The sequence below is a fragment of the Ramlibacter sp. Leaf400 genome, assembly GCF_001424545.1.
In the GTDB taxonomy this organism is placed as follows: Bacteria; Pseudomonadota; Gammaproteobacteria; order Burkholderiales; family Burkholderiaceae_C; genus Ramlibacter.
This window is the reverse complement of record NZ_LMQL01000013.1, coordinates 108,979-164,311: the sequence shown is the minus strand read 5'-3', so window position 1 is coordinate 164,311 and position 55,333 is coordinate 108,979. Positions and strand designations below refer to the sequence as shown.

The following is a 55,333-nucleotide window of genomic DNA, read 5'->3' as shown; positions in this document are numbered from 1 at the left end:
TTCCAGCGCGGCGAGCACGAGGTGGTGCGCCGCATCGAGTCGCGCATCGCCCGCCTGGTGAACTGGCCCGAGGAGAACGGCGAAGGCCTGCAGATCCTCCACTACCGTCCCGGCGCCGAATACAAGCCGCACTACGACTACTTCGACCCCAAGGAGCCCGGCACGCCCACCATCCTCAAGCGCGGCGGGCAGCGCGTGGCCACGCTGGTGATGTACCTGGGCGAGCCCGAGAAGGGCGGCGGCACCACCTTCCCCGACGTGCACCTGGAGGTCTTCCCCAAGCGCGGGCACGGCGTGTTCTTCAGCTACGAGCGGCCGCACCCGTCCACCCGCACGCTGCACGGCGGCGCGCCGGTGCTGGCGGGCGAGAAGTGGATCGCCACCAAGTGGCTGCGCGAGCGGCGCTTCGAGTGAGCCCGGCCGCCCGAATGCAGGGACAGCCTGCATGAGGGTGCAGGCCAACGGCATCCCCCTGGAGGTCGAGGACACGGGCGAACCCGGCCGCCCGGTCGCGTTGCTCGTCATGGGCCTGGGCATGCAGCTGGTCGCCTGGCCGGCCGCCTTCGTGGCGGGGCTGCAGGCGGCGGGCTTGCGCGTGGTGCGCTTCGACAACCGCGACGCCGGCCTCTCGCAGCACTTTCCCCATCTGGGCGTGCCCAACCTCATGGTGGCCTCGATGCGCCACCGCCTCGGCCTGGGCGTGCAGGCGCCCTACACGCTGCACGACATGGCGGCCGACACCCTCGGCGTGCTGGACGCACTTCGCATCGAGGCCGCGCACCTGGTCGGCGTCAGCATGGGCGGCATGGTGGCGCAGCGCGTGGCCCTGGCGGCGCCCCAGCGGGTGCTGTCGCTGACCAGCATCATGAGTTCCAGCGGCGCGCGCTACCTGCCCGGTCCCCGGCCGCCCGTGCTGCGTGCGCTGATGAGCCGCCCCGCCGCCGGCAGCGAGGAGGCCATCGTCGAACACACGATGAAGCTGCTGCGCATCATCGCGAGCCCCTCCTTCCCGAGCGACGAGGCCGCGATGCGCGAGCGCATCCGCCTGGCCACCCGACGCGCCTTCAACCCCACCGGCACGATCCGCCAGATGACGGCGGTGGCCGCCGACGTCCGCCGGGCCGACGAGCTGCCCCGCATCCAGGCGCCCACCCTGGTGATGCACGGCCACGACGATCCGCTGGTGCCCTTCGCCTGCGGCCACGACACCGCGCGGCGCATCCGCGGTGCGCGGCTGGTGGGCCTTCCCGGCATGGGGCATGACCTGCCGCCCGGCGTGGTCGATCGCCTGCTGCACGCCCTGGTGCCGCACCTGCGGCAGACTGCCGCCTGATGCAAGACCACACGCCGTCCGGCTCCCTGCTGGGCAAGCCCGCCGCGTACCGCGACCAGTACGCCCCCGAACTGCTCTACCCCATCCCCCGGTTGGCCAAGCGCCAGGAGCTGGGCATCACGGGCCAGCCCCCTTTCTTCGGCGCCGACCTGTGGACGGCCTACGAGCTGAGCTGGCTCACGCCGCGCGGCCGGCCGGTGGTGGCGATCGCCCACGTGACCGTGCCGTGCGAGACGCCCAACATCGTGGAGAGCAAGTCCTTCAAGCTCTACCTCGCGAGCTTCTCCAACACGCGCTTCGACTCGGCCAACGATGTGCTGGCGCGGCTGCGGACGGACCTGGCCGAGGCCGTGTGGCGCGGCAGCGGGGCCACCGGCTCGGTGGGCGTGCGCCTGCTGGGCCCGGAGCTGTTCGACCAGGAGCAGGTGCACGAGCTCGACGGCATGAACCTCGACCGGCTGGACATCGAGTGCACCCACTACATGCCGGAGCCTTCGCTGCTCACGGCCGCCTTCGACGAGCAGCCCGTGCAGGAGGTGCTGGTGAGCAACCTGCTCAAGAGCAATTGCCTGGTGACCGGCCAGCCGGATTGGGGTTCGGTGCAGATCCGCTACTCGGGGCCGCAGATCGACCAGGGCGGCCTGCTGCGCTACCTGGTGAGCTTTCGCAACCACAACGAATTCCACGAGCAGTGCGTGGAGCGGATCTTCATGGACATCCGCCAGCGCTGCCGGCCGACCAAGCTCTCGGTGTACGCGCGCTACACGCGGCGCGGCGGGCTGGACATCAACCCCTTGCGCACCAGCCACCCGCTGCCGCTACCGCCGAACGTCCGGACGGCCCGCCAGTGAGCGGGGCGGCTCCAGCCAGTCGCAGCGCAGCCGGTGCTGCCGGTGCAGGCGCGAGCGCCACGCCACGTACAGCCCCGGGGCGGACACCCCGGCCAGGCACAGCGGCAGGATCCACAAGCCGCCGAAAGCGTAGGCCGGCAGCCAGCCCATCCAGCCCATCAGCCACAGGGTGAGCATGGCGTCCCAGAGGTGGTACTCCAGGGGGCGGGTGCGCCGATGGTCGACCTGCCACTGCTTGATGCGTTGCATTTCGGCGAGCTGCACGGCGGCCTCCCTGTAAGTTCGGCGTAAGTCAATTTAGGTCGCAGCCCAAGCGCGGTCAAGCGCCTGGCCGCGATTTTTCAGCCCTGGCGCTGGAACAGCGTGAGCCGCTGCTCGGGCGTGGCCTGGGCGCCGTGGCGGGCGCTCATGTGCACCTCGAAACGGGTGCCCGGCGCGTAGCGCTGCGGGCCGAAATTCAGGCTGAAGTTGCCGTTGGCGTCGGCCTGGACCGTCTGCTCGGTGACGGCCTGGGCCACGGCCAGCCGCCCCTGCGCGGCGGGCGCGACGGCATCCACCTTGATCCGCACGTTCGCGCCCGGGGCGGTGCGGCCCTGCAGCACGAACTGGCTGGAATCGATCTGGGCGTTGGGGCCCGGACCCATCACCTGCAGCGTGAGCGGTCCCGCGGGCGCAGTGCCCATCTGCGACTGCGGAGAGGTCGCAGGGGCCGGCAGCGGCGCCGGGGCCGGCAAGGTCCCGGGCGCCGGCGCCTGCGACCGCGCCACGACGGGCAGGGGCGTCGGCAGCGAGGAGGTCACCGTCTGCGTCCCGTGGCGCAGCGTGGCCACCACCGGGCCGGCCGCCACGGCGTCGGCCTTGCGCACCGTGTAGTTGGCGATGTAGCGGCCGGGGCGCTCCTCCTGCATCGGCAGCGGCTTCGCGAGACCCGGCACCTGGATCGTCACCTTCGCCCCGGGCGTGCCCTCCAGCATGAACTTCAATTCGGCGCCCGGCTCCACGCGCTCCACCGGCGCGAGCGCGAAGTGGTTGACCCGCGGTCCCGATGCCTGCGCCGTCCTCGGCGTGTTGGCGTGCAGCATGGCGAACGACGACGGGAAGCTGAAGTTGCTGCTCACGGTGCGGCCGCTGCGCGTGAGCTGCGCGCGGATCAGCGCGGTGGGAACCAGGCCCTTTTCCGACTTGCGCACGGTGTGGCTGCCCGTGTAGAGGCCGGGCTCCGTTTCCGTCAGCGGCAGCGAGACGGTGCTGCCCGTGACCTGCACGCGGGCGACCGACTTGGGCGTGCCGCGCACGACGAACTCCAGGGTCGATCCGGGCGCGAGGCCGGCATCGGCATTGACTTCGAGACCTTCGATCACGGGGGCCGCCGCGGGCCGCGTCTGCGCGTGGGCAGGTGCGACGACGGCGGCGCCGATCGGCAGCAGAGCGGCGGAGAAGGTCAGGAGCAGGGCGGCGGACAGGCGGCCGCGGGGTGTGGTGGGTTTCATGGCATCGGTTGCTGGACCATGGGGATGGTTCCAACGTAGGACGCCCCGGGCGCATGGGCTGTAGGCCCCGCTCCGCGACTGCGGTAGGAAGGCCCGGGAGCCTGCTGACAGGGAAAGTTCAGGCCGGGCCGAACAGGTCCGCGATCGGCTCAGCCGCGCGGTGGGCCGTCGCAGGGGCCGGCGCGGCCGGCGGTGCAGCCGCCGCGTCGCCCTCGCGCGCCAGCTTGCCCACCCGCACGCCCAGCAGCCGCAGCGGCTGCTTCAGCGGCACGCGCTTGAGGCACTGGCCGGCCACCTGGCGGATGGTCCGGGGATCGGCGGTGAACCCTTCGATGGTCTGGTCGCGCGTGGCGATGCGGAAGTCGTCGTAGCGCAGCTTGATGCCGATGGTCTTGCCCACGTAACCCTTGCGCTGCAGGTCGGCCGCGACCTTCTGGCACAGCTCGGTGAAGATGGCGCCGAGTTCGGCGCGGTCGCGCACGGCGTGCAGGTCACGGTCGAACGTGGTTTCGCGGCTCATGGACACGGGCTCGCTCTCGGTGACGACGGGCCGGTCGTCACGGCCCCAGGCGGCGTCGTGCATCCAGGCGCCGGTGGAACGGCCGAAGTTGCCGACCAGCCAGTCCACGTCCTGCGCCGCCATCTCGCCGATGGTGCGGATGTGCAGCCGGTGCAGCTTGGCCTCGGCCTTGGGGCCGATGCCGTTGATCTTGCGCACCGGCAGCGGCCAGATGCGGGTCTGGATGTCGTCCTCGAACACCACCGAGATGCCATTGGGCTTGTCGAACTCGCTGGCCATCTTGGCGATCAGCTTGTTGGGCGCCACGCCGATCGAACAGGTCAGGCCGGTCGCCTCGAAGATCGATTTCTGGATCAGCCGGGCCAGCACCCGGCCGCCTTCGCGCTGGCCGCCCGGCACCTCGGTGAAATCGATGTAGACCTCGTCCACGCCGCGATCCTCCACCAGCGGCGCGATCTCGCGGATCACCGACTTGAAGGTGCGCGAATAGCGCCGCACCTCGTCGAAATCGACCGGCAGCACGATGGCCTGCGGGCACAGCTTGGCCGCCTTCATCATGCCCATGGCCGATCCCACGCCGAACTGGCGGGCCGGGTAGGTGGCGGTGGTGATCACGCCGCGGCCCACGTAGTCCTTCAGCAGCGGAAAGGCCTGGGGCGGCACCTCCGACAGCGGCCGGCCGGCGTAGCGCTCCACGAGCATTTCATCGACCTTGCGCCGGCCACCGCCGATCACCACCGGCAGGCCCTTGAGCTGCGGGTACCGCAGGAGCTCGACGGACGCGAAGAATGCGTCCATGTCCAGGTGGGCGATGCGGCGGCGCGGGGTCACGGTCCGGGATTTTCGCTCCATGGCCGCGCAGGTCGCCGCAGAATCACCCTCCAGGCTTTCCGAAGGAGGCGCCATGAAATACCGGGGCAGCTGCCATTGCGGCAAGGTCGCGTTCGAGGTCGAAGGCGACATCGACAGCGGCATGGCGTGCAACTGTTCGATGTGCCAGCGCAAGGGCTCGCTGCTGTGGTTCACCGGGCGCGATGCCTTCACCCTGCTCACCCCGGAGGCCGACGCGGCCACCTACCTGTTCAACAAGCACGCGATCCGGCACCGATTCTGCCCCGCCTGCGGCATCCACCCCTTCGCCGAGGCCAAGGATCCCCAGGGCCGGGACACGGTGGCGGTCAACATCCGCTGCATCGAAGGCATCGACCTGGACAAGGTGCCGGTCAAGCACTTCGACGGGCGGGCCCGCTGAACGACGACGCTCAGGGCGTGAAGCGGACTTCCACCGGGCCGAGCGCGATGCCGGCCGGCCGGGCCCGCCACGACTGCCCCGCCTGCACGGGGTAGGCCGCGGTCACCGTGCCGGTGGTGACCACCTCGCCCGGTTGCAACTGCACGTCCTCGTCCTGGCCCGCCAGCACCGCCACCAGGTGCGCCAGCGCCGCCAGCGGGCTGCCCAGCACGTTGCTGCCGCGCCCGACCTCCACCTCCTGGCCATCACGGGACAGCGAGACCGTCAGGCCGGCCAGTTGCGCGGCGGGGTCGTCGCCCAGCGCGGCCAGCGGCTGCGGCTTGCCGAGCACCAGGCGCCCGTGCAGGCCGCCGTCGGCGATGGTGTCGGCGGCCTGGAACTTCCAGCCGGGGAAGTGCGACTGCACGATCTCGAAGGCCGGCGCCACCCACTCGATGCAGGCCAGCAGCGCGGCCACGTCGGCGCCGGCGGGTGGTGTGGCACCCAGGCCGAAGGCGATCTCCGGCTCGATCCGGGGCTCGGCCAGGCCGCGCAGGCTCACGTCCACGGGCGCCGCATCGCCGCGGATGAGCGTGTGCTCGTACACCCAGCCCCAGATCGGGTGGTGCACCTCGTACTCGGGCCAGATGTTGGCGTTGGTGAAGCCGATCTTGCGGCCGCGCGGCACGGCGCCGGCCGCAACGCGCGCCCGGTGCACGCGGGCCGCGACCGCGTAGCCTTCCTCGAGGCCGAAGCCGGGCTCGCGGGCCGTCACCGGCGCGAGCTGGCGCGCCTGGTCCTGGGCCGCCTGCAGTTCGGCGGCGATCACGTCGAGACCCCGGGCGGCCGGCATGTTCACATCCCCGCGGCGCGGCCGGTGGGGTAGCTGCCCGGCAGCAGGATGCCCTTGTCGACGCTGTTGATGTCGGTGCGTCCGCAGAAGGCCATCGACAGGTCCAGCTCGTTGCGGATGATCTCCAGCGCCCGCGTCACGCCCGCCTCGCCCATGGCGCCCAGGCCGTACAGCATGGCGCGGCCGATGTAGGTGCCCTTGGCGCCCAGCGCCACCGCCTTGAGCACGTGCTGGCCGGAGCGGATGCCGCCGTCCATGTGCACCTCGATGCGGCGGCCCACCTCCTGCGCGATCTCCGGCAGGGCGGAGATGGAGGAGGGCGCGCCATCGAGCTGGCGGCCGCCGTGGTTGGACACGATCAGCGCGTCGGCGCCGGAGTCCACCGCCAGCCGCGCGTCCTCGATGTCCTGGACGCCCTTGAGGATCAGCTTGCCGCCCCAGCGCTTCTTGATCCATTCGACGTCGGCCCAGGACAGGCGCGGGTCGAACTGCTTGGCCGTCCACTCGGACAGCGAGCCCATGTTCTCGACGCCCTTGACGTGGCCGACGATGTTGCCGAACTGCCGGCGCTGCGTGCCCAGCATGCCCATGCACCAGCGCGGCTTGGTGGCCATGTTGATCAGGTTGGGCAGGGTGAGCTTCGGGGGCGCCGACAGGCCGTTCTTCAGGTCCTTGTGGCGCTGGCCGATGATCTGCAGGTCCAGCGTGAGGACCAGCGCGGAGCAGTTCGCGGCCTTGGCCCGGTCGATCAGCCGCTCGATGAAGTCGCGGTCGCGCATCACGTACAGCTGGAACCAGAACGGATGGTTGTCCGTCTCCTTGGCCACGTCCTCGATCGAGCAGATGCTCATGGTCGACAGCGTGAACGGGATGCCGAACTTCCTGGCCGCGCGCGCCGCCAGGATCTCGCCGTCGGCGTGCTGCATGCCCGTCAGCCCGGTGGGCGCGATCGCCACCGGCATGGCCACCGGCTGGCCGACCATGGTGGTGCGCGTGCTGCGGCCTTCCATGTTCACCGCCACCCGCTGGCGGAACAGGATGCGGTTGAAGTCGTCCTCGTTGGCGCGGTAGGTGCTCTCGGTCCAGGAACCGGAGTCCGCGTAGTCGTAGAACATGCGCGGCACGCGGCGTTGCGCGAGCACGCGCAGGTCTTCGATGTTGGTGATCACGGGGGGCATGTGTCGTTCTCCTCGGCAGGCCGAATCCTAAGTCGAGGGATACCGGGTGCCGTGAAAGTTCTTGGATAGCTGCGAAATTTTTGTCAGCGCCGCGTTCGCATCGCGGGCCGGCGCACGCGCTTGAGCTGGATCACGGCTGAAGGCAATGCGGCGCAGGCGACGGGGCGCAGGAGTGTTTGGCCGACCTTAGGCACTGACACCGCTGCTGCCCGCGCCGAATCATCGTGCGCCCCACGTTGGGGCAGTCCTCATCCGGAACCATTGACATGAACAGAAACCATCGAGTGCGCCTGGCAGCGCTGGTCTGCACCTTCCTCTGCGTCGCTATCGCGGCGTGTGGCGGCGGAGGCGGCGAAGAGCCTGCCGCCGCTCCACCGCCCATCGAACCCCCTCCCGCTCCTCCGCCGCCACCTGCAACCACCGCGTACCTTGTCCTCAGTAGCCGGATCGATCTGTGCCAGATCGGAAGCGATGGCGTGCTTTCCACTTGCACAGATGCCGGGATTGCCGGATTTGACGCCATGGGTGCGATGGCAGTGGCAGGTTCACATGCCTACATAGCCAACTTCGCCAGCACGCCCGCGATCATCCACTGCAGCATCGGCCCGAGCGGAATGTTGTCCGGATGTGGCGACACGGGTCTCAATGGCCTCGAGGACCCTGAAGGGCTCACTGCGCACGGGTCGACCCTCTACATCGGCGACTCGTCGTCTCCCCGCGTTCGCAAGTGCCACATCCGTGACGATGGCGCACTGGATGCGTGCTCCAGTGCGGGCCTTCCGGATTCTTTTGGACTGGCGGCTGAAGATATCCGGGTGGTGGACTCGACGGCCTACATCCTGCACCTCGACGAGGAGCAGGTTTCGAAGTGCCTGGTTGGCACTGATGGGGGCTTCTCAGGCTGTACCAGCGCCGGCGCCAGCGGGCTTTCCACTCCCTTTGGTTTTGCGATTACAGGCAAACACATGTACATCGCCAACTGGTCGAACAACAACATCCAGCGCTGCACCATGGATACCGACGGCTCGCTCGCGGATTGCATGGATGCTGCTGCGGACCGATTCAGTTCTCCCACCCAGATTGCAGTACGTGGATCTAGCGTCTACGTTACCAGCAGCGCTGGCGGCGTCACCCATTGCACGCGAACGAGCGAAGGATTGCTGACTGCGTGCAGATTGAGCGCGGCTGCCGAGCCCATCTACAACATCGTGCTCAGGTGATTTCTGGTCGATCGGCCTGCGCCGCGCAGGTCGGACAAAACCTGCGTTTCTAGCGCTGAAAAACAGAAGCCCGCGACTGGCGGGCTTTTTTTTGCCGGGTCCGTCAGCCCAGCCGCTGCCGGTGCCGCGCGATCTGCGCCCGCACCTGCACCGGCGCCGTGCCGCCCTGGACCTTGCGCGCGTCCAGCGAGCCGCGCAGCGACAGCACGTCGAACACGTCCGCCTCGATGGAGGAATGGAAGCCCTGCAGCGTGGCCAGGGGGAGCTCCGAGACGTCGACGCCCTGCTGCTGCGCCGCCTTGACCGCGTGGGCCACGATCTCATGGGCGTCGCGGAAGGGCAGGCCTTTCTTCACCAGGTAGTCGGCCAGGTCGGTGGCGGTGGCGAACCCCTTGCGGGCGGCCTGCTCCATCGCCTGCGGGTTCACCGTGATGCCACCCATCATCTCCACGAAGATGCGCAGCGTGTCCTTGAGCGTGTCGACGGTGTCGAACAGGGGCTCCTTGTCTTCCTGGTTGTCCTTGTTGTAGGCCAGGGGCTGGCCCTTCATCAGCGTGATCAGCGCCACCAGGTGGCCGGCCACGCGCCCGGTCTTGCCGCGCGCGAGTTCGGGCACGTCCGGATTCTTCTTCTGCGGCATGATCGACGAGCCGGTGGTGAAGCGGTCGGCGATGCGGATGAAGCTGAAGTTCTGGCTCATCCACAGCACCAGCTCCTCGGACAGCCGGCTGATGTGCACCATGGCCAGGGTGGCGGCGGCGGTGAACTCGATGGCGAAGTCGCGGTCGCTCACCGCGTCCAGCGAGTTCTCGCACACGCCGTCCATGGCCAGCGCCCTGGCGACGGCCTGCCGGTCCAGCGGGTAGCTGGTGCCGGCCAGCGCCGCGGCGCCCAGGGGCAGGCGGTTGACGCGCTTGCGCACGTCGGCCATGCGCTCGGCGTCGCGCGAGAACATCTCCACATACGCCAGCATGTGGTGGCCGAAGCTCACGGGCTGCGCCACCTGCAGGTGGGTGAAGCCGGGCAGGATCACCTCGGCGTTCTTCTCCGCCAGGGCCAGCAGCGCCTTCTGCAGTTCCTCCAGCAGGCCGGCGATCAGGTCGATCTCCTCGCGCAGCCACAGGCGCACGTCGGTGGCGACCTGGTCGTTGCGGCTGCGCCCGGTGTGCAGGCGCTTGCCGGCGTCGCCCACCAGCTGGGTGAGCCGCGCCTCGATGTTCAGGTGCACGTCCTCCAGGTCCAGCTTCCATTCGAAGGCGCCGGCCTCGATCTCCTGCTGGATCTGCGCCATGCCGCGGCGGATGTCCGCCAGGTCCTGGGCGGAGACGATGCCCTGCGCGGCGAGCATGGCGGCATGGGCGAGCGAGCCCTCGATGTCGGCGCGCCACAGGCGCTGGTCGAAGCCGACGCTGGCCGTATAGCGCTTGACCAGGTCGCTCATGGGCTCGGAGAAAAGGGCGGACCAGGCCTGGGACTTGTGATCGAGTTGAGACATGAAGGGGGCCGGGCGGGGGTGGGGAGGGGGCGCACGGATGGACCTGCGCGACGATTCACCAATAATTTGGGACTATTGCCCATTCACGATGAACGATTCCCAAATTTTATCGGCCTTCGCGGACCTGCCCGAACAAAGGCGGGCCAAGGCGCGTCGCCAGGTGCTGCTGTTCGATGCCTGCCAGGTCGGCGTGGTGCTGCGGGCGGTCCTGTTCGTCGAGGCCGTGGTCGGGGTGGGGGCCATGTTCGGCGCCACCGGCGCCTGGGACTGGCTGATGCGCCTGGGCGTCCTGAGCGGCGCCGCGCTCCCGGCCACCCTGGCCTGGCTGATCGTGGGCTGCAGCCTGAAAAGGCTGCTGGCGCGCCTGCCGGCCTGGGTGCAGCACGTCTTCGGCATCGCTCTGGGCGCGCTGGCCGGCCTCTACGGCTGCTGGCAGGTGGCGATGGTGTCGCTGCCCGGCCCGGTACCCTGGGTCGCCTCGGCCTTCCTGGGCGCGCTGATGGCCGCCGCCCTGATGGTGGCGCTGGTGCTGCGCCTGAAGGGCCGGATGCCGGCGCAGACGGCGGCCCGCCTGTCGGAGCTGCAGGCGCGAATCCAGCCGCATTTCCTGTTCAACACCCTGAACAGCGCCATCGCCCTGGTCCGCGAGGACCCGGCGCGCGCCGAGACCATCCTGGAAGACCTGAGCGACCTGTTCCGCCACGCGCTCACCGAGCAGGGCGAGTCGACCACCCTCGCGGAGGAGGTCAAGCTGGCGCGCCGCTACCTGGCCATCGAGGAGGTGCGCTTCGGCGAGCGCCTGCGGGTCGAATGGTCGATCGATCCGCAGGCCGGCAAGGCCAAGGTGCCGCCCCTGTTCCTGCAGCCGCTGGTGGAGAACGCGGTCAAGCACGGGGTGGAGCCCAGCGCCAGCGGCGCCGAAGTCAAGATCAGCACCCAGTGCCGCGCCGGCAGCGTGGTCATCAAGGTCACCAACACCGTGCCGGCGGGCCAGGGCCGGCCGGGCCACGGCGTCGCGCAGGACAACGTGCGCGACCGCCTGCGCCTGCTGCACGACGTGGAAGCGCAATTCCGCACCGTCCTGAAGGACGGCATCTACCAGGTCAGGATGGAGGTACCGGGATGAGACTCGCACTGCTGCCCAAGAGGGCCCGCACTTCGGCGCCCGACGCGGGGGCTCCCCGATGACGGAGGGCCTGCGGGTCCTGGTGGTGGACGACGAATCCCTCGCGCGCTCGCGGCTGCGTACGCTGCTGGGCGACTGCCGGTCACCGGCAGCCGTGGTCGCGGGCGAGGCGGCCAACGCGACCGAGGCGATGGAGGCGCTGCGGCGCGGCGACTTCGACGCGGTGCTGCTGGACGTGCGCATGCCCGGCGCGGATGGGCTGGCCCTGGCGCAGGCGCTGCGCGGGACCGCGTACGAACCGGCCATCGTGTTCGTCACCGCCCATTCGGAGCACGCCGTCGCGGCCTTCGACCTGGAGGCGGTCGACTACCTGACCAAGCCGGTGCGGCTGGACCGCCTGCAGCTGGCGCTGCAGAAGGTCGAGCGGGTCCTCGCCGCGCGCCGCGCGACCACCCACGACGCCCAGCAGACGCTGGTGATCCAGGACCGGGGTAGGACGGAGCGCGTTCCGCTGTCGGAGGTTCTCTATTTCAAGGCCGAACTGAAGTACATCACCGTCCGCACGGCAGGCAGGAGCTATATTCTTGACGCATCGCTCAGCGATCTCGAGGAGCGCCACGCACCGCAGTTCATGCGCATCCACCGCAACGCGTTGGTGGCGCGGCGCGCGGTGAGGGCCCTGGAGAAACACGACGACCCCGAAGAGGGCGAAGTCTGGGCGGTGCGGCTCAACGGCATCGATGAGCTGCTGGCCGTGTCGCGGCGGCAGCTCACGGCGGTGCGGGAGGCGCTGACGCGGTAAGGAGGGGTGGGGGACTCGAAACTCGAGAAACGTCCCCATGAACGAAGAGCAGCAGGTCGAAACGGTTCTCGACGAGGTCCCGTCCCGCGAGGAGATCGACCCCAAGGCACCGCCCCACGTGGTGCTGCACGGCACCGCCGACGTGCGCAATCTCGCGCTGGTCGTCCTGGCCACCATCGCTGTCCTCGCGGTGCTGCGCTGGGGCAGCGCGTTCTTCATCCCGCTGATGCTCGGCTTCGTCTTCTACTACGCGCTCTCGCCCGTGGTGGAGGCGATGGCGAGGCTGCGCATCCCGCGGTCTCTCGGTGCGGGGGTGCTGATCCTGGGCATCCTCTTCGGCAGCGGAGCCGCCCTCTGGTCCCTGGCGGACGATGCCAACGAGCTCATCGAGTCGCTGCCCCTGGCCGCGCAGCGGCTGGCGGCCAAGGTGCAGCAGCGCGTGGGCGGCAGCAGGACCCCGCTGGAGCCGGTGCAGAAGGCCGCCGCCGAACTGGAGAAGGCCGCCGATGCCGCGAACAGCAACGGCCAGGCCCCCCGCACCCCGCGCGGCGTGCAGCGGGTGGTGGTGGAGAAGCCCCGCTTCGACATCCGCGACCACCTCTGGTCGGGCACCGTCGGCCTGGTCAGCCTCGTGGGCCAGATCGTCCTGGTGACCTTCCTGACGTACTTCCTGCTGCTGTCCGGCGACACCTTCCGCCGCAAGCTGGTGAAGATCACCGGGCCCGGGCTGACCGAGAAGAAGCTGACGGTGCAGGCGCTGGACGAGATCAACGTGCAGATCCAGCGCTACCTGCTGGTGCAGCTGCTGGCCAGCGTGGGCGTGGGGCTGGCCACCGGCCTGGTGTTCGCCTTCCTGGGCCTGAAGCACGCGGCCGTGTGGGGCGTGGCCGCGGGCATCCTGAACCTCGTGCCGTACATCGGGTCCATCCTCGTCACCCTGGCGGCCGGCGTGGTGGCTTTCATGCAGACGGGCGAGGCCGACATGCCGCTGCTGGTGGCGGGCAGCTCGCTGCTGATCAACACCATCGAGGGCTACCTGCTGGTGCCCTGGCTCACGAGCAAGGCCAGCCGGATGAACGCCGTGTCGGTCTTCGTCGGCGTCCTGTTCTGGGGCTGGCTGTGGGGCGTGTGGGGCCTGCTGCTGGGCATCCCCATCATGATGGTGATCAAGGCGGTGTGCGACCGCGTGGACCACCTCAAGCCGGTGGGTGAACTGCTCGGGACCTGAGCGCCGGCGAAGGCGAAGAAACCAAGAAAGCGGGGTACGAAGAAATGATGGAACTGCTCACCGATCCGCAGGCCTGGATCGCGTTGCTCACCCTGACCGCCCTGGAACTCGTGCTGGGGATCGACAACATCGTCTTCATCTCGATCCTGGTGGACAAGCTGCCGCCGGAGCGCCGCGAGACGGCGCGGCGGCTAGGGCTGTTCATGGCCATGTTCATGCGGGTCGGCCTGCTGCTGGTCCTGGCCTGGATCATCGGCCTGACGGCGCCCCTGTTCACCATTCCACTGGTCGGCCAGGAGGTCTCCGGCCGCGACCTGATCCTGATCGCCGGCGGGCTGTTCCTGATCTGGAAGAGCACCGGCGAGATCCACGCCTCGCTGTCCGGCGAGGAGGAGCACGCCAGCGCCAAGGCCCATTCGACCTTCGGGGCCGTCATCGTCCAGATCATGCTGGTCGACGTGGTGTTCTCGCTCGACTCCATCATCACGGCCGTGGGCATGGTCGACGAGCTGGCGGTGATGATCGCCGCGGTGGTCCTGTCGGTCGGGATGATGATGCTGTTCGCCGGGGCGATCGGCCGGTTCGTCTCGGCGCACCCGACCATCAAGATGCTGGCCCTGTCCTTCCTGATCATGGTGGGCATGGTGCTGGTGGCCGACGGCTTCGAGTTCCACGTGCCCAAGGGCTACGTCTACTTCGCGATGGCCTTCTCGGTGGCGGTGGAGATGCTAAACCTGCGGCTGCGCCGCCGGGCCACGGTGCCGCTGTCCGCCAACCGCGAGGAGTACCAGCGCCACGCCCGCTGAGGGCGCGGCGCGGCGTCAACCGGTGTTGCGCAGCCCCGCCGCGATGCCGTTGATCGAGATGTGGATGCCGCGCTGCACCCGGTCGTCGGACTGGCCGGCGCGGTAGCGGCGCACCAGTTCCACCTGCAGGTGGTGCAGCGGATCGATGTACGGGAAGCGGTGGCGGATCGACCGCTGCAGCGCGGGGTTGCCGGCCAGCCGCTGGCGCTCGCCCGTCACCAGAGCCAGTGCGTCCACCGTGCGGTGCCACTCGGCCTCGATGGCCGTGAAGATGCGCTTGCGCAGCCGCGCGTCCGCCACCAGGCCCGAATAGCGCGAGGCCAGCGCCAGGTCGCTCTTGGCCAGCACCATGTCCATGTTGGACAGCAGCGCGCGGAAGAACGGCCACTGGCGGTACATCTTCTGCAGCAGCGCCAGCGCCTCCTTGCGCGGCAGCCGGGGGTCGTCGTGCAGGAAGGCCTGCACCGCGGCGCCGAAGCCGAACCACCCGGGCAGCGTGAGCCGGCACTGGCCCCAGCTGAAGCTCCAGGGGATGGCGCGCAGGTCCTCGATGCGCTGGCTGGGCTTGCGCGAGGCCGGCCGCGAGCCGATGTTCAGCTCGGCGATCTCGCGGATGGGCGTGGCGCCGAAGAAGTAGTCGGTGAAGCCGGGCGTCTCGTACACCAGCGCGCGGTAGGCCTTCATGCTGGCGGCCGACAGCTTCTCGGCCGCGTCCAGGAAGGCCTTGGGCGCGGGCTTGGTGGGCTGCAGCAGCGTGGCCTCCAGCGTGGCCGCCACCAGCGTCTCCAGGTTGCGCCGCCCGATCTCGGGGTTGGCGTACTTGGAGCCGATCACCTCGCCCTGTTCGGTCAGGCGGATCTGCCCGCGCACCGTGCCGGGCGGCTGCGCCAGGATGGCCTGGTAGCTGGGGCCGCCGCCGCGCCCGACGGTGCCGCCGCGGCCATGGAACATGCGCAGCTGGATGCGGTGGGTGGCGTCGAGCTCGTCGAACAGGTCCACCAGCGCGATCTCGGCGCGGTACAGCTCCCAGTTGCTGGTGAAGATGCCGCCGTCCTTGTTGCTGTCGCTGTAGCCCAGCATCACATCCTGCTCGGCGCCCGAGCGCTGCACCATGCGCGCCACGCCCGGCAGCGCGTAGAACTCGCGCAGGATGGGCGCGGCCTGGCGCAGGTCCTCGATGGTCTCGAACAGCGGCACCACGATCAGGTCGGCGAGGGCCGCGTCGTCCAGCGTGCCGCGCAGCAGGCCCACCTCCTTCTGCAGCAGCAGCACCTCCAGCAGGTCGCTGACCGCTTCGGTGTGGCTGATGATGTAGTGGCGGATGGCGTCGCGGCCGTACACGGCGCGCATGCGCAGCGCCGCCTCGAAGATGGCCAGCTCGCCCTGCGCGTGCTCGGAGTAGGCGCCGCCCATCACCCGCAGCGGCCGCGCGTCGCACAGCAGCCGCATCAGGAGTTCGCGCCGGGCGGCCTCGGGCAGCTTGGCGTAGTCGCGCTCGATCCGCGCCACCGACAGCAGCTCGGCGACCACCGCCTCGTGCTGGTCGGAACTCTGGCGCAGGTCCATGGTGGCCAGGTGGAAGCCGAACACCTCGACCGCCCGGATGAGGGGCTGCAGCCGGTGCGCCACCAGCGCGCCCGAATGGCCGGCCCGCAGCGCGGCGCGGATGGTGCACAGGTCGGCGTGGAACTCCTCCGCCTTCCGGTAGGGGTTCTGCGGGGGCAGCAGGTGACGCGCCGCGTCGCCGCCGGTGAGCGCCTTGAGCGTGGCGGCCAGGCGCGAGTACATCGCGGCCAGTGCGCGCCGGTAGGGTTCGTCCTCGCGGTGCTCGTTGTGGTCGGGCGAACTCTCGGCCAGCGCGCGCATCTCCGGCGTCACGTCCACCAGCATCGCGGAGATCGACAGCTCGCGCCCGAGGAAGTGCACCTCGGTCAGGTAGTGGCGCAGCGCCACCTCGCACTGGCGGCGCAGCGCCTGCTCCAGCGTCTGCGCGCTCACGTTCGGGTTGCCGTCGCGGTCGCCGCCGATCCACATGCCCATGCGCAGGAAGCTGGCCACCGGCTGCGAGCCCAGCTCGCGTTCGAGGTCGGCGTAGATGCGCGGGATCTCGCGCAGGAACGTCGCCTCGTAGTAGGACAGCGCGTTCTCGATCTCGTCGGTCACCGTCAGCTTGGAAAAGCGCAGCAGGCGCGTCTGCCACAGCTGCATCACGCGGGCGCGGATCTGCGCGTCGTTGGCCGCCAGCTCGCGCGGAGCGAGCGCGTCCTTGGGCTGCGCGCGCGACTTGATCTCGTCGCGCTCGGCCAGGAGCTGCGCGATCTCGCGCTCGGCGTCCAGGATGCTCTTGCGCTGCACCTCGGTCGGGTGCGCCGTCAGCACCGGCGACACGTAGCTGCCCGCCAGCATCTGCGAGATGGCGCGCGGCGCGATGCCGGCCCAGCGCAGGCGGGCCAGCGCCACCTCGATGCTGCCCTCCTGGGTGTCGCCGGCGCGCTCGTGCACCGCGCGGCGGCGGATGTGGTGCCGGTCCTCGGCCAGGTTGGCCAGGTGGCTGAAGTAGGTGAAGGCGCGGATCACGCTGACGGCCTGGTCGCCGCTGAGCGTCTTGAGCAGCGACTTGAGCGCCTGGTCGGCCTCGTGGTCGGCGTCGCGGCGGAAAGCCACCGACAGCTTGCGGATGCGCTCGACCAGATCGAAGGCGGCCACGCCCTCCTGCTCGCGGATCACGTCGCCGAGGATGCGCCCCAGCAGCCGGATGTCCTCCACCAGGGGACGCTCGTTGTCGCGTGCGCGCCGGGCCGGCGTGGCGGGCGTCGATGGGGCCATGGTGATCTCCGCGCTGCTGAAAATTTGGGCAGCGCGGATGCTAGCATCCACCCCTTCCGCAGGATGACATACAGGTTACGTTCGTGAGCCGCTTCACCATCGCCACCCGTGAGAGCCGGCTTGCGCTCTGGCAGGCCGAGCACGTCAAGGCGCTGCTCGAGCAGCACGGCCACCAGGTTTCGCTGCTGGGCATGACCACCAAGGGCGACCAGATCCTGGACCGCAGCCTCAGCAAGGTCGGCGGCAAGGGCCTGTTCGTCAAGGAACTGGAGAACGCCCTCGAGGAAGGCCGCGCCGACCTGGCCGTGCACTCGCTCAAGGACGTGCCCATGGACCTGCCGCCGGGCTTCGAGCTGGCCTGCGTGATGGAGCGCGAGGACCCGCGCGACGCCTTCGTCTCGCCGAAATTCGACAGCGTGGAAGCGCTGCCGCCCAACGCCGTGGTGGGCACGTCCAGCCTGCGCCGGGTGGTCCTGCTGCGTTCGCTGCGCCCCGACCTGCGGATCGAACCGCTGCGCGGCAACCTCGACACGCGCCTGCGCAAGCTCGACGAGGGCGGCTACGACGCCATCGTGCTGGCCGCCGCCGGGCTCAAGCGCCTGGGCCTGGAGCAGCGCATCCGTCGCGTGTTCGAACCCGTCCAGATGCTGCCCGCGGCCGGGCAGGGCGCGCTCGGCATCGAGGTGCGGGCCGGCCGGCCCGACGTGGTGCAGGCGCTCGCCCCGCTGGTGCACCAGACCACCTGGATGGCGGTCGCGGCCGAGCGCGCCGTGAGCCGCGCGCTGGGCGGCAGCTGCTCGATGCCGCTGGCCGCGCACGCCACGCTGCAGGGCGAGGTGCTGCAGCTGCACGCCGCCTGGGGCGATCCGGACCAGCCGGGCCAGCTCGTGCGGGCCCAGGTGAGCGGGACCGTGGGCAGCCTGGAGGAAGCGGGCGCGCTCGGCACCGCCGCGGCGGCCCGCCTGCGCGCCGGCGGCGCGCACTGAAGGGCGCGCGGTGCGCGTGGTGCTGACCCGCCCCCGGCACGAGGCCGGGCGCTGGGCGCAGGCCCTGCAGGCGCACGGCCATGAGGTCGTGCTGCTCCCGCTCATCGACATCGGCCCCGCGCCCGACCTGCAGGCGCTGCGGCGCGCCGCGCAGGGGCTGTCGGATTTCGACGCCGCCATGTTCGTCAGCGGCAGCGCGGTGCAGGGGTTCTTTCGCGACGCGATGCACTCGGCGGCCTGGCCGGCCGGAACGCGGGCCTGGTGCACCGGTCCCGGCACCGCGCAGGCGTTGCTCGCCGCGGGCGTCCCGGCCGACCGGATCGACGCACCGCCGGCCGACGCCGCGCAGTTTGATTCCGAAGCCCTGTGGGCGCGCGTGGCGGCGCAGGCCCGGCCCGGCGCGCGCGTGCTGCTGGTGCGCGGCGCGGGCGCCGACGGGCAGCCGGCCGGCCGCGACTGGCTGGCCTCGCGGCTGCAGGCCGCCGGCGCGGCGGTCGACACGGTGGCCTCGTACAGCCGGCACGCGCCTGTGTGGGGCGAGGTGGAGCGGGCGGCCGCATCGGCGGCGGCGGACGATGGTTCGGCCTGGCTGTTCAGCAGCTCCGAAGCCATCGCCAACCTGGGCGAGTTGCTGCCCGATCGCCCCTGGTCGCGGGCCCGCGCCATCGCCACCCACGAGCGCATCGCGCGGGCCGCGCGGGACGCCGGTTTCGGTGTTGTTTGCCTGTCACGACCGGCCGAGGCGGCCGTGGTCGCCACCCTAGAATCTTTCGGATGAGTGCCGAGACCGAACGCGAGTCCCCCGCCGCACCGACCGTCCCCGCCCTGGATCCCCTGCCCGCCGCGGCCAGCGCCGACGGCGGCAGCCCCCGGCTGCGCCGGCTGGCGTTCGGCGTGCTGCTGGGCGTGGCCGTGCTCGCGCTCGGCTCCAGCGTGCTGCTCTGGCAGAAGCTCTCCACCATCCAGGAGCAGCTGGCGCGCCAGAGCGCCGACGCCGGCAGCAACGCGGTCGAGGCCCGCGCGCTGGCGCGGCAGGCGCAAGACCTGGCGCGCGACATCGCCGCCCGCCAGGCGGTGCAGGACACGCGCCTGAACGAGGTGGCGCTGCAGCGCACCCAGCTCGAGGAGCTGATGCAGAGCCTCTCGCGCTCGCGCGACGAGAACCTGGTGGTGGACATCGAATCCGGCCTGCGCCTGGCCCAGCAGCAGGCCCAGCTGACGCTGAGCGCCGAGCCGCTGCTGGCCGCGCTGCGCACCGCCGACCAGCGCCTGGCGCGCGCCGGCGAGCCGCGCCTGGCGCGAATCCGCACCGCGATCACGCGCGACATCGACCGCATCAAGTCGGCGGCCGTCGCCGACGTGCCCGGCATCCTCCTGCGGCTGGACGAGGCCGCGCGCCAGATCGACGACCTGCCCCTGGCCAACTCGGTGGGCCCCGGCGCCTCGCGCACGGCGCCCAAGGCGGAGCCGCCCGCCTCCCCGACCTCGGCCCGCTGGTGGCAGCAACTGCTGGTGGCCGTGCGCGAGGAAGCGCGCTCGCTGGTGCGCGTCAGCCGCGTCGAGCAGCCGGAGGCGGCGCTGCTCGCGCCCGAGCAGGGCTTCTTCCTGCGCGAGAACCTCAAGCTCAAGCTGATGAACGCACGGCTGGCGCTGATCTCGCGCCAGATCGAGGCGGCCCGCGCCGACGTGGTGGCGGCGCAGGCGGCGCTGAACAAGTACTTCGATCCGTCCGCGCGGCGCAGCCAGGCGCTGGCCGCGTCGCTGCAGCAGATGCAGGCGCAGCTGCAGGTGGTGGACGTGCCCCGAATCGACGAGACGCTGGCCACGCTGGCCACCGCCGCGGCGGGCCGGTAGCCGATGCGCGCCGCCCTCTGGCTCCTGGCCCTGTTCGGCATCGCCGTCGCCGGCGCGCTGTTCGCGGGCAACAACCAGGGCACGGTCACGCTGTTCTGGCCGCCGTACCGCATCGACCTGTCGCTCAACCTGGTGCTGCTGCTGCTGCTGGCGGCGTTCTTCTTCCTGTACGCCGCGCTGCGCGCGCTGTCGGCGCTCTTCGACCTGCCGCGGCAGGCGTTGCGCTGGCGCACGCAGCAGAAGGAGCGCGGCATGCACGCGTACCTTCTGGACTCGCTGTCGCACCTGCTGGCCGGCCGCTTCATCCGCGCGCGCAAGTCGGCCGAGTCGGCGCTGACGCAGGAGGCTTCGCTCAGCGCGAGCGGGGCCGCGCCCGGCAACGCGGCGCAGGTGCGCACGCTGGCCCACCTGCTGGCGGCCGAGAGTTCGCAGGCGCTGCAGGACCGCGGCGCGCGCGAGGATCACCTGCAGAAGGCGCTGGAGCAGGCTGGCTTGCGCGAGGGCCTGGAGACGCGCGAGGGCGCGCTGATGCGGGCCGCGCGCTGGTCGCTGGAAGACCGCGAGCCGCAGTCGGCCATCAACTGGCTGATGGACCTGCCCAGCGGCGCCGGCCGCCGCACGCTGGCCCTTCGCATGAAGCTCAAGGCGGCCCGGCTGGCGGGCCACACCCGCGAGGCGCTGGAGACCGCGCGGCTGCTGGCCAAGCACCGGGCGTTCTCCGAGGCGGCGGCCGCGAGCCTGGTGCGCGGCCTGGCGGTCGACCTGCTCAACGGCGCGCACGATCCCGCGCAGCTCAAGCGCGCGTGGGCCGAGCTGGAGCCGACCGAGCGCCACATGCCGGAGCTGGCGATCCACGCCGCCCAGCGGCTGATCCGCCTGGGCGGCGAGTCGCACCTGGCGCGCGACTGGCTGCTGCCGGTGTGGGAGCGCCAGCACCAGCTGCCCGATTCGCTCAAGGTCAAGCTGGTGTGCGCGCTGGAGGAAGGGCTGGACACGATCGACGGCGCCTGGCTGGCGCGCATCGAGGCCGCCCAGCGCGCCAACCCGCGCGACGCCACGCTGCAGTACCTGGCGGGCATGGCGTGCATGAAGCGCCAGCTGTGGGGCAAGGCCCAGCAGCTGCTGCGGCAGGCCGTGCTGGCGCTGCAGGACGCCCAGCTGCACCGCAACGCGTCGCGGGCGCTGGCGCAGCTGGCGGAGGAGCGCGGGGACGAGGAAGCGGCGGCCGCGGCCTGGAAGCAGGCGGCGCAGGATTAGGCGCTGACCCCGTCGTCCCCGCGGAGGCGGGGACCCAGCGCAGCGCGCCGACGGGGCGAATTGAAGGCGGAAGCTCTGGATTCCCGCCTTCGCGGGAATGACGGGTTGGGGCGCTGGAGGCGGGGTCCGCGCGGCCACCAGAAACAGGAAGGGGAGCCGAAGCTCCCCTTTCTTTTTCTGCGTTACTGCAGCGGCGCCTGAGGCGGCTGCTGCTGCTCGAACGGCAGCTTCATGTCGCGCAGGTCGCGACGGGTTTCCACCAGCACCAGCGGGCCTTCGTCGATCACCACGGCCGGTGGGCGCTCGCGCGGCACGCGGATCGGCTTGGGCTCGGCGGCGATGGCGGCCTGCACGGCGGCGATCTTGTCGGCGTCGGAGTTCACCCACTGCAGGCCGGAGCCGGCTGCGACTTCCGCCAGCTGGTCCACGGGCAGCTCGAACTGCTGCACCTTGGGCAGCCCGGACGGGGCGGCCGGTGCAGGGGATGCAGCGCTGGGCCGCGCAGCGACCGGCGCGGCCACGGGTGCGGCGACCGGTGCGGCGACCGGTGCGGCGACCGGTGCCGGTTGCGGCTCGAACGCGGGCGGGGTCGCCTGGGCGGCGACCTGCCCGGACTCGTCGGAGACGAAGCCGGTGGCGTACCGCGGGCGGCGCTCGGCCGATTCGTCCGCGGTGCCGGTGCCGGCGCCGGGGACGGCGTCCTGCGCGGGAGCGGCTTCGGCGCCGGCATCCTCGCGGCCACCGCGCGCGGCTTCGGCCCCGCCTTCCTCGCGGCCACCGCGCTCGCGGCGGTCACGGCCGTAGCGGTCGCGCGAGCGGCGCGGATCGCGGCGGCCTTCGCCGTTCATCGCGTCGCCGACGGCTTCGCCCTGCTCGGTCGTGCCCAGCACCTGGCTGGCATCGGGCTGGCCTTCCACGACGGCGCCTTCGGTGACCGTCTGGGGTGCGCCTTCTCGCGGGCGGCGCTCGCCGCGGCGGCCTTCGCCGCGCTCGCCACGCTCACCGCGTTCACCACCACGCTCGCCACGGGGCGGGCGATCGCCACGCGGCTGCTGCTCGCCGCCGCCCAGGAGGGCATCGGCTTCCTGGCCGACACGCGGCTCCTCGCCACGCGCGGCGGACCGTTCGCCACGCGGCTCGCGGGCCTCGCGCGGTTCGCGTTCGGCGCGCGGTTCGCGGGGTTCACGCGGCTCGCGCATCTCGCGGGGTTCGCGCATCTCGCGCATCTCGCGCGGCTCGCGGGCCTCACGGCCTTCGCGCGGCTCACGCGCTTCACGGGGCTCGCGGCCCTCGCGCAGTTCGCGCGCCTCACGAGGCTCGCGGGCTTCACGCTGTTCGCGGGGCTCGCGCGGTTCGCGGCTGTCGCGGCCTTCGCCACGCTCACCACGGGGCTGGCGCTCGCGACGCGGCTCTTCACCGCGACCTTCTGCGCCACGACCCTCGGCACCGCGGCCTTCGACACGGCCTTCACCGGCGCGCGCCGGCTGGCCCTGCACGCCTTCACCGGCGGCGGCGCGATCGCGGTCACGTCCACGGCCATCGCCACGGCCTTCGCCGCGTCCGCGGTCACGGCCGCGGCCGCCACGGCGGCTGTCGCCGCGCTCGCCACGTTCACCGCGTTCACCGCGGGCTTCGCGCTTTTCCTCGGTCTTGGCGGTGCCGGCCGTCGCGGCCGCGGGGGCGGGCGCCACCGGCGGGGGCGCGCTGAACAGGCTGCGGAACCACGCGAAGAAGCTCGGCTCCGCGGCCGGGGCGGGGGCCGGCGTCGGGGCGGCGGGCGCGGGGGCCGGCGCGGCGGCCTGCGGCGCGGGCTCGGCCACACGCTCGGGGCGCACCGGTGCGATGGGCGCCGGCGCATCGGGCAGCACGCCCTTGATCAGCGGCTCCTGGCGGTTGGCGCGCTCCTGCGAGCGGCGCGTGACCTCGGTCTTCTCCTCGATCTCCTCGGCCATGTGGTAGCTGGCCTTGAGGTTGTCCAGGCGCGGGTCGTCGTGCTTGAGGCGCTCCAGCTTGTAGTGCGGCGTGTCCAGGCCCTTGTTGGGGACCAGCAGCACGTTCAGGCGCTGCTTGAGCTCGATCTTGGTGATCTCGGTGCGCTTCTCGTTGAGCAGGAAGGACGCGACTTCCACCGGCACCTGCACGTGGACAGCGGCCGTGCTGTCCTTCATCGACTCTTCCTGGATGATGCGCAGGATCTGCAGCGCCGAGCTCTCTGTGTCGCGGATGTGGCCGTGGCCGCCGCAGCGCGGGCAGGGGATGGAGGCGCCTTCGGACAGGGCCGGGCGCAGGCGCTGGCGGCTCATCTCCATCAGGCCGAACTTGCTGATGGTGCCGAACTGCACGCGGGCGCGGTCCTGCCGCAGCGCATCGCGCAGGCGGTTCTCGACTTCACGGCGGTTCCTGGATTCCTCCATGTCGATGAAGTCGATGACGATCAGGCCGCCCAGGTCGCGCAGGCGCATCTGGCGCGCCACCTCGTCGGCGGCTTCCAGGTTGGTGCGGGTGGCCGTCTCCTCGATGTCGCCGCCCTTGATGGCGCGCGCCGAGTTGACGTCGATGGAGACCAGCGCCTCGGTGTGGTCGATCACGATCACGCCGCCGGAGGGCAGCTTGACCTCGCGGGCGTAGGCCGACTCGATCTGGTGCTCGATCTGGAAGCGCGAGAACAGCGGGGCGTCGTCGCGGTAGCGCTTCACCCGGGCGGCATGCTCGGGCATCACGTGCGACATGAACTGGTGCGCCTGGTCGTAGATCTCGTCCGTGTCGATCAGGATGTCGCCGATGTCGTTGTTGAAGTAGTCGCGGATGCAGCGGATGACCAGCGACGATTCCTGGTAGATCAGAAAGGCGCCCTTGCCGCCCTTGGCCGCGCCGTCGATGGCGTTCCACAGCTTGAGCAGGTAGTTCAGGTCCCACTGCAGCTCGGGGGCGCTGCGGCCGATGCCGGCGGTGCGCGCGATGATGGACATGCCGTTGGGGTACTCCAACTGGTCCATGTTCTCCTTGAGCTCGGCCCGGTCCTCGCCCTCGATGCGGCGCGACACGCCGCCGCCGCGCGGGTTGTTGGGCATCAGGACCACGTAGCGGCCCGCCAGCGAGATGAAGGTGGTGAGGGCCGCGCCCTTGTTGCCGCGCTCTTCCTTCTCGACCTGGACCAGCAGCTCCTGGCCTTCCTTGATCACCTCGTTGATGCGCGCCTGCGAGGGCGACACGCCGGGGGCGAAGTAGGTCTTGGAGATCTCCTTGAACGGCAGGAAGCCGTGGCGGTCCTCGCCGTAGTCGACGAAGCAGGCCTCCAGGCTGGGCTCGACGCGCGTGACGACGGCCTTGTAGATGTTGCCCTTGCGCTGCTCGCGCCCTTCGATCTCGATTTCGTAGTCGAGGAGCTTCTGCCCGTCGACGATGGCCAGCCGGCGCTCTTCGGCCTGCGTGGCGTTGATCAGCATACGCTTCATTGCGTCACCTTCTTGTTCTCTCACACGTTCGACCCGCAAGCGGGTCCACGATGTCGTGGCAGCAGACGCGAGCGAAACGGGAACGGAAGGCGGCGCGGGGGCGCTTGCTGACGGCCGGTGGCCTAGATCAGCAGTCGCAAGGGCGGCGCGTGGAGGAGGGCGAGGCGGGGGCCGGGGCGCAGGGCAGCAGGCAATGCAGCCTGCGCCGCGCGCGGCGAATGCCGGGGCGGGCCGAAGCCGGCGGTCGGGGGCATCAGCCACCGCCAGCAGGCCAGGAGAAGCGCCATCAGCACAGGAGACTCTCGCTTGTCCGCCGCCAGCACGTGCGCTGGCGGCTTGTATTCCGGTTCGGGGTTTCGATTCGCGTCGGCGGCTTCGGCGCCTTGGCCGGCGATTGCGTCCGTGCGGGCCCGCAATCTACAACCAAGGTCGACGTCGGCATCGACCTGCCAGCGTCACCGGTGCAGTGGCGGACTAAACTCCAGCCAAATCAAACACTTACGGCGAAACGCTAGTGAAACGGATTATAGGGGCCACGGCGCCCCCCGCGAAAGCCGGAGTGAAAAGCGTGCTGGTCGACGAAGGCTCGGCCGGCCAGCGGCTCGACAATTTCCTGCTGCGCGAGCTCAAGGGCGTTCCCAAGACGCACGTCTACCGGATCATCCGCAGCGGCGAGGTGCGCGTGAACAAGGGGCGCGCGGCGGCCGACACGCGGGTGGAGGTCGGCGACGTGGTCCGGGTGCCCCCGGTGCGGCTGCCCGAGCGCGTGGAGGACCCGGCGGCGCGGCCGGCACCCGCGCGCGAGTTCCCCATCCTGCTGGAAGACGACCACCTGCTGGCCGTCGACAAGCCCGCCGGCGTGGCGGTGCACGGCGGCAGCGGCGTGAGCTTCGGCGTCATCGAGCAGCTGCGCCAGGCGCGGCCGCAAGCCAGGTTCCTGGAGCTGGTCCACCGGCTGGACCGCGAGACTTCGGGCGTGCTGCTGGTGGCCAAGCGGCGCTCGGCGCTCACGGGGCTGCAGGAGCAGTTCCGCGGCCGCGAGACCGGCAAGACCTACCTCGCGCTCGTCAATGGCGCCTGGCCGGTGCAGAAGAAGGTGATCGACCTGCCGCTGCACAAGTACCTGCTGGGCGGCGACGACGCGTCCGCCGGCGAGCGCCGCGTGAAGGTGGTGGGCAAGGACGACCCCGACGGCATGCGCTCCATCACTCTCGTGAAGGTGGCGCGCCGGCTGGGCGCGTTCACCCTGCTGGAGGTGACGATCAAGACCGGCCGCACGCACCAGATCCGCGTGCACCTGGCTTCGCAGGGCCACCCGATCGCGGGCGACGACAAGTACGGCGACTTCGAGCTGAACAAGGCGCTGCAGCGGCAAGGCTTGAAGCGCATGTTCCTGCACGCCTGGCGATTACAGTTCCGCCATCCCGCCACCACCGAGCCGGTCGCCCTGGAGGCACCCCTGCCCGCCGACCTGCGCCAATTCGCCGAACGCCATGCCCAGCCCACGACGGTTTGACCTGATCGCCTTCGATTGGGACGGCACGTTGTACGACTCCACCAAGGTGATCGTGCGCTGCATCCAGCGCGCCGTGGTGGACGTGGGCGGCGCGATGCCGACCGACCGCGCCGCCGCCTTCGTGATCGGCATGAGCCTGGCGCAGGCGCTGGCCCGCGCCGCGCCCGACGTGCCGCCCGAGAAGTACCCCGCGCTGGGCGAGCGCTACCGGCACCACTACTACCAGCACAAGGACGACCTGAGCCTGTTCGACGGCGTGCTGCCGTTGCTGCACGAGCTGCGCGAGCGCCAGCACCGGCTCGCGGTGGCCACCGGCAAGTCGCGCCGCGGGCTGGACGAGGTGCTGGCCAGCGAGGAACTGCACGGCGTGTTCGACGGCTCGCGCACGTCCGACGAGACCGCCGGCAAGCCGCACCCGCTCATGCTGGAGGAGCTGATGCGCGAGTTCGCCATCGAGCCGGGACGCACGCTGATGATCGGCGACACCACGCACGACCTGGAGATGGCGCGCAACGCCGGCTGCGCGAGCGTGGGCGTGAGCTACGGCGCGCACGAGCCCGCCGAATTCCATGCGCTGGGCCCGCTGCACATCGCGCATTCGGTGCGCGACCTGCACGACTGGCTGCTGGCCAACGCCTGATCGCCATGGAGCACCAGCCGCTGTGCAACAGCAGGGACCTGGTCGACGGAGGCCTCGCCGTGCCATTCGACGTGGTCTACGCCGGCCAGACCTGCCGCGCCTTCGCCGTGCGCTGGAAAGGGGCCGTCCACGCCTACCTGAACCGCTGCGCCCACGTTGCGATGGAGATGGACGCGCAGCCCGACCGGATCTTCGACGACAGCGGCCAGTGGCTGCTGTGTTCCACCCACGGCGCCGTCTACCGGCCCGACACCGGCGCCTGCGGCGGCGGCCCCTGCCGCGGCGGGCTGGTGCGCATCGCGCTGAGTGAGCGGGACGGCGTGGTGCACTGGCATACTGACTGGAACCTGCAACCCGTCCCCTTCTGACCCCCACATGACCGACCCGCTGACTCCCGTGACACCCGAACCCGTGCCGCCTTCCGCGTCCGGCCTCAAGCCCGGCTGGGAGCGCGAGACCATGGAGCGGCTGGTGTTCGAGACCCTGAGGGAGCAGCGCACCGCCCGCCGCTGGCGCAACTTCACCCGGCTGGCCTGGCTGGTGTTCTTCATCTTCGTGATCTGGACGCTGGGCTGGCGCGGCGGCCCGAGCAAGGACAAGTCCCTGCCCCACACGGCCGTGGTGGAAGTCAAGGGCGAGATCTCATCGGACTCGGACGCCAGCGCCGAATTCATCGTCGCGGCCATGCGCGCGGCATTCGAGGATCCGGGCGCGCAGGGCATCGTGCTGCTGATCAACTCGCCTGGCGGCAGCCCGGTGCAGGCCGGCATCGTCAACGACGAATTGCGGCGCCTGAAGGCCAAGTACAACAAGCCGGTGTACGCGGTGGTCGAGGAGTCCTGCGCCTCGGCGGCCTACTACATCGCCGCCGCCGCCGACCGCATCTACGTGGACAAGGCCAGCATCGTGGGCAGCATCGGCGTGCTGATGGACGGCTTCGGCTTCACGGGTCTGATGGACAAGCTGGGCGTCGAGCGCCGCCTGATGACGGCGGGCGAGAACAAGGGCTTCCTCGACCCGTTCAGCCCGCAGACAGAGCGGCACCGCATCCACGCGCAGGCCATGCTGGACCAGATCCACAAGCAGTTCATCGACGTGGTGAAGACCGGCCGCGGCAAGCGGCTGAAGGACACGCCCGAGCTGTTCACCGGCCTGTTCTGGACCGGCCAGCAGGCGGTGGACATGGGCCTGGCCGACCAGATGGCCAACCTGGACTTCGTCGCGCGCGAAGTGATCAAGGCCGAGGAACTGGTCGACTACACCCGGCGCGAGAACGTGGCCGAGCGGCTGGCCAAGCGCTTTGGAGCCTCCATCGGCGAGGGCGCGATGCGCGCCATGCGCGCACTGCCGGCGCTGCGCTAGACCCCGACCAGGAAAACGGCCGGCGTGTCCGAAGGCGGACCGCCGGCTTGTTTTTTCCACTGGGCGATCGTGCGGCAGGCCACCTGCGCGTGAGGCAGCGTCAGGCCCGTCGCCATCGCCAGCCGCGTCTCGGGCCGCAGCGTCTCCAGCAGCGATTGCCAAAGCGCCGCGTTGCGGTAGGGCGTCTCGATGAAAAGCTGGGTCTGTCCGGTGCGCAGCGCCAGCGACTCCAGTTCGCGGATCCGCTGCGCGCGGGGGGCGGGCTGCTGCGGCAGGTAGCCGACGAAGGCGAAGTTCTGGCCGTTCAGGCCCGCGGCGGCCAGCGCCAGCAGCAGCGAGACCGGGCCCACCAGCGGGACCACCCGCAGCCCCAGCTCATGGGCGGCGCGCACCACGGACGAGCCCGGATCGGCGATCGCGGGCATGCCGGCTTCGCTCACCAGGCCCAGGTCGTGGCCTTCGAGCGCCGCGGCGAGCAGCGGCCGCGCGTCGAACCCGCCGGTGTGGTCGCCCTTCTTGTGCACTTCGCGCGGCAGCTCCCGCAGCGCGATCGACTGCAGGGGCTGTGCCAGCGGCTGGAGCTCGTTCACGCGCTTGAGGTAGGCGCGCGTGGACTTGGCGTTCTCGCAGATCCAGTGGGTCAGCCGCGCGGCCACCTGCAGCGTGGCGACCGGCATCACGTCCGAGAGCGGGGCCTGCTCCGCGCAGCCGAAGTCCAGCGGCGCGGGGACCAGGTACAGCGAGCCCGGCGCGGCCATCAGGCCACCTGCAGGCCGGCGGCGCGCAGCATCCGGCAGGTGCGGATCAGCGGCAGGCCGACCAGGGCCGTCGGGTCGTCGCTGTGGATCGCCTCCAGCAGCGCGATGCCCAGTCCTTCGCTCTTGGCGCTGCCGGCGCAGTCGTAGGGCTGCTCGGCGCGCAGGTAGCGCTCGATCTCCTGGTCGGACAGCCGCCGGAATTCGACGCGCACCGGGGCCAGGTCTTCCGAGGCGAACCCCGAGGCCTGGCAGACCACGGCCACGGCCGTCTGGAAGACCACGGTGCGTCCGCTCATGCGGCGCAGCTGCGCGGTGGCTCGGGCATGGTCGCCGGGCTTGCCCAGCGGCTCGCCGTCCAGGTCCGCCACCTGGTCGGAGCCGATCACCACCGCCTCGGGATGCCGCCGGGCCACCTCCTGCGCCTTGGCCAGGGCCAGCCGGCGCGCCAGGTCCACGGGCGCCTCGCCCGGCCGCGGGGTCTCGTCCACCTGCGGCGCGGCCGTTTCGAAGGGAAGGTTCAGGCGCTCCAGCAGCTCGCGGCGGTAGCGCGAGGTGGAGCCGAGGATGAGGGTTCGCACGGGGGCGATTCTCTTACACTGCCCCGGATGAAAAGGCAGTTCAACGCGCAGCGGCTCGACGTCCAGGCGTTCGCCGAGGACGCGGCCCAGCTGTCCGGCCAGGCGGAGTTGCGCGGCTTCGCGCGCCTGTCCGAGGAGGCCGGCGGACGCGGCGGCGAGCGCCCGGTGACGTGGAGCGCGCAGGGCGAGTTGCTCAACCCCCGGCACGTCCACCCCGAGGTCTGGCTGCACCTGAACGCCTCGACGGTGCTGCCGCTGACCTGCCAGCGCTGCCTGGAGCCGGTGGACATCCCGCTGGCGGTCGACCGCTCGTTCCGCTTCGTGGCCGACGAGCAGACCGCCGCCGCCCAGGACGACGAAGCCGAAGAAGACCTGCTGGCGCTCAGCCGCGCTTTCGACCTGCTGGACCTGGTGGAAGACGAGCTCCTGATGGAAGTGCCCGTGGTGCCGCGCCACGAAACCTGCCCGGCGCCGGTGCGCCTGTCGGCCGCCGATCCGGACTTCGAGGAGGCCGCTCCGGCGGAGAACCCCTTCGCCGCCCTGAAGGGCCTGAAGGTCGGCAAGGACTAGGGCGCGGGCGCTCGTATATAATGGCGGGCTTCGCGCCGGCAGCCGAGCTTTGCGGCCGGGCGCAAACCCTGTGTCCGACCTCCAGTCGGTGCCCACCCACCCGATCAACCGCGTCCCGCGACTTTCCGCAGGGCGCGACACCAAGTCCAGGAGCCCGGCATGGCCGTCCAGCAAAACAAGAAGTCGCCCTCCAAGCGGGGCATGCACCGTTCGCACAACGCGCTGACGGTGCCCGGCATCGCGGTGGAACCCACCACCGGCGAAACCCACCTGCGCCACCACATCAGCCCCACCGGCTTCTACCGTGGCCGCAAGGTGCTCAAGACCAAGAACGACGCCTGATCGTCTTCGCGGCAATGACCGCGCCAAGGAGGGGCCCGCCGCTGCCTGCGCAGCCCGGGCCTTTTTTCTGGCCGCCGCGACCGCTGTGCCGCGGCGCCCGGGCGCTTTGCCGGACGCTCTACATTTGACGACATGACGATCCTGGCCGTCGACTGCATGGGGGGCGACCACGGCCCGGCGGTGACCCTGCCGGCCTGCCGCCGCTTCCTGGACGAGCACCCCGAGGCCCGCCTGCTGCTGGTGGGCGGCGATGCGCTCAAGTCCTTCCACCACCCGCGTGCGACCCACGTGCCCGCCTCCGAGGTGGTGTCGATGGACGACGCCGTCGAGGTGGCGCTGCGCCGCAAGAAGGATTCGTCCATGCGCGTGGCGATCCAGCAGGTCAAGGAAGGCAAGGCCCAGGCGGCCGTGTCGGCCGGCAACACCGGCGCGCTGATGGCGCTGGCGCGCTACCTGCTCAAGACCGTGGACGGCATCGACCGCCCGGCCATCGCCTACCCGATGCCCAACGCCAAGGGCGGGGCCACGACCGTGCTGGACCTGGGCGCCAACGTCGATTGCACCGAGCAGCACCTGCTGCAGTTCGCCGTCATGGGCTCGGCCCTGGTCTCGGCCCTGAAGAACCAGGAGCAGCCCAGCGTGGGCCTGCTGAACATCGGCGAGGAGGTCATCAAGGGCAGCGAGGTCATCAAGCGCGCGGGCGAACTGCTGCGCTCGGCCGCCGCCGCCGGCGACCTCAACTTCCACGGCAACGTGGAAGGCAACGACATCTTCAAGGGCACCACCGACATCGTGGTGTGCGACGGCTTCGTGGGCAACGTGGCCCTGAAGACCAGCGAAGGCCTGGCCAGCATGATCGGCGGCTTCCTGCGCGAGGAGTTCTCGCGCAACCTGCTGACCCGACTGGCGGCCCTGATCGCGTACCCGGTGCTCGCGTCGTTCAAGAACCGCGTCGACTACCGCCGCTACAACGGCGCCGCCCTGCTGGGCCTGCGCGGCCTCGTGTTCAAGAGCCATGGCTCGGCCGACGCTTTTGCGTTCAGCCAGGCCCTGGCCCGGGCGTATGATGCGGCCCGAAACAACCTGCTCGATCGCGTCCAGGCCCGCATCGCCCACGCCCGGCCCCTCCTGGCCGGAGCCCCCACCGAACCGCAACCGATCGAGGCGATCGCTTCCGAATGAGCCGTTACTCGCGCATCACCGGCACCGGCAGTCATCTTCCGCCGCGCCGCGTGACCAACGCCGACCTCGCCGCCGAACTGGCGACCCAGGGCGTCGAAACCTCCGACGACTGGATCGTGGAACGCACCGGCATCCGGGCGCGCCACTTCGCCGCGGCGGACGTCACCACCAGCGATCTGGGCGCGCAGGCCGCACGCCACGCGATGGAGGCGGCCGGCTGCGGCCCCGCCGACATCGACCTGATCATCGTGGCCACCTCCACGCCGGACATGGTGTTCCCGTCGGCCGCCTGCATCCTGCAGAACAAGCTGGGCATCGCCGGCTGCCCCGCCTTCGACGTGCAGGCGGTGTGCAGCGGCTTCGTCTACGCGCTGACCGTGGCCGACGCCATGATCCGCACCGGCAGCGCCACGCGCGCGCTGGTGATCGGCTCCGAGGTGTTCTCCCGCATCCTCGACTTCAAGGACCGCACGACCTGCGTGCTGTTCGGCGACGGCGCCGGCGCCGTGGTGCTGGAAGCTTCGGAGACGCCGGGCATCCTGGCGACCGACCTGCATGCCGACGGCAAGCACGCGGGCATCCTGTGCGTGCCCGGCACGGTCGCCGGGGGCAAGGTGCTGGGCGATCCCTTCCTGAAGATGGACGGCCAGGCCGTGTTCAAGCTCGCCGTGGGCGTGCTGGAAGAGGCCGCGCGCACCACGCTGGCCAAGGCCGGCCGCACCGACGCCGACATCGACTGGCTGATCCCGCACCAGGCCAACATCCGCATCATGCAGGGCACGGCCAGGAAGCTGAAGCTGCCGATGGACAAGCTCGTCGTCACGGTGGACCAGCACGGCAACACCTCGGCCGCGTCCATCCCGCTGGCGCTCGACGCCGCGGTGCGGCAGGGCAAGGTCCGCAAGGGCGACACGCTGATGCTCGAAGGCGTCGGCGGCGGCTTCACCTGGGGCGCGGTGCTGGTGGACTTCTGATCCCGAGCGCACCCGCTGATCTCCATCCCGAAAAAACGACGGCAGGCACCTCAAGATGAAACCGTTCGCATTTGTCTTTCCCGGCCAAGGCTCGCAAGCCGTGGGCATGCTCGACGCCTGGGGCGACCACCCGGCCGTGCGTGAAGTGGTGGCGCAGGCCTCCGAAGCGCTGGGCGAGGACATCGGCCGCCTGATCAAGGAAGGCCCGAAGGAAGCGCTCTCGCTCACCACCAACACCCAGCCCGTGATGCTGGTGGCCGGCGTGGCCGCCTACCGGGCCTGGCTGGCCGAAGGGGGCGCGCAGCCCGCGGTGGTGGCCGGCCATTCTCTCGGCGAGTATTCCGCGCTGGTCGCGGCCGGCGCGCTGAGCCTGGCCGACGCCGCGCCGCTGGTGCGTTTCCGCGCCCAAGCCATGCAGGAAGCCGTGCCCGTGGGCGAAGGCGCCATGGCTGCCGTGCTGGGGCTCGACGCGCAGAAGGTGGTGGAAGGTTGCGCCGAGGCGCAGCGCTCGTTCGGCACCAACAGCATGGACGTCGTCGAGGCGGTGAACTTCAACGACCCGGCGCAAACCGTCATCGCCGGCAGCAAGGCCGCGGTCGACAAGGCCTGCGAAGTGCTCAAGGCCAAGGGCGCCAAGCGCGCGCTGCTGCTGCCCGTGTCGGCGCCGTTCCATTCCAGCCTGATGAAGCCCGCGGCCGACCGGCTGCGCGAGCGCCTGGCCCAGGTGGCCATCGCGGCGCCGAAGATCCCGGTCGTGAACAACATCGAGGCCAAGGTCGAGAGCGACCCCGACCGCATCCGCGGCGCGCTCTACGAGCAGGCGTTCGGCCCGGTGCGCTGGGTCGATGGCATCAAGGCCATCCAGGCGCGCGGCGCGCAGGTCGTGCTCGAGTGCGGCCCGGGCAAGGTGCTGCAGGGGCTGTGCAAGCGCATCGACCCGGCCCTCATTGCCGGCTCGGTGTACGACCCGGCCACGCTGGCCGAAGCCAAGGGACTGCTGGCATGAGCCGCCGGGCCGCTCCCAAGGCGAATACCGCAGCGCGCAGCGCGGAGGTTTTCGAATGAGCAACGAAGCCTTGAAGGGGCAGGTGGCCCTGGTGACCGGCGCCTCGCGCGGCATCGGCGCGGCCATCGCCCAGGAACTCGCGCAGCGCGGCTTCACCGTGATCGGCACCGCCACCACGGACGAGGGCGCGGGCAGGATCACGCAGGCGCTGCAGGCCCAGGGTGGCCGCGGCGTCCGCCTCGACGTCAACGACGGCGCCGCCGCCGAGGCCGTGGTGGACGGCATCGTCAAGCAGCAGGGCGGCCTGCAGGTGCTGGTGAACAACGCGGGCATCACCCGCGACATGCTCGCCATGCGCCTGAAGGACGAGGACTGGGACGCGGTCATCGACACCAACCTCAAGGCCGTGTTCCGGATGAGCCGGGCGGTGATGCGCACGATGATGAAGCAACGCTACGGCCGCATCGTCAGCATCACGTCGGTCGTCGGCGCCTCCGGCAATCCCGGGCAGGCCAACTACGCCGCCGCCAAGGCCGGCGTGGCCGGCATGACGCGGGCGCTGGCGCGCGAGCTCGGCAGTCGCGGCATCACCGTCAACTGCGTGGCGCCCGGTTTCATCGAAACGGACATGACGGCGGCCCTGCCGCAGGAGCAGCGCAAGGCGCTGCTCGGGCAGATCCCGCTCGGGCAGCTCGGCCAGCCGGCCGACATCGCCCATGCCGTGGCGTTCCTGGCGTCGCCGCAGGCCGGCTACGTCACCGGCCAGGAGCTGCACGTCAACGGCGGCATGCACATGGCATGACGCCCCCGCCTGCCGCCCGCCAGGCGTGCGGCGGCAGGAGAGGGCGCCAAGCTAAAATCGCGGATTCATTCACAACCCCCAGAGGGAACCCCATGAGCGATATCGAAGCACGTGTCAAAAAGATCATCGCCGAGCAACTCGGCGTGGAGGAGTCCCAGGTGACCAACGAGAAGGCCTTCGTGGCCGACCTCGGCGCCGACTCCCTTGACACGGTCGAGCTGGTGATGGCGCTGGAGGACGAGTTCGGCATCGAGATTCCGGACGAGGACGCCGAGAAGATCACCACCGTTCAGAACGCCATCGATTACGCCAACGCCAACCAGAAGGCCTGATACGACAATGAGCCGTCGTCGAGTCGTCGTCACCGGCCTGGGCTGCGTCAGCCCGGTGGGCAACACGGTCACCGAATCGTGGGCCAACCTGCTGGCGGGCAAGCCGGGCATCGACTTCATCACGCAGTTCGACGCGGCCAACTTCGCCTGCCGCTTCGCCGGTGAGGTCAAGGGCTTCGACATCACGCAGTACATCCCCGAGAAGGAAGCCCGGCACATGGACCGGTTCATCCATCTCGGGCTGGCGGCGGCCTGCCAGGCGGTGGCCGACAGCGGCCTGCCCAGCGGCGACGCGCTGCCGACCGAGCTGGCCGAACGCATCGGGGTCAACATCGGCGCCGGCATCGGCGGCCTGCCGATGATCGAGGAGACCCACACCGAACTCATGAATCGCGGCCCGCGCCGCGTCTCGCCGTTCTTCGTGCCCGCCTCCATCATCAACATGATCTCGGGGCACGTGTCGATCAAGTACGGCTTCAAGGGCCCGAACCTCGCCGTCGTGACGGCCTGCACCACCGGCCTGCACGCCATCGGCCTGTCGGCCCGCCTGATCGAGAGCGGCGACGCCGACGTGATGGTCTGCGGCGGCGCCGAGTCCTCGGTTTCGCCGCTGGGCATCGGCGGCTTCGCTTCCGCCCGTGCGCTGTCCACCCGCAACGACGATCCCAAGACGGCGTCCCGCCCCTGGGACAAGGACCGCGACGGCTTCGTGCTGGGCGAGGGCGGCGGCGTGATGGTGCTCGAGGAATACGAACACGCCAAGGCGCGCGGCGCCAGGATCTACGCCGAGGTGGCGGGCTTCGGCATGTCGGCCGACGCGTACCACATGACCGCGCCCGACATCGACGGTCCGCGACGGGCCATGGTGGGTGCGTTGCGCAATGCGGGCATCAACGCCGACCAGGTCGACTACCTCAATGCGCACGGCACGTCCACGCCGCTGGGCGACCTGAACGAGACCAACGCCATCAAGGCGGCCCTGGGCGAGCACGCCAGGAAGATGGTGGTCAGCTCGACCAAGTCGATGACCGGCCACCTGCTGGGCGGCGCCGGCGGCATCGAGTCGGTGTTCACCGTGCTGGCCGTGCACGAGCAGAAGGTGCCCCCCACCATCAACATCTTCAACCAGGACCCCGAGTGCGACCTGGACTACTGCGCCAACACCGCGCGGGACCTGAAGGTGGACGTGGCGGTGAAGAACAACTTCGGTTTCGGCGGCACCAACGGCACGCTGGTCTTCAAGCGGGTCTGACACGGCGCGATCCGCAGCCCCATCGCTCCCATGCACGGCGCCCCATCGGTGAGTTATCCGGTGGGGCGTTCGTCCTTGGTGGGGGCGCTCCTCCTGGCCACCTGGTCGCTGGGGCTGCTGGCCGGCCTGGCCTTCGCGGCCGGCGGTGCGTCCGCCGCGCGGGTGGGGGCGGCGCTGGCGGCCTGCCTCGCGGCCGGCGCGTGGGCTGCCGGGTGGTGGCGCGCGCAACCCGCCGGGCTGCTCGCCTGGGACGCGGCCGCCTGGTCGTGGTCGGCCGGCGGGCCGGCGGTGGAATCGGGCTCGGTGCAGGTGGTGCTGGACCTGCAATCGCTCCTGCTGTTGCGCTGGCGTTCGCCGGGGCGCACGCGCTGGCTGTGGGTCGAGCGGGCGCGGCTTCCCTCACGCTGGGACGCGCTGCGCCGTGCGGTATATTCCCGCGCCACCCACCCTGAGGCGCCGCCCCGGGCCGAACCGCCTTCGGCCACACCATGACCCAGACGCCGCCCGCCCCCGCGCCTGCTCCCGCCGACACCGACCAGATGCTGGTGGCGCGCGCCGTGGCCGGTGACCAGCGGGCCTTCGAACTGCTGGTACTGAAGTACCAACGCCGCATCGAGCGCCTGATCGGCCGCATGGTGCGCGACGTCGACCTGGTCGAGGACATCGCGCAGGAAACCTTCATCCGGGCCTACCGGGCCCTGGCCCAGTTCCGCGGCGAGGCGCAGTTCTACACGTGGCTGTACCGCATCGCCGTCAATACCGCCAAGAAGGCCCTGGTCGATCTCAAGCGCGACCCCCTGGTTTCCGAGAGTGCCCTGCGCGGCGGCGACGACGACGATGAAACTTCCTCGGTGGAGAACGAACTAACCAGCCCGGAAACGCCGGAGACGGTGCTGGCCGCCAAGGAGATCGCCGCCACGGTCAACTCGGCCATGGAGGCCCTGCCCGAGGAACTTCGCCAGGCGGTCACGCTGCGCGAGATCGAAGGGCTGAGCTACGAGGAGATCGCCGAGGCGATGAACTGCCCGATCGGCACCGTCCGCTCGCGCATCTTCCGCGCCCGCGAGGCGATTTCCGCGAAGGTCAAGCCGTTGCTGGAAAACCAGTCGGGCAAGCGCTGGTAGTCGCGAGGTGGTTGCGATGGACGACAGAATGGAACACAAGGAACTGATTTCGACGCTGGCCGACGGCCAGCTGCAGGGCGAGGCCTTCGCCCGGGCGATGGAGGCGTGCGCGGGGCGCGAGGCGCTCGCCACCTGGCACGCCTACCACCTCATCGGCGACGTGCTGCGCTCGGGAGAACTCGCGGGCGGGACCCCCGCCGACCGCTTCATCGGCAAGCTCTCGGCGCGGCTCGCGCAGGAGCAGGCCACGGTGCCCGCGCAGGCGGCCACGCTGCCGCCGATCGTGGTGCGCAAGGCCGCCGAGCCGGCGGCCAACGACGGCGCCTTCCGCTGGAAGATGGTGGCCGGCTTCGCCTCGGTCGCGGCCTTCGCGGCCGTCGGTTGGTCCATGCTGGGAACGGCTGGTTCGCCGGTCGGCCCGCAGCCCCCGCTCGCGGCGGTGCCGCAACTGGCCGTGGCGCCCCAGCCGCCGGCTTCGGCCGATCCGGGCGCCGTGCTCGCGCGCAGCGAGCCCGGCGTCATGATCCGCGATCCCAAGCTCGATGAGATGCTGGCGGCCCACCGTCAGTTCGGCGGCCCGTCGGCGCTCCAGATGCCGGCCGGCTTCCTGCGCAGCGCGACGTTCGAAGGCCCGGCGCGCTGACCATGCGGATCACCCTGCCGCAGCTGCGAGCCACCGCCTGCCTGCTGACGCTGTCCGCGCTGATGGGCGCGGCCGCGGCAGCCCAGCCGTCCAACGGCCCGGTGGGCTCGGTGGTCCCGGAGCGCAGCGTCGACGAGTGGCTCATGCGCATCCAGGACGCCTCGCGACTGCGCAGCTACATCGGCACCTTCGTCGTCTCCTCCAGCAGCGGGGCGCTGTCCAGCGCGCGCATCTGGCACTCGGGCGATCCGGCGCAGCAGATCGAGCGGGTCGAGGTGCTCACCGGCGCGCCGCGCTCGACCTTCCGCCGCAACGACGAGGTGCTGACCCACCTGCCGGAGCACCGCGTGGTGCGGGCCGAGAAGCGCGACTCGCTGGGCCCTTTCCCGCACCTGCTCAAGTCCACCGACACGTCGATCCCCGAGTACTACGCGGCCCGCCGTCTCGCCAACGACCGCGTGGCCGGCTTCGACGCCGACGTGGTCCAGCTCGCGCCCAAGGATGGGCTGCGGTTCGGCTACCGCGTGTGGAGCGAGAAGCGCTCGGGCCTGGTGATCAAGCTGCAGACGCTGGACGGCGAGGGCAAGGTGCTCGAGCAGGCGGCGTTCTCCGAACTCCAGCTCGACGCGCCCGTGCGCGCCGACAAGCTCGCCCAGATGATGCAGCCGCCGCAGGGCTGGCGCGTGGAGCGGTCCAACGCGGTGAAGACCGACCCCGCCTCCGAAGGCTGGGCGATGAAGACCGCCGTGGCCGGCTTCAAGCCGATGAGCTGCTACAAGCGCCCGGCCGGCTCGGGCGCGCCCGCCGAGGGCAGCATCCACTGGATCTTCTCGGATGGGCTGGCGGCCGTGTCGGTGTTCGTGGAGCCCTACGACCGGCAGCGGCACACGCAGGAAGGCCTGTTCGCCAGCGGCGCCACCCACACGCTCGCCCGCCGCGTCGAGGAATGGTGGCTGACGGTCGTCGGCGAAGTCCCCGCGCAGACGCTCAAGGCCTTCGCATACAACCTTGAGCGGCGACGCTGAGGCCCCATCTGATGGAACGCGCGACCGGCCGAGTTGAACCATCCGGCCGGTGGCGGTTCTGAGTCTGCAGTTCAGCAAACAGCTGTCGAAGGAAGAGGTTCCCATGTTCCGCACCGATTGGAAAACGCTCCGGGGCCACGCTCTGGCGGGCGTGCTGGCGGCCGCCGCCGGCGCCGCGCTGCTGCCCGCGGCCCCCGCGCTCGCTCAGTCCGCGCCGCAGCCGCGCACCGGCCTGCCCGACTTCGTCGACCTGGTCGAGCAGGTCGGCCCCGCGGTGGTGAACATCCGCACCATGGAGCGCGCGCGCAGCTCGGCCCAGGGCCCGCAGATGGACGAGGAGATGCAGGAGTTCTTCCGCCGCTTCTTCGGCCAGCCGATGCCGCCCAACGCGCCGCGCCAGGGCCCCGGCCCGCGCCAGGCGCCCGATGAGGAGCGCGAGCGCCCGCGCGGCGTGGGTTCCGGCTTCATCATCACGGCCGACGGGTTCGTGATGACCAACGCGCACGTGGTGGAAGGCGCCGAGGAGGTGCTGGTCACGCTGCCGGACAAGCGCGAGTTCAAGGCCAAGGTGGTCGGCACGCCCGACAAGCGCACCGACGTGGCCGTGATCAAGATCGACGCCACCGGCCTGCCCTTCGTGAAGATCGGCGACGTCAGCAAGCTCAAGGTGGGCGAGTGGGTGATGGCCATCGGTTCGCCGTTCGGCCTGGAGAACACCGTCACGGCCGGCATCGTCAGCGCCAAGGCGCGCGACACCGGCGACTACCTGCCGTTCATCCAGACCGACGTGGCGATCAACCCCGGCAATTCGGGCGGCCCGCTGATCAACCTGCGCGGCGAGGTGGTGGGCATCAACAGCCAGATCTACTCGCGCTCGGGCGGCTTCATGGGCATCTCGTTCGCGATCCCGATCGACGAGGCCATCCGCGTGGCCGACCAGCTGCGCGGCCCGACCGGGCGCGTCTCGCGCGGGCGCATCGGCGTGCAGATCGACCAGGTCACCAAGGACGTGGCCGAATCGATTGGACTGGGCAAGCCGCAGGGTGCGCTGGTGCGCAGCGTCGAGGCCGGCTCGCCCGCCGACAAGGCCGGCGTCGAGGCCGGGGACATCATCACGAAGTTCAACGGCCAGGCGATCGACAAGGCCACCGACCTGCCGCGCATGGTGGGCAACACCAAGCCGGGCACGCGCTCGACCATCACGGTGTTCCGCCGCGGCGGCTCGCGCGACCTGAACGTGCAGATCGCCGAGTTCGAGGCCGAGCGTCCGGTGCGCCGCGCGCAGGCGCCCGACGACAAGCCCAAGAACGGATCGCCGGCGGCGATGTCGCTGGGCCTGGGCGTGGCCGACCTGACCGACGCCCAGAAGAAGGAACTCAAGGTCAAGGGCGGCGTGCGGGTGGAAGCGGTCGCCGACAGCGCCGCGCGTGCAGGCGTGCGCGAAGGCGACGTGATCCTGCAGATCGGCAACGCCGAGATCGCCAACGTCAAGGAGTTCGAGGCGGCGGTCAACCGCGCGGACAAGACCAAGCCGATCCCGGTGCTGCTGCGCCGCGGCGAACTGGCCACCTACCTGCTGATCCGCCCGGCCCGCTGATCCGGTCTTCGAAAAGCCCCGAACCCTACGGGGGTTCGGGGCTTTCGTCCGACTGGGGGAGGCCTGGAAGCAACTCAGCAATTTTTTTCATCTTGGACAAGTGACCGGATGTTGGTGCTTGCTGACTTTCAGGGCGGAGGGCCGACCCCTCCAAATGGATAGAATCCAGCCCCGTCTGGACGGCTTTTCGGCATAACGAAGGCATCGAAGTCCACGATACGGGATGGCTCCCAGCCACCCACTGCTGATCCACAGATCGCCCACAAGTTGTCCTGCAAACCCCTCCCGCATTCTGTTGATATCCTGTGGATGAATTTCCCGTTGCTGGACCGCAACGAGCCCTTCGCGGCCGACCGTCGGCTGTACGCGCGGGGCTTTTTGCCTACAATGAAGTTCCAACTATCGCAGTTGCCATAGATTGTTGGTTCAGGGCGCGTCGCCACTCGACGCGCCCTTTTTTCTTTGGGTTCGCCCAGATGAATCAATCACTTAAGCGTTCCCGTTGATGAATCACATCAGAAATTTTTCGATCATCGCCCACATCGATCATGGCAAATCGACGCTGGCCGATCGCCTGATCCAGCGTTGCGGCGGACTGTCCGATCGGGAGATGGAAGAGCAGGTCCTCGACTCGATGGATCTCGAAAAAGAGCGTGGGATAACCATCAAGGCACAGACCGCTTCACTGCGCTACACGGCCCGCGATGGGCGCGTCTACAACCTGAACCTGATCGACACGCCGGGACACGTGGACTTCTCGTACGAGGTGAGTCGATCGCTGTCGGCATGCGAGGGCGCGCTGCTGGTGGTGGACGCGAGCCAGGGCGTCGAAGCGCAGACCGTCGCCAACTGCTACACCGCGCTCGACCTCGGCGTCGAGGTGCTGCCGGTGCTGAACAAGATGGACCTGCCGCAGGCCGATCCCGAGAACGCCAAGGCGGAGGTCGAGGATGTGATCGGCATCGACGCGTCGCAGGCGATCCCCTGTTCCGCCAAGACCGGCATGGGCATCGACGAGATCCTCGAGGCCATCGTCGCCAAGGTCCCGGCGCCGCGCGGCAATCCCGAAGGCGCGCTGCGCGCGATGATCATCGACAGCTGGTTCGACAGCTACGTCGGCGTGGTAATGCTGGTGCGCGTGGTGGACGGCCGCCTGGCCAAGGGCGACCGCATCAAGCTGATGGCCACCGAAGCCACCTACGAGGCCAACCAGCTCGGCGTGTTCACGCCGTCCAACGTCCAGCGCGAGTCGCTGGAGGCGGGCGAGGTCGGCTACATCATCGCCGGCATCAAGGAGCTGCAGGCCGCCAAGGTGGGCGACACGGTCACCATGGTCAAGGCCGGCTCCGGCGGTGCCGCGTTCACCGCCACCCAGGCGCTGCCCGGCTTCAAGGAGATCCAGCCGCAGGTGTTCGCCGGCCTCTACCCGACCGAGGCCAACCAGTACGACAGCCTGCGCGACGCGCTGGAGAAGCTCAAGCTCAACGATGCCTCGCTGCGCTACGAGCCCGAGGTCAGCCAGGCGCTGGGCTTCGGCTTCCGCTGCGGCTTCCTCGGCCTGCTGCACATGGAGATCGTGCAGGAGCGCCTGGAGCGCGAGTTCGACCAGGACCTGATCACCACCGCGCCCAGCGTCGTCTACCAGGTGGTCAAGGGCGACGGCGAGGTCATCATGGTCGAGAACCCGTCCAAGATGCCCGACCAGGGCCGCATCGAGGAGGTGCGCGAGCCGGTGGTGACGGTGCACCTGTACATGCCGCAGGAGTACGTCGGCCCGGTGATGACGCTGGCCAACCAGAAGCGCGGCATGCAGATCAACATGGCCTACCACGGGCGCCAGGTGATGCTCACGTATGAGCTGCCGCTCGGCGAGATCGTGCTGGACTTCTTCGACAAGCTGAAGTCCGTCAGCCGCGGCTACGCGTCGATGGACTACGAGTTCAAGGAGTACCGCCCGTCCGACGTGGTGAAGGTGGACATCCTGCTCAACGGCGAGCGGGTCGACGCGCTGTCGATCATCGTGCACCGCACCCAGGCGCAGTACCGCGGCCGCGCGGTGGTGGCCAAGATGCGCGAGATCATCAGCCGCCAGATGTTCGACGTGGCCATCCAGGCCGCCATCGGCGCCAACGTCATCGCCCGCGAGACCGTCAAGGCGCTGCGCAAGAACGTGCTGGCAAAATGTTACGGCGGCGACATCAGCCGCAAGCGCAAGCTCCTCGAAAAACAGAAGGCAGGCAAGAAGCGAATGAAGCAGATCGGTTCCGTCGAAGTCCCCCAGGAAGCCTTCCTCGCCATCCTGCAGGTCGAGGAATAGGCGTCGTGATGCCGATCCTGACCGCCGCGGTTCTCGCGGCCTTCGCCGGCTATTCGGCCGCCTGGTACATGGGCTTCCTGGAAGGCAACTTCGCGCTGCTGCTGTTCCTCGCCACGCTGGTCACCGGGTTCTACTGGGTCGCCGAGAGGTTCTGGTTCCTGCCGCAGCGCCGGCGCGGCGCCGAGGCCGTGGCGGTGCAGGCCCACGAGCGGCGCACGCAGCTGGCCGCGCAGGGCATCGCCCAGGTCGACGGCCCCGACGTCGAGCAGACCCGGCAGAAGCTGCTGATGCAGCCCTGGTGGCTGGACTGGACCGCGGGCCTGTTCCCCGTGATCCTGGCGGTGTTCGTGCTGCGCTCGTTCCTGTTCGAGCCGTTCAAGATCCCGTCCGGCTCGATGATCCCCACGCTGCTGGTGGGCGACCTGATCCTGGTCAACAAGTTCACCTACGGGCTGCGCCTGCCGGTGATCAACACCCGCCTCACCGAAGGCAAGCCGCCGGCGCGCGGCGACGTGATGGTGTTCCGCTACCCGCCCAAGCCCAGCCTGGACTACATCAAGCGCGTGGTCGGCGTGCCCGGCGACGAGATCGCGTATCTGAACAAGCGCCTGACGATCAACGGCCAGCCGCTGCCCAAGCAGGCGCTGCCGGACTTCTTCGACGAGGACTCGATGCGCTACTCGCGCCAGTTCGCCGAGTCGATGGGCGAGAGGGCCTATCGCGTGTTGAACGACGAGGACCGGCCCGCGTTCATCCCGGGCGCGGAGGATTTTCCTTTCAAGGAAAATTGCCGCTACAGTGTCGAGGGCGTCGTGTGCAAGGTGCCGCAAGGGCACTACTTCATGATGGGGGACAACCGGGACAATTCGCTCGATTCGCGGTTCTGGGGCTTCGTGCCGGACCGCAACATCGTCGGAAAGGCCTTCTTCATCTGGATGAATTTCGGCGACCTCAGGCGGATCGGTTCGTTCCAATAAAAGAGTTCTCAGAGGTGCGAGGGGTAGACATGCAGCGCAGATCCAAGGCCCGACAGGCCGGTATTTCGTTTTTCGGCCTGATCTTCGTGCTCGCCGTGCTGGCGGGCGTCGGCGTCCTGGTGGCGCAGGCCATCCCGACGATGCTGGAGTTCCAGGCGATCGTGAAGGCGATGGACAAGGCCAAGGACGCCGGCTCGCCGCAGGACGTGCGCAACGCGTTCCAGCGCTCGGCCACGGTGGACGACATCACGTCGATCACCGGCAAGGACCTGGAGATCACCCGCGCCAACGACCGCAACGTGGTCAAGGTCGCGTACGACAAGCAGATCCACATGTTCGGCCCCGCGTACCTGCTCCTCAAGTACGCGCACCAGACCAAGTAGCGCAGGCGTGGAGGGTGATGCATCCCTGGCCGCCCTGCAGGCGCGGCTGCAGCACCGCTTCACGCAACCGAAGCTGCTGGCGCGCGCGCTGACGCACCGCAGCTTTTCTTCCGAGCACAACGAGCGCCTGGAATTCCTGGGCGATTCCGTCCTCAACCTGGCCGTGGCCGCCCTGCTGTTCGAGCGCCTGGGCGCGCAGCCCGAGGGCGACCTGTCGCGGGTGCGAGCCAACCTGGTCAAGCAGGAGACGCTGCACCAGCTCGCCGTCGGGCTGGGCCTGTCCGAAGTGCTGAGGCTGGGCGAGGGCGAGGCCCGCTCCGGCGGCCACCGCCGGCCGTCCATCCTGGCCGACGCCCTGGAAGCGGTGATCGGCGCCGTCCACCTGGACGCCGGCTACGGCGCGGCCGAGGCGCTGGTTCAGCGGCTCTTCCGTGACGTCGAGATCAACCCCGGCATGCAGGCGGCCGCCAAGGACCCCAAGACGGAACTGCAGGAATGGCTGCAGGGACGCAAAATGAAGCTCCCCGTCTACCGCGTCGCGGGTGTGCTGGGTGCCGCCCACAAGCAGACCTTCGACGTGGAGTGCGAGATCCCGGAGCTGGGCGCCACCGAGCGCGGCATCGGGCCCTCGCGGCGTGCCGGCGAGCAGGCGGCCGCGGCGGCCATGCTGCACACGCTCAAGTCGAAACTGAAATGAATCCCCAGGACCCGCCCATCGAACTCCCGGGCGATGCCCCCGAGACCCCCCAGGCCCCCGAGGCCGGCGCCTCGTCGCAGCGTTGCGGCCTGATCGCCATCGTGGGCAAGCCCAACGTGGGCAAGTCCACGCTGCTCAATGCGCTGGTCGGCCAGAAGATCAGCATCACCTCGCGCAAGGCGCAGACCACGCGCCACCGCATCACGGGCATCCGCACCCGGGGCGCGACGCAGTTCGTGTTCGTCGACACGCCCGGCTTCCAGACCCGCCACGCCAAGGCCCTGAACCGCTCCCTGAACAAGACGGTGATGGGCGCCGTGGGCGACGTCGACCTGGTGCTGTTCGTGGTCGAGGCCGGCCGCTTCACGCTGGGCGATGCCAAGGTGCTGTCGCTGCTGCAGCCGGGCGTGCCGGCGCTGCTGGTGGCCAACAAGCTGGACCAGGTGCACCGCCGCGCCGAGCTCGCGCCCTGGCTGCGCGACATGCAGGAGCGCCACCCCTTCAACGAGTTCGTGCCCATGTCGGCCCAGAACGCGAAGGACGTGGAGCGCCTGTTCGCCATCTGCGAGAAGTTCCTGCCCGAGCAGCCCTGGTGGTACGGCGAGGACGAGCTCACCGACCGCAGCGAGAAGTTCCTCGCCGGCGAGACCGTGCGCGAGAAGCTGTTCCGCCTCACCGGCGAGGAACTGCCCTACACCTCGACCGTGGTGGTCGACAAGTTCGAGGAAGAGCCCAGCCCGCAGCACGGGCGCTTCGTGCGCATCGCCGCCACCATCGTGGTGGAGCGCGACAGCCACAAGGCCATGGTCATCGGCGACAAGGGCGAGCGCCTCAAGCGCATCGGCACCGAGACCCGCCAGGAGCTGGAGAAGCTGATGGGCGCCAAGGTCTTCATCGAGATCTGGGTCAAGGTGCGCGCCGGCTGGGCCGACGACGAGGCCCGGGTGCGAAGCTTTGGCTACGAATGAACCAAGGCCCCCACGCTCCCCCACTTCGTGTGGCTCGCTGCCCCCCGAGGGGGCCAAGCCTCCTTGGGGCGGCCCGGCGGAGGCTTAGTGGCGGCCCGTAGGATCTCCGATGAGCCGGCCTACGTCCTGCACCGCTACGACTGGAGCGAATCCAGCCTGATCCTCGAGGTCTTCACCCGGCACCACGGCCGTCTCGCGCTGGTGGCCAAGGGCGCCAAGCGCCCCAGCTCCAATTTCCGCCCCGTGCTGCTGCCGCTGCAGCCGCTGCGCTTGGCGTTCGGCGGCGACGCGGAGATCCGCACCCTCAAGTCGGCCGAATGGGTGGGCGGGCAGGTGATGCCCACCGGCGACGCGCTGCTGTCGGGCTATTACGTCAACGAGCTGCTGCTGCGACTGATGGCCCGCGAAGACCCGCATCCCAGGCTGTTCGACGCGTATGCGCAGGCGGTCAGCGTCCTGGCTTCCGAGCACGGCGAGGCGCTGCAGCCGGCGCTGCGCGCCTTCGAGCTGCTGCTGCTGCGCGAAACGGGTTTCCTGCCCTCGCTGGACGCCGAGACGGCCACGCTCGCGCCGCTGGACGACCAGGGCCGCTACACACTGCTCCCAGAAGGCGGCCTCGGCGCCGCAGCGCCGGACCGGCCCGCGCTGAACGGCGCCCAGTGGCGGCAGTTGCAGGCGGCCGTCGATGACCCGGCCGCGTTCACCGCCACCCTGCGGGCGGCCGCCTCGATGGCCGAACTCAAGCCGCAGCTGCGCCACCTGCTGCACTACCATTGCGGCGTCGCCACGCTGCGCACCCGGCAGCTCATGCTGGACCTCCAATCGCTATGAACGCACTCAAGACGGCGCTCTCCGTCAACCTGAACAAGGTGGCGCTGGTGCGCAACACGCGCCACCTGGGCATCCCCAGCCTGGTCCGCGCCGCGTCCATCTGCCTGAAGGCCGGCGCCCATGGCATCACGGTGCATCCGCGTCCCGACGCCCGGCACATCCGCGGCGACGACGTGCCCGCCTTGAGCGAACTGGTCGGCCACCATCCCGGCACCGAGTTCAACATCGAGGGCAACCCGTTCCACAACCTGATGGAACACGTGCGGCGGCAGCGCCCCCAGCAGTGCACCTTCGTGCCCGACAGCGAAGGCCAGTTCACCAGCGACCACGGCTGGGACTTCCCCGCCGACGCGGACCGCCTGCGCCCGCTGGTGCAGGAGGCGCGCTCGCTGGGCGTGCGCGTCAGCCTGTTCATGGACCCGCGCCCCGAGATGATGGCCGCCGCCCGCGCGGTGGGCGCCGACCGCGTCGAGCTCTACACCGAGAGCTACGCGCGGGCCTGGGGCACGGTGCGGCAGGACGAAGTGCTGCGCGGCTTCGCCGAGGCGGCCAGGGCGGCGCACGACGCCGGCCTGGGCATCAACGCCGGCCACGACCTCAACCGCGACAACCTCGCCGATTTCCTGCGTGCCGTGCCCGGCGTGCAGGAGGTCTCCATCGGCCATGCCCTGATCGCCGATGCGCTGGAGCTCGGCTACGAGGCGACGGTGAAGGCCTACCTGGCCTGCATCGACGTCGCTTTCGCCTGAGCCCCGGCCGCCCCGAATGGTCTACGGCATCGGCACCGACATCTGCGACGTGCGCCGCATCCGGGCTTCGCTCGAGCGGCACGGCGACCGCTTCGCCCACAAGATCCTGGCCGAAGGCGAACTGGCCACCTGGCGCAGCCGCAGCGCGCGCTGGCCCGAACGCGGCATCCGCTACCTCGCCACCCGCTTCTCGGCCAAGGAGGCCTTCAGCAAGGCCGTGGGCCTGGGCATGCGCATGCCCATGACCTGGCGCAGCTGCGAGATCGCCAAGCTGCCCAGCGGCCAGCCGGTGCTGGTGCTGCACGGCCCGCTCAAGGAGTGGTTCGAGGCCAAGGGCCTGGTGGCGCACGTCACCGTCACCGACGAAACCGACTATGCCGCCAGCTTCGTGGTGGTGGAACGCAAAGAACCCCGGGAATGAACGAACACGCCCCCCTGATCCTCGACATCGCCGGCACCGAACTGACCGCCACCGACCGCCGCCGCCTCGAACACCCGCTCACCGGCGGCATGATCCTGTTCTCGCGCAACTGGCAGGACCGGGCGCAGCTCACGCGCCTGTGCGCCGAGATCAAGGCGGTGCGGCAGGACCTGCTGATCTGCGTCGACCACGAGGGCGGCCGGGTGCAGCGCTTCCGCCAGGACGGCTTCACCCACCTGCCGACCATGCGCGCCTTCGGCGAGCTCTGGATGCGCGATGCGCTGGCCGCCACCAACGCCGCCACGGCGGCAGGCTACGTGCTCGCCTCCGAGCTGCGCGCGTGCGGCGTCGATTTCAGCTTCACCCCGGTGCTGGATCTCGACTGGGGCGAGAGCGGCGTGATCGGCGACCGCGCCTTCCACCGCGATGCGCGCGTCGTGTCCATGCTGGCCAAGAGCCTGATGCACGGACTGCTGCAGGCGGGCGTGGCCAACTGCGGCAAGCACTTCCCCGGCCACGGCTTCGTCAAGGCGGACTCGCACACCGAAGTGCCGGTGGACAGGCGCTCGCTCAAGGCCATCCTCGCCGACGACGCCGCGCCCTACGGCTGGCTGAACACCACCCTCACCAGCCTGATGCCGGCGCACGTGATCTACCCCAAGGTGGACAGCCTGCCGGCCGGCTTCTCGCCGCGCTGGCTGCAGGACATCCTGCGCGAGCAGCTGGGCTTCGGCGGCGCCATCTTCAGCGACGACCTGAGCATGGAAGGCGCCCGCCGCATCGGCGGCGAGCTGGTCAGCTACACCGAGGCCGCGGTCGCGGCGCTCAACGCCGGCTGCGACATGGTGCTGCTGTGCAACCAGTCGGTGGGCGAGGGCCGCCCGGTGGACGAACTGCTGGAAGGCCTGACCGAAGCGCAGCTCAAGGGCCAGTGGCACGGCGAGCCGGCCAGCGAGCAGCGCCGGATGGCGTTGCTGCCCGTGGGCGAAGCGGCGGGCTGGGATGAGCTGATGGTGCAGCCGCGCTACATGCAGGCGCTGCGGCTGCTGCCGTGACGTCATCCCCGCGAAGGCGGGGATCCAGGGCATTCCGGCAGTCCGCGAAGGCGGACGCACTGGATTCCCGCCTTCGCGGGAATGACGGGTATTGCTACTCCCGGCGCAGCGCCGGGAACAGGATCACGTCGCGGATGCTGGGGCTGTCGGTCAGCAGCATCATCAGCCGGTCGATGCCGATGCCGCAGCCGCCAGTGGGCGGCATGCCGTATTCCAGCGCGCGCACGAAGTCGTGGTCGTAGAACATGGCCTCGTCGTCGCCCGCGTCCTTGGCGTTCACCTGTGCCGCGAATCGCGCCGCCTGGTCCTCGGCATCGTTCAGCTCCGAGAACCCGTTGCCGAACTCGCGCCCCGTGATGTACAGCTCGAAGCGCTCGGTGACCTCGGGCCGCTCGTCGTTGGCGCGCGCCAGCGGCGAGATCTCGGTCGGGTGCTCCATGATGAAGGTCGGCTGCCAGAGCTTTTCCTCCACCGTCTCCTCGAAGTACAGCACTTGCAGGCTGGCCAGCGAGCGGCCGGACAGGCGGTGCTTCTCCTCGGACAGGCCCAGCTTGCGCAGCGCCGGGATCAGCCAGTCGCGGTTGTCCACGTTGTCGCCGGCCTCGGTGTGCCGCAGGATGGCCTCGCGGATGGTCAGGCGCTCGAACGGCGCCGCCAGGTCCACCGGCTTGCCCGCGTAGCTCAGCTCCAGGGTGCCCACGGCCTTCTGCGCGGCGTCGCGCACCAGCGCCTCGGTGAAGTCCATCAGGTCGCGGTAGTTCCAGTAGGCCGCGTAGAACTCCATCATCGTGAACTCGGGGTTGTGGCGCACCGAGATGCCTTCGTTGCGGAAGTTGCGGTTGATCTCGAACACGCGCTCGAACCCGCCCACCACCAGCCGCTTGAGGAAGAGCTCCGGCGCGATGCGCAGGAACATCTCCTGGTCCAGCGCGTTGTGGTGCGTGACGAAGGGCCGCGCGTTGGCGCCGCCGGGGATGGGGTGGAGCATCGGCGTCTCCACCTCCAGGAAATCGTGCTGCACCATGAACTCGCGGATGCCCGAGATCGCCTTGCTGCGCGCCACGAAGCGCTGGCGGGCCTGCTCGTCGGTCATCAGGTCGACGTAGCGCTGGCGGTATTTCACCTCCTGGTCGGCCACGCCGTGGAACTTGTCCGGCATCGGCCGCAGGCTCTTGGTCAGGAGGCGGATCGAGGTGGCGTGCAGCGACAGCTCGCCGGTGCGCGTCTTGAACACCTTGCCCTCGGCGCCCACGATGTCGCCCAGGTCCCAGTGCTTGAAGGCGGCATAGGCCTCCTCGCCGACCGCGTCGCGGGTGACGTAGACCTGGATGCGGCCGCTCTGGTCCTGCAGCGTGGCGAAGCTGGCCTTGCCCATCACGCGCTTGAGCATCATGCGGCCGCCCACGCGGGCCACGGCGCCTTCGGCCTCCAGCTGCTCGGCGGTCTTCTCGCCATGCGCGGCGTGCAGGCCCGCGGCGCGGTCGCCCGGCTTGAAGTCGTTGGGGAAGGCGACGCCCTTGCCCTGTTTCTGTGCCTCGCGCAGGACGCGCAGCTTCTCGCGGCGTTCGGCGATCAGCTGGTTCTCGTCGGCGGGGGCGGCGGCGGCCGCGGGCGTGTTCGGCTGGGACATGAAGGGCGAAACCTTGCGGCTGGGGGCAAACCGCTGATTCTAGTTTTGACGGCGCCGTCGCCCTTGCGTGGCCCGGCCGCTCCTGCCGCGCTCCGTATGATCCCCAGCCATGTTCCTTCGCGCCGGCGCCCTGTCCCTGGCCTTGCTGCTGGCCAGTCGGCTGCTGGGGGTGGTGCGCGAGTCCTCGCTGGCCGCGGCCTTCGGCAGCAGCGGGCTGGCCGACGTGGCCGTGCTGGCCTTGTCGCTGCCGGACTGGATCGCTTCGGTGCTGGCCAGCGGCGCGCTGGCCTACGTGCTGCTGCCGGCCTGGGCGGGGCAGGGGGCGCAGCAGGTCGCGGCCCTGCAGCGCCGCGTGGCGCGGGTGCTGGTGGTCGGCGGCGTCGTGCTGGCCCTGCTGCTCGCGCTGCTGGCCGCCCCGGTGCTGCGCGGGCTGGCGGCCGGCGTGCCGGCGGCGATGCAGCCGCTGGCGGTGCAGGCGCTGTGGTGGAGCGCCGCGGCCGTGCCGCCGGCCCTGCTGGCTTCGCTCTGGGCCACCCGCGCCCAGCACGAGCGCGACTTCATCGGCCTGTATGGCGCCAACCTGGTCGTCAACCTCGTCCTGATCGGGGCGATCGCGGCGGCGGGGCTGGGCGGCTCTTCGGCGGCGGTTCCGGCGCTGGGCCTCGGCCTGCTCGCGGCGATGGGCCTGCGGCTGCTGTGGCTGCGCGCGCGCCTGCCGGCGGCCGGGGTGCCGGCGGCGGACGTCGTCGCGGTGCCCGCCGCGCCCCTCTGGCTGTGGGCGGTGCTCGGCGCGGGCCTGCCGCTGGCGCTGCCGTTCGTGGCGCGCTCCATCGCCTCGCAGGCGGGCGAGGGCGCGCTGGCGACCTTCAACTACGCCTGGAAGCTGGTGGAGCTGCCGCTGGTGCTGGCGATCCAGCTGGTGGCCTCGCTGGCCTTCCCGGCCATCGCGCGCGCGCTGGCTTCTGGCCGCGAGGAGGCGGCCGGCGCACCGGTGCGGCAGGCTTTCGCGCTGGCCTGGGCCCTGGCCTGCGCCGCGGTGGCGGCGCTGGCCGTGGGGGCGCCGGCGCTGGCCCGGCTGCTGTTCGGGTGGGGCCGCATGGACGCCGCGGCCCTGGAGCAGGTCTGGCGCTGGGGCCTGGCGGGCAGCTGGGGCCTGCTGCCGCAGGCGCTGGCCGCCGTGGCGCTGACGGTGCTGGCGTCGAGGAAGCGAATGGTCCCGGCGGTGGGGGCGTACGGCGCGGCCTTGCTCCTGCTGCTGGGCGCCGCGGCATCGGGCGTCGCCGATGGCCAGGTCCTGATGCAGCTGCTGAACGCCGGCTACACGGTGGTGGCCATCGTCTGCCTGGCCGCGATGGGCCCCGAGGGCCTGCGCTGGTTGCCGGGCCGCGCAATGGCGTGGTCCGCCGCGGGCCTGGCGGGGGTGGTGATCGCGGCCCGCGCAGGCCTGCCTGCCACCTGGCGCGAGGACGGCCTGCTCGCCCCGCTGTTCGCCGCGGCGGCGGCCGCTACCCTGGTGCTGCTGTTCACGCTGTGGCGCAGCCCGGAGCTGCGCCAGGCCCTGCGGCGATAATTTCGAGCGCCCATGCTCGATCTGATCCAGATCACCAACGACCCGGCCTTCGCCACCCGCTGCGACGCCCTCGAGGGCATCCGCCTGTTCGTCGACCTGGAGCGGCTGGGCAAGGCGGAGCGCCAGGCCGGCCGCGACACCTTCATCAGCCAGCACACCGTGGCCGACGTCGGCCGCATCCGCGCCGCCGCGCGCCGCAGCCGGATGATGGTGCGGGTCAACCCGCTGAACCCCGGCACGCCCGACGAGGTCGACGCCGTTCTGGCCGAGGGCGCCGACCTGCTGATGCTTCCCATGTTCCACCGCGCTGGCCAGGTGCGCGAGTTCGCCGCCCTCGTGGCCGGCCGCGCGCCGATAGTGGCCCTGCTGGAAACGGCGGCGGCCCTGGACAGCGTGGACGAGTGGATCGCCACGCCGGGCCTGCACGAGGTGTTCGTGGGCTTGAACGACCTGCACCTGTCGCTGGGCCATCGCTTCATGTTCGAGCCGCTGGCGCAGGGGCTGGTCGAGCGGGTCGCCGAGGTGGCGCACCGCGCCGGTTCGCGCTTCGGCTTCGGCGGTATCGCGCGGGTGGACGAAGGCCTGCTGCCCGGCCGCGACGTGCTCGCCGAGCACCTGCGGCTGCGGTCCGGCGCCGTGATCCTCTCGCGCACCTTCCATCGGAAAGACGAAGACAACCCGGGGCGCTTCGAGCGCGAGGTGCAGGCGCTGCGCCGTGCCGAGGCGCAGCTGGAACAGCGCACGCCGCAGCAGGTGCAGGCGGACGCCCGCCGCATCGCCGCCGCCATCGAGGCGATCGCGGCCGGCCTGCCGCGGCGTCCATGAAACGGCTGTTCGACGTGGCGGTCGCGCTGCTCGCGCTGGTGCTGTCGTCCCCGCTGCTGCTGGTCGCGGCCGTGGCAGTGCTGCTGGAGAGCGGGCGGCCGGTGCTGTTCCGGCAGCAGCGCGTGGGCCTGGGCGGCCGCACGTTCGAGATGTTCAAGTTCCGCAGCATGGTCCGCGACGCGGCGGCCCGCGGGCCGCACTTCACCACCGGGGACGACCCGCGCATCACGCGCGTCGGGCGCTTCCTGCGCAGGACCAGCATCGACGAACTGCCGCAGCTGCTCAACGTGCTGCGCGGCGACATGAGCCTGGTGGGCCCGCGGCCCGACCTGCCGGTGCAGGCGAGCGACTACCGGCCCGAGGACTGGGCCCTGCGCTGCAGCGTGCGCCCGGGGCTGACCGGCCTGGCGCAGGCCACGCTGCGTTCGCAGGCCACGCCCGAGCAGCGGCTGGCGGCCGACCTGGCCTACGTGCGCCGTCCCTCCCTGGCCACCGACCTGCGAATCCTGCTGCTGACCTTGCGCCGGCTGGGCGGCGCGGGAGCCAACTGATGTGCGGCATCTTCGGCCACTGGAGCCGCGGCCGGCAGCCGCTGCCGGCCGCGCAGGTGGGCGCGATGGCGCAGGCGCTGCGCCACCGCGGGCCCGACGACGAGGGCGTGTGGCAGCCGCCCGGCCGCGGCGTGGTGCTGGGCAACCGGCGGCTGGCCATCATCGACATCGCCGGCGGCCACCAGCCCTTCGTCTCCGACGACGGCCAGGTGGCGCTGGTGCAGAACGGCGAGATCTTCAACCACGTCGAACTGGCGGCCGAGCTGCGCGCGCAGGGCGTGCAACTTCGCACCGGCTCCGACACCGAGGTGCTGCTGCGCCTGTACGAGCGCGAGGGCATCGCCTTCCTGCGCCGGCTCAACGGCATGTTCGCCATCGCCATCGACGATGCGCGCGAGGACGCGGTCTACCTGGTGCGCGACCGCATCGGCGTCAAGCCGCTGTACTGGTGCGACGACGGCGGCGCGATGCTGTTCGCCTCCGAGCTCAAGGCGCTGCTGCCGGTGCTGGGGGCGCGTGGCGCGGCCCCCGCGCTGGACCTGGAGGCGATCCACCACTACCTGACCTTCAACTACATCCCGGCGCCGTGGACGGTCTGGCAGGGTATCCGCCACGTGATGCCGGGCACCTGGATGAAGTTCACGCGCGGCGGCGTGAAGACGCAGCGCTGGTGGAGCCTGGCGGACCAGCGCGAGCGGCCGGTCGCCTTCGAGGCGTGGGCCGAGGAGTTCCTGGCCGTGCTGGACGACGCCACCCGCATCCGCCTGCGCGCCGACGTGCCCTGGGGCGCCTTCCTCTCCGGCGGCGTCGATTCCAGCACCATCGTCGCGCTGATGGCGCGCCACGTCGCGCAGCCGGTGCGCACCTTCTGCATCGGCTTTGCCGATCCGCGTTTCGACGAGTCGGCGCACGCCGCGCAGGCCGCGCGCCGCTTCGGCTGCGACCACACGATGGAGATCGCCGATCCCGACATGCTGGACCGGTGGCCCACCGTGCTGCACCACCTGGACCAGCCGCATGGCGATGCGTCCTTCATGCCCACGCTGCGCGTCAGCGAGCTGGCCGCACGGCACGTGAAGGTGGTGCTGACCGGCGACGGCGGCGACGAGCTGTTCGCGGGCTACGAGAAGTACGCCGAATTCTTCGCGCAGCCCGGCGTGGCCGGGCTGGAGCCCGGCGAGTTCCGCCGTAGCTACTTCGACGCGATCTCGCTGTTCTCGCCGGCCGACAAGGCCTCGCTGTACCGCCCCGAGGTCGCGCGCCGGCTGGCCGGCCTCGACAGCTACGCCGCGGCGGCGGCGCCCTGGCTGGAGGAGGCCGGGCACTTCGACCGGGTGAACCAGGCCCTGTACCTGGACATGCAGCTGCTGCTGTCGGGCAACAACCTGGTCAAGCCGGACCGCATGGGGATGGCGGTGTCCCTCGAGGCGCGCACGCCCTTCCTCGACTGGCGGATGATGGAACTGGCCTTCCGCTCGCCGGGGGACACCAAGCTCTCGGCGGATGGCGACAAGAAGCACTGGTACAAGCGCGCGGTGGCGCCGCTCATCGGCCACGACCTGGCCTACCGGCGCAAGCAGATGTTTACCGTGCCCGTGGGCGAATGGTTCCGGCACGGCCTGCACGGCTGGCTGGCGGACCTGCTGCGGGGCAGCGAACTGCTGCGCGAGCTGTTCGAGCCGGCGCGCATCGACGCGCTGCTGGAGGCGCACCGCACGGGCACGGCCAACCGCACGCGCGAGTTGCGCGCGCTGGCGGCGCTGGCGCTGTGGCACCGGGGCGTGCAGGCATGAAGCGGGTGCTGTTCGTCGGTTACGGCGGCGGCCACGTCCGCATGCTGCTGCCGGTGGCGCGGCTGCTGCGCGAGCGCGGGCTGGCCGAACCGGTGTTCCTGGGCCTCACCACCGCCCGTGCCGAGGTCGAGGCCGCGGGCTTCGCCTGCCTGGGCTTCGCGGATGTCGTGCGCGCAGACGATGCCGCCGCGCTGGCGCAGGGGCGCGCGCTGGCGTCGCAGCTGCCGGCGCACGCGGTCAGCTTCGACGAAAGCGCCGCCTACCTGGGCCTGTCGTACGCCGACCTCGTGCGCGAGCACGGCGAGGCCGAAGCGGCGGCGCGATATGCGGCGCACGGCCGCCAGGCCTTCCT

Annotated in this window: 55 protein-coding genes (2 of these 55 running past the window's edge); 44 read left to right on the top strand and 11 right to left on the bottom strand. The window is 70.6% G+C overall.

The window, feature by feature from the left end:
• The 3 genes in view from ASG30_RS19315 to queF are tightly spaced (at most 31 nt apart) and all read left to right on the top strand, a layout consistent with a single transcriptional unit that may run on beyond the window.
• Positions 1–414: the final stretch of a 2OG-Fe(II) oxygenase gene (locus ASG30_RS19315; RefSeq protein WP_055900711.1), read on the top strand. 447 nt of this gene lie to the left of the window's left edge; the window shows 414 of its 861 coding nt (coding positions 448–861); the start codon falls outside the window, past its left edge; the stop codon is at positions 412–414.
• Positions 415–445: 31 nt separating this feature from the next.
• Positions 446–1,333 carry an alpha/beta fold hydrolase gene (locus tag ASG30_RS19310; protein WP_055900708.1) on the top strand — a complete coding sequence of 296 codons (888 nt, stop codon included), beginning with the start codon at positions 446–448 and terminating at the stop codon, positions 1,331–1,333.
• Complete coding sequence (queF, locus tag ASG30_RS19305) at positions 1,333–2,184, top strand: NADPH-dependent 7-cyano-7-deazaguanine reductase QueF (protein WP_055900705.1); 852 nt, start codon at positions 1,333–1,335, stop codon at positions 2,182–2,184. The genes ASG30_RS19310 and queF overlap by 1 nt, the downstream gene beginning before the upstream one ends.
• Here queF and ASG30_RS19300 read toward each other — a convergent pair.
• The 3 genes from ASG30_RS19300 to ASG30_RS19290 form a co-directional block, all read right to left on the bottom strand.
• A complete protein-coding gene (locus tag ASG30_RS19300) occupies positions 2,152–2,448 on the bottom strand; it encodes a hypothetical protein (protein ID WP_055900702.1) in 297 nt (98 codons plus the stop codon). The genes queF and ASG30_RS19300 overlap by 33 nt on opposite strands.
• Positions 2,449–2,525: 77 nt before the next feature.
• A complete protein-coding gene (locus ASG30_RS19295; protein ID WP_055900700.1) occupies positions 2,526–3,674 on the bottom strand; it encodes a hypothetical protein in 1,149 nt (382 codons plus the stop codon).
• A 118-nt stretch (positions 3,675–3,792) separates the two neighbouring features.
• The gene (locus ASG30_RS19290) at positions 3,793–5,046 is read right to left on the bottom strand and encodes a Y-family DNA polymerase (protein WP_055900697.1); all 1,254 of its coding nucleotides are present in this window, start codon (positions 5,044–5,046) and stop codon (positions 3,793–3,795) included.
• A 52-nt stretch (positions 5,047–5,098) separates the two neighbouring features.
• Here ASG30_RS19290 and ASG30_RS19285 point away from each other — a divergent pair, with 52 nt between their 5' ends.
• Positions 5,099–5,446 (top strand): GFA family protein, encoded by a 348-nt coding sequence (locus ASG30_RS19285; protein ID WP_055900694.1) that lies wholly within the window; start codon positions 5,099–5,101, stop codon positions 5,444–5,446.
• A gap of 10 nt (positions 5,447–5,456) precedes the next feature.
• Here ASG30_RS19285 and ASG30_RS19280 read toward each other — a convergent pair whose 3' ends face one another.
• Both ASG30_RS19280 and ASG30_RS19275 read right to left on the bottom strand, forming a co-directional pair.
• Complete coding sequence (locus tag ASG30_RS19280) at positions 5,457–6,278, bottom strand: 2-keto-4-pentenoate hydratase (protein ID WP_055900691.1); 822 nt, start codon at positions 6,276–6,278, stop codon at positions 5,457–5,459.
• Between the two features lie 2 nt (positions 6,279–6,280).
• Positions 6,281–7,456 carry an alpha-hydroxy acid oxidase gene (locus ASG30_RS19275; protein WP_055900688.1) on the bottom strand — a complete coding sequence of 392 codons (1,176 nt, stop codon included), beginning with the start codon at positions 7,454–7,456 and terminating at the stop codon, positions 6,281–6,283.
• Positions 7,457–7,722: 266 nt separating this feature from the next.
• Between ASG30_RS19275 and ASG30_RS19270 the strand changes: the two genes are divergently transcribed.
• A complete protein-coding gene (locus ASG30_RS19270) occupies positions 7,723–8,676 on the top strand; it encodes a hypothetical protein (protein ID WP_156385625.1) in 954 nt (317 codons plus the stop codon).
• 103 nt (positions 8,677–8,779) lie between these two features.
• Here the strand turns inward: ASG30_RS19270 and argH are convergent, their stop codons facing one another.
• The gene (gene argH / locus ASG30_RS19265) at positions 8,780–10,171 is read right to left on the bottom strand and encodes an argininosuccinate lyase (RefSeq protein WP_055900685.1); all 1,392 of its coding nucleotides are present in this window, start codon (positions 10,169–10,171) and stop codon (positions 8,780–8,782) included.
• Between the two features lie 88 nt (positions 10,172–10,259).
• Between argH and ASG30_RS19260 the strand changes: the two genes are divergently transcribed.
• From ASG30_RS19260 to ASG30_RS19245, 4 genes are read left to right on the top strand one after another with little or no spacing between them, the layout of a single operon-like run.
• A complete protein-coding gene (locus ASG30_RS19260; RefSeq protein ID WP_055900683.1) occupies positions 10,260–11,297 on the top strand; it encodes a sensor histidine kinase in 1,038 nt (345 codons plus the stop codon).
• A gap of 58 nt (positions 11,298–11,355) precedes the next feature.
• On the top strand, positions 11,356–12,099 hold the full coding sequence (locus ASG30_RS19255) for a LytR/AlgR family response regulator transcription factor (RefSeq protein ID WP_055900681.1): 744 nt from the start codon (positions 11,356–11,358) through the stop codon (positions 12,097–12,099).
• A 37-nt stretch (positions 12,100–12,136) separates the two neighbouring features.
• Positions 12,137–13,327 (top strand): AI-2E family transporter, encoded by a 1,191-nt coding sequence (locus ASG30_RS19250; protein ID WP_055900678.1) that lies wholly within the window; start codon positions 12,137–12,139, stop codon positions 13,325–13,327.
• 44 nt (positions 13,328–13,371) lie between these two features.
• Complete coding sequence (locus tag ASG30_RS19245) at positions 13,372–14,133, top strand: TerC family protein (protein ID WP_055900674.1); 762 nt, start codon at positions 13,372–13,374, stop codon at positions 14,131–14,133.
• A 15-nt stretch (positions 14,134–14,148) separates the two neighbouring features.
• On the opposite strand, the gene ppc is transcribed toward ASG30_RS19245, so the two are convergent.
• On the bottom strand, positions 14,149–16,959 hold the full coding sequence (gene ppc, locus ASG30_RS19240) for a phosphoenolpyruvate carboxylase (protein ID WP_055900671.1): 2,811 nt from the start codon (positions 16,957–16,959) through the stop codon (positions 14,149–14,151).
• Between the two features lie 83 nt (positions 16,960–17,042).
• Here ppc and hemC point away from each other — a divergent pair, with 83 nt between their 5' ends.
• From hemC to ASG30_RS19220, 4 genes are read left to right on the top strand one after another with little or no spacing between them, the layout of a single operon-like run.
• Positions 17,043–17,945, top strand: a complete 903-nt coding sequence (gene hemC, locus ASG30_RS19235; protein ID WP_235579844.1) for a hydroxymethylbilane synthase — start codon at positions 17,043–17,045, stop codon at positions 17,943–17,945.
• A gap of 10 nt (positions 17,946–17,955) precedes the next feature.
• Positions 17,956–18,723, top strand: a complete 768-nt coding sequence (locus tag ASG30_RS19230; protein WP_055900665.1) for a uroporphyrinogen-III synthase — start codon at positions 17,956–17,958, stop codon at positions 18,721–18,723.
• On the top strand, positions 18,720–19,799 hold the full coding sequence (locus ASG30_RS19225) for a uroporphyrinogen-III C-methyltransferase (protein ID WP_055900662.1): 1,080 nt from the start codon (positions 18,720–18,722) through the stop codon (positions 19,797–19,799). The genes ASG30_RS19230 and ASG30_RS19225 overlap by 4 nt, the downstream gene beginning before the upstream one ends.
• A gap of 3 nt (positions 19,800–19,802) precedes the next feature.
• Entirely contained in the window at positions 19,803–21,056 is a 1,254-nt protein-coding gene (locus tag ASG30_RS19220; RefSeq protein ID WP_055900659.1) for a heme biosynthesis protein HemY, read from the top strand.
• A 182-nt stretch (positions 21,057–21,238) separates the two neighbouring features.
• Here the strand turns inward: ASG30_RS19220 and ASG30_RS19215 are convergent, their stop codons facing one another.
• On the bottom strand, positions 21,239–24,511 hold the full coding sequence (locus tag ASG30_RS19215) for an Rne/Rng family ribonuclease (RefSeq protein ID WP_055900657.1): 3,273 nt from the start codon (positions 24,509–24,511) through the stop codon (positions 21,239–21,241).
• A 514-nt stretch (positions 24,512–25,025) separates the two neighbouring features.
• Between ASG30_RS19215 and ASG30_RS19210 the strand changes: the two genes are divergently transcribed.
• From ASG30_RS19210 to ASG30_RS19195, 4 genes are read left to right on the top strand one after another with little or no spacing between them, the layout of a single operon-like run.
• Positions 25,026–26,027: an RluA family pseudouridine synthase gene (locus ASG30_RS19210; RefSeq protein ID WP_082522203.1), complete on the top strand. Its 1,002-nt coding sequence runs from the start codon at positions 25,026–25,028 to the stop codon at positions 26,025–26,027.
• Positions 26,005–26,667: an HAD family hydrolase gene (locus ASG30_RS19205; RefSeq protein ID WP_055900653.1), complete on the top strand. Its 663-nt coding sequence runs from the start codon at positions 26,005–26,007 to the stop codon at positions 26,665–26,667. Before ASG30_RS19210 ends, ASG30_RS19205 begins: the two co-directional genes overlap by 23 nt.
• A gap of 5 nt (positions 26,668–26,672) precedes the next feature.
• Positions 26,673–27,035 carry a Rieske (2Fe-2S) protein gene (locus ASG30_RS19200; RefSeq protein WP_055900650.1) on the top strand — a complete coding sequence of 121 codons (363 nt, stop codon included), beginning with the start codon at positions 26,673–26,675 and terminating at the stop codon, positions 27,033–27,035.
• Between the two features lie 7 nt (positions 27,036–27,042).
• The gene (locus ASG30_RS19195) at positions 27,043–28,029 is read left to right on the top strand and encodes a S49 family peptidase (RefSeq protein ID WP_055900646.1); all 987 of its coding nucleotides are present in this window, start codon (positions 27,043–27,045) and stop codon (positions 28,027–28,029) included.
• On the opposite strand, the gene ASG30_RS19190 is transcribed toward ASG30_RS19195, so the two are convergent.
• On the bottom strand, positions 28,026–28,787 hold the full coding sequence (locus tag ASG30_RS19190; RefSeq protein ID WP_055900643.1) for an SAM-dependent methyltransferase: 762 nt from the start codon (positions 28,785–28,787) through the stop codon (positions 28,026–28,028). The genes ASG30_RS19195 and ASG30_RS19190 overlap by 4 nt on opposite strands.
• Complete coding sequence (locus ASG30_RS19185) at positions 28,787–29,374, bottom strand: Maf family protein (protein ID WP_055901167.1); 588 nt, start codon at positions 29,372–29,374, stop codon at positions 28,787–28,789. Before ASG30_RS19185 ends, ASG30_RS19190 begins: the two co-directional genes overlap by 1 nt.
• Positions 29,375–29,392: 18 nt before the next feature.
• On the opposite strand from ASG30_RS19185, the gene ASG30_RS19180 reads away from it, so the two are divergent.
• The 22 genes from ASG30_RS19180 to nagZ all read left to right on the top strand — a co-directional run bounded on the left by ASG30_RS19180 (position 29,393) and on the right by nagZ (position 48,612).
• Positions 29,393–29,935, top strand: coding sequence for a YceD family protein (locus ASG30_RS19180; RefSeq protein WP_055901164.1), 543 nt, complete (start codon positions 29,393–29,395; stop codon positions 29,933–29,935).
• 159 nt (positions 29,936–30,094) lie between these two features.
• Positions 30,095–30,277: a 50S ribosomal protein L32 gene (rpmF, locus tag ASG30_RS19175; RefSeq protein WP_027101192.1), complete on the top strand. Its 183-nt coding sequence runs from the start codon at positions 30,095–30,097 to the stop codon at positions 30,275–30,277.
• 132 nt (positions 30,278–30,409) lie between these two features.
• Complete coding sequence (plsX, locus tag ASG30_RS19170) at positions 30,410–31,459, top strand: phosphate acyltransferase PlsX (protein WP_055900640.1); 1,050 nt, start codon at positions 30,410–30,412, stop codon at positions 31,457–31,459.
• Positions 31,456–32,433 (top strand): beta-ketoacyl-ACP synthase III, encoded by a 978-nt coding sequence (locus ASG30_RS19165; protein ID WP_055900636.1) that lies wholly within the window; start codon positions 31,456–31,458, stop codon positions 32,431–32,433. The genes plsX and ASG30_RS19165 overlap by 4 nt, the downstream gene beginning before the upstream one ends.
• A 55-nt stretch (positions 32,434–32,488) precedes the next feature.
• Positions 32,489–33,439 carry an ACP S-malonyltransferase gene (fabD, locus tag ASG30_RS19160; RefSeq protein WP_055900634.1) on the top strand — a complete coding sequence of 317 codons (951 nt, stop codon included), beginning with the start codon at positions 32,489–32,491 and terminating at the stop codon, positions 33,437–33,439.
• A 55-nt stretch (positions 33,440–33,494) separates the two neighbouring features.
• Complete coding sequence (fabG, locus tag ASG30_RS19155) at positions 33,495–34,241, top strand: 3-oxoacyl-ACP reductase FabG (protein WP_055900631.1); 747 nt, start codon at positions 33,495–33,497, stop codon at positions 34,239–34,241.
• Positions 34,242–34,333: 92 nt separating this feature from the next.
• Entirely contained in the window at positions 34,334–34,573 is a 240-nt protein-coding gene (acpP, locus tag ASG30_RS19150; protein ID WP_055900628.1) for an acyl carrier protein, read from the top strand.
• 7 nt (positions 34,574–34,580) lie between these two features.
• Entirely contained in the window at positions 34,581–35,825 is a 1,245-nt protein-coding gene (gene fabF, locus ASG30_RS19145; RefSeq protein WP_055900626.1) for a beta-ketoacyl-ACP synthase II, read from the top strand.
• 30 nt (positions 35,826–35,855) lie between these two features.
• Positions 35,856–36,317 carry a hypothetical protein gene (locus tag ASG30_RS19140; RefSeq protein WP_156385624.1) on the top strand — a complete coding sequence of 154 codons (462 nt, stop codon included), beginning with the start codon at positions 35,856–35,858 and terminating at the stop codon, positions 36,315–36,317.
• Positions 36,314–36,949, top strand: a complete 636-nt coding sequence (gene rpoE, locus ASG30_RS19135) for an RNA polymerase sigma factor RpoE (protein WP_055900619.1) — start codon at positions 36,314–36,316, stop codon at positions 36,947–36,949. Before ASG30_RS19140 ends, rpoE begins: the two co-directional genes overlap by 4 nt.
• Positions 36,950–36,977: 28 nt before the next feature.
• On the top strand, positions 36,978–37,592 hold the full coding sequence (locus ASG30_RS19130) for a sigma-E factor negative regulatory protein (protein WP_235579843.1): 615 nt from the start codon (positions 36,978–36,980) through the stop codon (positions 37,590–37,592).
• A gap of 2 nt (positions 37,593–37,594) precedes the next feature.
• Complete coding sequence (locus tag ASG30_RS19125; RefSeq protein WP_055900613.1) at positions 37,595–38,617, top strand: MucB/RseB C-terminal domain-containing protein; 1,023 nt, start codon at positions 37,595–37,597, stop codon at positions 38,615–38,617.
• A 103-nt stretch (positions 38,618–38,720) separates the two neighbouring features.
• The gene (locus ASG30_RS19120; RefSeq protein ID WP_055900610.1) at positions 38,721–40,214 is read left to right on the top strand and encodes a DegQ family serine endoprotease; all 1,494 of its coding nucleotides are present in this window, start codon (positions 38,721–38,723) and stop codon (positions 40,212–40,214) included.
• Between the two features lie 505 nt (positions 40,215–40,719).
• Positions 40,720–42,531 carry a translation elongation factor 4 gene (gene lepA / locus ASG30_RS19115; RefSeq protein ID WP_055900607.1) on the top strand — a complete coding sequence of 604 codons (1,812 nt, stop codon included), beginning with the start codon at positions 40,720–40,722 and terminating at the stop codon, positions 42,529–42,531.
• An 8-nt stretch (positions 42,532–42,539) separates the two neighbouring features.
• A complete protein-coding gene (lepB, locus tag ASG30_RS19110) occupies positions 42,540–43,508 on the top strand; it encodes a signal peptidase I (RefSeq protein ID WP_055900604.1) in 969 nt (322 codons plus the stop codon).
• A gap of 29 nt (positions 43,509–43,537) precedes the next feature.
• Positions 43,538–43,891 carry a DUF4845 domain-containing protein gene (locus ASG30_RS19105; RefSeq protein WP_055900601.1) on the top strand — a complete coding sequence of 118 codons (354 nt, stop codon included), beginning with the start codon at positions 43,538–43,540 and terminating at the stop codon, positions 43,889–43,891.
• 7 nt (positions 43,892–43,898) lie between these two features.
• On the top strand, positions 43,899–44,588 hold the full coding sequence (gene rnc / locus ASG30_RS19100; RefSeq protein ID WP_055900597.1) for a ribonuclease III: 690 nt from the start codon (positions 43,899–43,901) through the stop codon (positions 44,586–44,588).
• A complete protein-coding gene (gene era / locus ASG30_RS19095) occupies positions 44,585–45,556 on the top strand; it encodes a GTPase Era (RefSeq protein ID WP_082522202.1) in 972 nt (323 codons plus the stop codon). Before rnc ends, era begins: the two co-directional genes overlap by 4 nt.
• 87 nt (positions 45,557–45,643) lie before the next feature.
• Positions 45,644–46,387 (top strand): DNA repair protein RecO, encoded by a 744-nt coding sequence (gene recO / locus ASG30_RS19090; RefSeq protein WP_055900594.1) that lies wholly within the window; start codon positions 45,644–45,646, stop codon positions 46,385–46,387.
• Positions 46,384–47,136 carry a pyridoxine 5'-phosphate synthase gene (locus ASG30_RS19085; protein WP_055900591.1) on the top strand — a complete coding sequence of 251 codons (753 nt, stop codon included), beginning with the start codon at positions 46,384–46,386 and terminating at the stop codon, positions 47,134–47,136. The genes recO and ASG30_RS19085 overlap by 4 nt, the downstream gene beginning before the upstream one ends.
• Before the next feature lie 16 nt (positions 47,137–47,152).
• A complete protein-coding gene (gene acpS / locus ASG30_RS19080; protein WP_055900588.1) occupies positions 47,153–47,557 on the top strand; it encodes a holo-ACP synthase in 405 nt (134 codons plus the stop codon).
• Positions 47,554–48,612, top strand: coding sequence for a beta-N-acetylhexosaminidase (nagZ, locus tag ASG30_RS19075; RefSeq protein ID WP_055900584.1), 1,059 nt, complete (start codon positions 47,554–47,556; stop codon positions 48,610–48,612). The genes acpS and nagZ overlap by 4 nt, the downstream gene beginning before the upstream one ends.
• A gap of 94 nt (positions 48,613–48,706) precedes the next feature.
• Here the strand turns inward: nagZ and lysS are convergent, their stop codons facing one another.
• Entirely contained in the window at positions 48,707–50,242 is a 1,536-nt protein-coding gene (lysS, locus tag ASG30_RS19070; RefSeq protein WP_055900581.1) for a lysine--tRNA ligase, read from the bottom strand.
• 109 nt (positions 50,243–50,351) lie between these two features.
• On the opposite strand from lysS, the gene ASG30_RS19065 reads away from it, so the two are divergent.
• The 5 genes in view from ASG30_RS19065 to ASG30_RS19045 are tightly spaced (at most 12 nt apart) and all read left to right on the top strand, a layout consistent with a single transcriptional unit that may run on beyond the window.
• The gene (locus ASG30_RS19065) at positions 50,352–51,812 is read left to right on the top strand and encodes a lipid II flippase MurJ (RefSeq protein ID WP_055900578.1); all 1,461 of its coding nucleotides are present in this window, start codon (positions 50,352–50,354) and stop codon (positions 51,810–51,812) included.
• A 12-nt stretch (positions 51,813–51,824) separates the two neighbouring features.
• A complete protein-coding gene (locus ASG30_RS19060; protein ID WP_055900574.1) occupies positions 51,825–52,637 on the top strand; it encodes an aldolase/citrate lyase family protein in 813 nt (270 codons plus the stop codon).
• Positions 52,634–53,188: a sugar transferase gene (locus tag ASG30_RS19055; protein WP_055900571.1), complete on the top strand. Its 555-nt coding sequence runs from the start codon at positions 52,634–52,636 to the stop codon at positions 53,186–53,188. The genes ASG30_RS19060 and ASG30_RS19055 overlap by 4 nt, the downstream gene beginning before the upstream one ends.
• Positions 53,188–54,981, top strand: coding sequence for an asparagine synthase (glutamine-hydrolyzing) (asnB, locus tag ASG30_RS19050; protein WP_055900569.1), 1,794 nt, complete (start codon positions 53,188–53,190; stop codon positions 54,979–54,981). Before ASG30_RS19055 ends, asnB begins: the two co-directional genes overlap by 1 nt.
• Positions 54,978–55,333: the beginning of a hypothetical protein gene (locus ASG30_RS19045; protein WP_055900567.1), read on the top strand. It continues 838 nt past the right edge of the window; the window shows 356 of its 1,194 coding nt (coding positions 1–356); the start codon lies at positions 54,978–54,980; its stop codon lies off the right edge, out of view. Before asnB ends, ASG30_RS19045 begins: the two co-directional genes overlap by 4 nt.

Coding starts and splice junctions, on each gene's coding strand:
- ASG30_RS19065 (WP_055900578.1), top strand. CDS start 50,352: ATGTTCCTTCGCGCCGGCGCCCTGTCCCTGGCCTTGCTGCTGGCCAGT.
- plsX (WP_055900640.1), top strand. CDS start 30,410: ATGACGATCCTGGCCGTCGACTGCATGGGGGGCGACCACGGCCCGGCG.
- ASG30_RS19310 (WP_055900708.1), top strand. CDS start 446: ATGAGGGTGCAGGCCAACGGCATCCCCCTGGAGGTCGAGGACACGGGC.
- ASG30_RS19140 (WP_156385624.1), top strand. CDS start 35,856: ATGCACGGCGCCCCATCGGTGAGTTATCCGGTGGGGCGTTCGTCCTTG.
- ASG30_RS19165 (WP_055900636.1), top strand. CDS start 31,456: ATGAGCCGTTACTCGCGCATCACCGGCACCGGCAGTCATCTTCCGCCG.
- ASG30_RS19255 (WP_055900681.1), top strand. CDS start 11,356: ATGACGGAGGGCCTGCGGGTCCTGGTGGTGGACGACGAATCCCTCGCG.
- ASG30_RS19120 (WP_055900610.1), top strand. CDS start 38,721: ATGTTCCGCACCGATTGGAAAACGCTCCGGGGCCACGCTCTGGCGGGC.
- fabF (WP_055900626.1), top strand. CDS start 34,581: ATGAGCCGTCGTCGAGTCGTCGTCACCGGCCTGGGCTGCGTCAGCCCG.
- ASG30_RS19105 (WP_055900601.1), top strand. CDS start 43,538: ATGCAGCGCAGATCCAAGGCCCGACAGGCCGGTATTTCGTTTTTCGGC.
- ASG30_RS19060 (WP_055900574.1), top strand. CDS start 51,825: ATGCTCGATCTGATCCAGATCACCAACGACCCGGCCTTCGCCACCCGC.
- ASG30_RS19055 (WP_055900571.1), top strand. CDS start 52,634: ATGAAACGGCTGTTCGACGTGGCGGTCGCGCTGCTCGCGCTGGTGCTG.
- fabG (WP_055900631.1), top strand. CDS start 33,495: ATGAGCAACGAAGCCTTGAAGGGGCAGGTGGCCCTGGTGACCGGCGCC.
- asnB (WP_055900569.1), top strand. CDS start 53,188: ATGTGCGGCATCTTCGGCCACTGGAGCCGCGGCCGGCAGCCGCTGCCG.
- ASG30_RS19180 (WP_055901164.1), top strand. CDS start 29,393: ATGAAAAGGCAGTTCAACGCGCAGCGGCTCGACGTCCAGGCGTTCGCC.
- ASG30_RS19270 (WP_156385625.1), top strand. CDS start 7,723: ATGAACAGAAACCATCGAGTGCGCCTGGCAGCGCTGGTCTGCACCTTC.
- ASG30_RS19205 (WP_055900653.1), top strand. CDS start 26,005: ATGCCCAGCCCACGACGGTTTGACCTGATCGCCTTCGATTGGGACGGC.
- ASG30_RS19275 (WP_055900688.1), bottom strand. CDS start 7,456: ATGCCCCCCGTGATCACCAACATCGAAGACCTGCGCGTGCTCGCGCAA.
- ASG30_RS19085 (WP_055900591.1), top strand. CDS start 46,384: ATGAACGCACTCAAGACGGCGCTCTCCGTCAACCTGAACAAGGTGGCG.
- ASG30_RS19285 (WP_055900694.1), top strand. CDS start 5,099: ATGAAATACCGGGGCAGCTGCCATTGCGGCAAGGTCGCGTTCGAGGTC.
- ASG30_RS19225 (WP_055900662.1), top strand. CDS start 18,720: ATGAGTGCCGAGACCGAACGCGAGTCCCCCGCCGCACCGACCGTCCCC.
- era (WP_082522202.1), top strand. CDS start 44,585: ATGAATCCCCAGGACCCGCCCATCGAACTCCCGGGCGATGCCCCCGAG.
- ASG30_RS19125 (WP_055900613.1), top strand. CDS start 37,595: ATGCGGATCACCCTGCCGCAGCTGCGAGCCACCGCCTGCCTGCTGACG.
- fabD (WP_055900634.1), top strand. CDS start 32,489: ATGAAACCGTTCGCATTTGTCTTTCCCGGCCAAGGCTCGCAAGCCGTG.
- argH (WP_055900685.1), bottom strand. CDS start 10,171: ATGTCTCAACTCGATCACAAGTCCCAGGCCTGGTCCGCCCTTTTCTCC.
- ASG30_RS19190 (WP_055900643.1), bottom strand. CDS start 28,787: ATGGCCGCGCCGGGCTCGCTGTACCTGGTCCCCGCGCCGCTGGACTTC.
- rpmF (WP_027101192.1), top strand. CDS start 30,095: ATGGCCGTCCAGCAAAACAAGAAGTCGCCCTCCAAGCGGGGCATGCAC.
- ASG30_RS19200 (WP_055900650.1), top strand. CDS start 26,673: ATGGAGCACCAGCCGCTGTGCAACAGCAGGGACCTGGTCGACGGAGGC.
- ASG30_RS19220 (WP_055900659.1), top strand. CDS start 19,803: ATGCGCGCCGCCCTCTGGCTCCTGGCCCTGTTCGGCATCGCCGTCGCC.
- lepA (WP_055900607.1), top strand. CDS start 40,720: ATGAATCACATCAGAAATTTTTCGATCATCGCCCACATCGATCATGGC.
- ASG30_RS19280 (WP_055900691.1), bottom strand. CDS start 6,278: ATGCCGGCCGCCCGGGGTCTCGACGTGATCGCCGCCGAACTGCAGGCG.
- lepB (WP_055900604.1), top strand. CDS start 42,540: ATGCCGATCCTGACCGCCGCGGTTCTCGCGGCCTTCGCCGGCTATTCG.
- ASG30_RS19195 (WP_055900646.1), top strand. CDS start 27,043: ATGACCGACCCGCTGACTCCCGTGACACCCGAACCCGTGCCGCCTTCC.
- acpS (WP_055900588.1), top strand. CDS start 47,153: ATGGTCTACGGCATCGGCACCGACATCTGCGACGTGCGCCGCATCCGG.
- rpoE (WP_055900619.1), top strand. CDS start 36,314: ATGACCCAGACGCCGCCCGCCCCCGCGCCTGCTCCCGCCGACACCGAC.
- nagZ (WP_055900584.1), top strand. CDS start 47,554: ATGAACGAACACGCCCCCCTGATCCTCGACATCGCCGGCACCGAACTG.
- ASG30_RS19250 (WP_055900678.1), top strand. CDS start 12,137: ATGAACGAAGAGCAGCAGGTCGAAACGGTTCTCGACGAGGTCCCGTCC.
- ASG30_RS19290 (WP_055900697.1), bottom strand. CDS start 5,046: ATGGAGCGAAAATCCCGGACCGTGACCCCGCGCCGCCGCATCGCCCAC.
- ASG30_RS19130 (WP_235579843.1), top strand. CDS start 36,978: ATGGAACACAAGGAACTGATTTCGACGCTGGCCGACGGCCAGCTGCAG.
- ASG30_RS19295 (WP_055900700.1), bottom strand. CDS start 3,674: ATGAAACCCACCACACCCCGCGGCCGCCTGTCCGCCGCCCTGCTCCTG.
- ASG30_RS19215 (WP_055900657.1), bottom strand. CDS start 24,511: ATGAAGCGTATGCTGATCAACGCCACGCAGGCCGAAGAGCGCCGGCTG.
- ASG30_RS19260 (WP_055900683.1), top strand. CDS start 10,260: ATGAACGATTCCCAAATTTTATCGGCCTTCGCGGACCTGCCCGAACAA.
- queF (WP_055900705.1), top strand. CDS start 1,333: ATGCAAGACCACACGCCGTCCGGCTCCCTGCTGGGCAAGCCCGCCGCG.
- ASG30_RS19245 (WP_055900674.1), top strand. CDS start 13,372: ATGATGGAACTGCTCACCGATCCGCAGGCCTGGATCGCGTTGCTCACC.
- lysS (WP_055900581.1), bottom strand. CDS start 50,242: ATGTCCCAGCCGAACACGCCCGCGGCCGCCGCCGCCCCCGCCGACGAG.
- ppc (WP_055900671.1), bottom strand. CDS start 16,959: ATGGCCCCATCGACGCCCGCCACGCCGGCCCGGCGCGCACGCGACAAC.
- acpP (WP_055900628.1), top strand. CDS start 34,334: ATGAGCGATATCGAAGCACGTGTCAAAAAGATCATCGCCGAGCAACTC.